The sequence below is a fragment of the Streptomyces sp. NPDC111606 genome (assembly GCF_055656945.1).
This window is the reverse complement of the sequence record NZ_JBVKBY010000001.1, coordinates 1-54,754: the sequence shown is the minus strand read 5'-3', so window position 1 is coordinate 54,754 and position 54,754 is coordinate 1. Positions and strand designations below refer to the sequence as shown.

Annotated in this window: 57 protein-coding genes (1 of these 57 cut by a window edge); 30 read left to right on the top strand and 27 right to left on the bottom strand. The window is 70.4% G+C overall.

Annotated elements, in window-relative coordinates; genetic code table 11:
- The 4 genes from ACZ7M7_RS00285 to ACZ7M7_RS00270 form a co-directional block, all read left to right on the top strand.
- Positions 1-237 carry the end of a hypothetical protein gene (locus ACZ7M7_RS00285; protein ID WP_472111427.1) on the top strand. Its footprint begins 588 nt before the window's first position, so 237 of the gene's 825 nt are visible here — the last part of the coding sequence; its start codon lies beyond the left edge, outside the window; the stop codon is at positions 235-237.
- Between the two features lie 91 nt (positions 238-328).
- Positions 329-1,927, top strand: coding sequence for an ABC-F family ATP-binding cassette domain-containing protein (locus tag ACZ7M7_RS00280; RefSeq protein ID WP_427841702.1), 1,599 nt, complete (start codon positions 329-331; stop codon positions 1,925-1,927).
- Positions 1,928-2,262: 335 nt separating this feature from the next.
- The gene (locus tag ACZ7M7_RS00275) at positions 2,263-2,481 is read left to right on the top strand and encodes a helix-turn-helix domain-containing protein (protein WP_019758351.1); all 219 of its coding nucleotides are present in this window, start codon (positions 2,263-2,265) and stop codon (positions 2,479-2,481) included.
- A gap of 131 nt (positions 2,482-2,612) precedes the next feature.
- Positions 2,613-3,416 (top strand): enoyl-CoA hydratase/isomerase family protein, encoded by an 804-nt coding sequence (locus tag ACZ7M7_RS00270; RefSeq protein WP_472111425.1) that lies wholly within the window; start codon positions 2,613-2,615, stop codon positions 3,414-3,416.
- A gap of 12 nt (positions 3,417-3,428) precedes the next feature.
- Here the strand turns inward: ACZ7M7_RS00270 and ACZ7M7_RS00265 are convergent, their stop codons facing one another.
- Entirely contained in the window at positions 3,429-4,151 is a 723-nt protein-coding gene (locus ACZ7M7_RS00265; RefSeq protein ID WP_472111423.1) for a nucleopolyhedrovirus P10 family protein, read from the bottom strand.
- 87 nt (positions 4,152-4,238) lie between these two features.
- Here ACZ7M7_RS00265 and ACZ7M7_RS00260 point away from each other — a divergent pair, with 87 nt between their 5' ends.
- The 5 genes from ACZ7M7_RS00260 to amaP are packed head-to-tail and all read left to right on the top strand — an operon-like array spanning position 4,239 to position 6,605.
- Positions 4,239-4,718: an Asp23/Gls24 family envelope stress response protein gene (locus ACZ7M7_RS00260; RefSeq protein ID WP_472111421.1), complete on the top strand. Its 480-nt coding sequence runs from the start codon at positions 4,239-4,241 to the stop codon at positions 4,716-4,718.
- 60 nt (positions 4,719-4,778) lie between these two features.
- Positions 4,779-4,964, top strand: coding sequence for a hypothetical protein (locus tag ACZ7M7_RS00255; protein WP_383633226.1), 186 nt, complete (start codon positions 4,779-4,781; stop codon positions 4,962-4,964).
- Positions 4,961-5,344: an Asp23/Gls24 family envelope stress response protein gene (locus ACZ7M7_RS00250; RefSeq protein WP_472111419.1), complete on the top strand. Its 384-nt coding sequence runs from the start codon at positions 4,961-4,963 to the stop codon at positions 5,342-5,344. Before ACZ7M7_RS00255 ends, ACZ7M7_RS00250 begins: the two co-directional genes overlap by 4 nt.
- The gene (locus ACZ7M7_RS00245) at positions 5,341-6,021 is read left to right on the top strand and encodes a DUF6286 domain-containing protein (RefSeq protein ID WP_472111417.1); all 681 of its coding nucleotides are present in this window, start codon (positions 5,341-5,343) and stop codon (positions 6,019-6,021) included. The genes ACZ7M7_RS00250 and ACZ7M7_RS00245 overlap by 4 nt, the downstream gene beginning before the upstream one ends.
- Complete coding sequence (gene amaP, locus ACZ7M7_RS00240; RefSeq protein ID WP_383633234.1) at positions 6,018-6,605, top strand: alkaline shock response membrane anchor protein AmaP; 588 nt, start codon at positions 6,018-6,020, stop codon at positions 6,603-6,605. Before ACZ7M7_RS00245 ends, amaP begins: the two co-directional genes overlap by 4 nt.
- Here the strand turns inward: amaP and ACZ7M7_RS00235 are convergent.
- The 5 genes from ACZ7M7_RS00235 to ACZ7M7_RS00215 are packed head-to-tail and all read right to left on the bottom strand — an operon-like array spanning position 6,602 to position 11,621.
- On the bottom strand, positions 6,602-7,357 hold the full coding sequence (locus tag ACZ7M7_RS00235; protein ID WP_383597450.1) for an SDR family oxidoreductase: 756 nt from the start codon (positions 7,355-7,357) through the stop codon (positions 6,602-6,604). The genes amaP and ACZ7M7_RS00235 overlap by 4 nt on opposite strands.
- 5 nt (positions 7,358-7,362) lie before the next feature.
- Positions 7,363-9,150, bottom strand: coding sequence for a glycoside hydrolase family 15 protein (locus ACZ7M7_RS00230; protein WP_472111414.1), 1,788 nt, complete (start codon positions 9,148-9,150; stop codon positions 7,363-7,365).
- A gap of 34 nt (positions 9,151-9,184) precedes the next feature.
- Positions 9,185-9,496, bottom strand: a complete 312-nt coding sequence (locus tag ACZ7M7_RS00225) for a hypothetical protein (protein WP_383597456.1) — start codon at positions 9,494-9,496, stop codon at positions 9,185-9,187.
- Positions 9,493-10,086: a sigma-70 family RNA polymerase sigma factor gene (locus ACZ7M7_RS00220; RefSeq protein WP_383597458.1), complete on the bottom strand. Its 594-nt coding sequence runs from the start codon at positions 10,084-10,086 to the stop codon at positions 9,493-9,495. Before ACZ7M7_RS00220 ends, ACZ7M7_RS00225 begins: the two co-directional genes overlap by 4 nt.
- Positions 10,083-11,621, bottom strand: coding sequence for a sodium:solute symporter family protein (locus tag ACZ7M7_RS00215; protein ID WP_472111411.1), 1,539 nt, complete (start codon positions 11,619-11,621; stop codon positions 10,083-10,085). Before ACZ7M7_RS00215 ends, ACZ7M7_RS00220 begins: the two co-directional genes overlap by 4 nt.
- Positions 11,622-11,792: 171 nt before the next feature.
- On the opposite strand from ACZ7M7_RS00215, the gene ACZ7M7_RS00210 reads away from it, so the two are divergent.
- The gene (locus ACZ7M7_RS00210) at positions 11,793-13,946 is read left to right on the top strand and encodes a carbon starvation CstA family protein (protein WP_472111409.1); all 2,154 of its coding nucleotides are present in this window, start codon (positions 11,793-11,795) and stop codon (positions 13,944-13,946) included.
- Between the two features lie 208 nt (positions 13,947-14,154).
- Here the strand turns inward: ACZ7M7_RS00210 and ACZ7M7_RS00205 are convergent, their stop codons facing one another.
- The 3 genes from ACZ7M7_RS00205 to ACZ7M7_RS00195 all read right to left on the bottom strand — a co-directional run bounded on the left by ACZ7M7_RS00205 (position 14,155) and on the right by ACZ7M7_RS00195 (position 16,346).
- A complete protein-coding gene (locus ACZ7M7_RS00205; protein WP_472111407.1) occupies positions 14,155-14,949 on the bottom strand; it encodes an SURF1 family cytochrome oxidase biogenesis protein in 795 nt (264 codons plus the stop codon).
- A gap of 49 nt (positions 14,950-14,998) precedes the next feature.
- A complete protein-coding gene (locus ACZ7M7_RS00200; RefSeq protein ID WP_328428652.1) occupies positions 14,999-15,232 on the bottom strand; it encodes a hypothetical protein in 234 nt (77 codons plus the stop codon).
- A gap of 79 nt (positions 15,233-15,311) precedes the next feature.
- Entirely contained in the window at positions 15,312-16,346 is a 1,035-nt protein-coding gene (locus ACZ7M7_RS00195) for a DEDDh family exonuclease (protein WP_472111405.1), read from the bottom strand.
- Positions 16,347-16,564: 218 nt separating this feature from the next.
- On the opposite strand from ACZ7M7_RS00195, the gene ACZ7M7_RS00190 reads away from it, so the two are divergent.
- The gene (locus tag ACZ7M7_RS00190) at positions 16,565-17,275 is read left to right on the top strand and encodes a VIT1/CCC1 transporter family protein (RefSeq protein ID WP_472111403.1); all 711 of its coding nucleotides are present in this window, start codon (positions 16,565-16,567) and stop codon (positions 17,273-17,275) included.
- Positions 17,276-17,413: 138 nt separating this feature from the next.
- On the opposite strand, the gene ACZ7M7_RS00185 is transcribed toward ACZ7M7_RS00190, so the two are convergent.
- From ACZ7M7_RS00185 to ACZ7M7_RS00175, 3 genes are all read right to left on the bottom strand, one after another.
- Positions 17,414-18,421: a CopD family protein gene (locus ACZ7M7_RS00185; protein ID WP_472111401.1), complete on the bottom strand. Its 1,008-nt coding sequence runs from the start codon at positions 18,419-18,421 to the stop codon at positions 17,414-17,416.
- 100 nt (positions 18,422-18,521) lie between these two features.
- Positions 18,522-19,949, bottom strand: coding sequence for a CoA transferase (locus ACZ7M7_RS00180; RefSeq protein WP_472111399.1), 1,428 nt, complete (start codon positions 19,947-19,949; stop codon positions 18,522-18,524).
- 47 nt (positions 19,950-19,996) lie between these two features.
- Complete coding sequence (locus ACZ7M7_RS00175) at positions 19,997-21,526, bottom strand: S8 family peptidase (protein ID WP_472111397.1); 1,530 nt, start codon at positions 21,524-21,526, stop codon at positions 19,997-19,999.
- A 386-nt stretch (positions 21,527-21,912) separates the two neighbouring features.
- On the opposite strand from ACZ7M7_RS00175, the gene ACZ7M7_RS00170 reads away from it, so the two are divergent.
- From ACZ7M7_RS00170 to moaA, 3 genes are all read left to right on the top strand, one after another.
- On the top strand, positions 21,913-22,269 hold the full coding sequence (locus ACZ7M7_RS00170) for a DUF485 domain-containing protein (protein WP_383597487.1): 357 nt from the start codon (positions 21,913-21,915) through the stop codon (positions 22,267-22,269).
- Positions 22,266-23,885, top strand: a complete 1,620-nt coding sequence (locus ACZ7M7_RS00165; protein WP_383597490.1) for a solute symporter family protein — start codon at positions 22,266-22,268, stop codon at positions 23,883-23,885. Before ACZ7M7_RS00170 ends, ACZ7M7_RS00165 begins: the two co-directional genes overlap by 4 nt.
- Before the next feature lie 160 nt (positions 23,886-24,045).
- Positions 24,046-25,035 (top strand): GTP 3',8-cyclase MoaA, encoded by a 990-nt coding sequence (gene moaA, locus ACZ7M7_RS00160; RefSeq protein WP_328428659.1) that lies wholly within the window; start codon positions 24,046-24,048, stop codon positions 25,033-25,035.
- Here the strand turns inward: moaA and ACZ7M7_RS00155 are convergent.
- A complete protein-coding gene (locus ACZ7M7_RS00155; RefSeq protein WP_328428660.1) occupies positions 25,018-25,245 on the bottom strand; it encodes a hypothetical protein in 228 nt (75 codons plus the stop codon). The genes moaA and ACZ7M7_RS00155 overlap by 18 nt on opposite strands.
- 213 nt (positions 25,246-25,458) lie before the next feature.
- Positions 25,459-25,857, bottom strand: a complete 399-nt coding sequence (locus tag ACZ7M7_RS00150) for a DUF3099 domain-containing protein (RefSeq protein WP_383597497.1) — start codon at positions 25,855-25,857, stop codon at positions 25,459-25,461.
- A gap of 245 nt (positions 25,858-26,102) precedes the next feature.
- On the opposite strand from ACZ7M7_RS00150, the gene ACZ7M7_RS00145 reads away from it, so the two are divergent.
- The gene (locus ACZ7M7_RS00145; protein ID WP_383597500.1) at positions 26,103-26,381 is read left to right on the top strand and encodes a GlsB/YeaQ/YmgE family stress response membrane protein; all 279 of its coding nucleotides are present in this window, start codon (positions 26,103-26,105) and stop codon (positions 26,379-26,381) included.
- Positions 26,382-26,447: 66 nt separating this feature from the next.
- Here the strand turns inward: ACZ7M7_RS00145 and tyrS are convergent, their stop codons facing one another.
- Genes tyrS through ACZ7M7_RS00130 form a run of 3 tightly spaced genes read right to left on the bottom strand, consistent with a single transcriptional unit; the run spans position 26,448 to position 30,686 of the window.
- Positions 26,448-27,716 (bottom strand): tyrosine--tRNA ligase, encoded by a 1,269-nt coding sequence (gene tyrS / locus ACZ7M7_RS00140; RefSeq protein WP_472111394.1) that lies wholly within the window; start codon positions 27,714-27,716, stop codon positions 26,448-26,450.
- Between the two features lie 55 nt (positions 27,717-27,771).
- Entirely contained in the window at positions 27,772-29,166 is a 1,395-nt protein-coding gene (locus ACZ7M7_RS00135) for a metallopeptidase TldD-related protein (RefSeq protein WP_472111392.1), read from the bottom strand.
- Positions 29,163-30,686: a TldD/PmbA family protein gene (locus ACZ7M7_RS00130; RefSeq protein WP_383597508.1), complete on the bottom strand. Its 1,524-nt coding sequence runs from the start codon at positions 30,684-30,686 to the stop codon at positions 29,163-29,165. Before ACZ7M7_RS00130 ends, ACZ7M7_RS00135 begins: the two co-directional genes overlap by 4 nt.
- A 240-nt stretch (positions 30,687-30,926) precedes the next feature.
- Here ACZ7M7_RS00130 and fabG point away from each other — a divergent pair, with 240 nt between their 5' ends.
- From fabG to ACZ7M7_RS00115, 3 genes are all read left to right on the top strand, one after another.
- Positions 30,927-31,631 carry a 3-oxoacyl-[acyl-carrier-protein] reductase gene (fabG, locus tag ACZ7M7_RS00125; protein ID WP_328428666.1) on the top strand — a complete coding sequence of 235 codons (705 nt, stop codon included), beginning with the start codon at positions 30,927-30,929 and terminating at the stop codon, positions 31,629-31,631.
- A gap of 5 nt (positions 31,632-31,636) precedes the next feature.
- Positions 31,637-32,413, top strand: a complete 777-nt coding sequence (fabI, locus tag ACZ7M7_RS00120; protein WP_362378648.1) for an enoyl-ACP reductase FabI — start codon at positions 31,637-31,639, stop codon at positions 32,411-32,413.
- A gap of 163 nt (positions 32,414-32,576) precedes the next feature.
- Positions 32,577-32,939, top strand: coding sequence for a hypothetical protein (locus tag ACZ7M7_RS00115; RefSeq protein WP_383597511.1), 363 nt, complete (start codon positions 32,577-32,579; stop codon positions 32,937-32,939).
- On the opposite strand, the gene ACZ7M7_RS00110 is transcribed toward ACZ7M7_RS00115, so the two are convergent.
- A complete protein-coding gene (locus ACZ7M7_RS00110) occupies positions 32,917-33,609 on the bottom strand; it encodes a FadR/GntR family transcriptional regulator (protein ID WP_472111389.1) in 693 nt (230 codons plus the stop codon). The two genes, ACZ7M7_RS00115 and ACZ7M7_RS00110, sit on opposite strands and share 23 nt — an antisense overlap.
- A 70-nt stretch (positions 33,610-33,679) precedes the next feature.
- Here ACZ7M7_RS00110 and ACZ7M7_RS00105 point away from each other — a divergent pair, with 70 nt between their 5' ends.
- From ACZ7M7_RS00105 to ACZ7M7_RS00090, 4 genes are all read left to right on the top strand, one after another.
- Positions 33,680-34,978 carry a CynX/NimT family MFS transporter gene (locus ACZ7M7_RS00105; RefSeq protein ID WP_472111387.1) on the top strand — a complete coding sequence of 433 codons (1,299 nt, stop codon included), beginning with the start codon at positions 33,680-33,682 and terminating at the stop codon, positions 34,976-34,978.
- A 49-nt stretch (positions 34,979-35,027) separates the two neighbouring features.
- Complete coding sequence (locus tag ACZ7M7_RS00100) at positions 35,028-35,144, top strand: SGM_5486 family transporter-associated protein (protein WP_363051485.1); 117 nt, start codon at positions 35,028-35,030, stop codon at positions 35,142-35,144.
- Positions 35,145-35,339: 195 nt separating this feature from the next.
- Positions 35,340-35,546 carry a hypothetical protein gene (locus tag ACZ7M7_RS00095; RefSeq protein WP_383597521.1) on the top strand — a complete coding sequence of 69 codons (207 nt, stop codon included), beginning with the start codon at positions 35,340-35,342 and terminating at the stop codon, positions 35,544-35,546.
- A 65-nt stretch (positions 35,547-35,611) separates the two neighbouring features.
- Positions 35,612-36,130, top strand: a complete 519-nt coding sequence (locus tag ACZ7M7_RS00090) for a SixA phosphatase family protein (protein ID WP_383597524.1) — start codon at positions 35,612-35,614, stop codon at positions 36,128-36,130.
- A 75-nt stretch (positions 36,131-36,205) separates the two neighbouring features.
- Here ACZ7M7_RS00090 and serB read toward each other — a convergent pair whose 3' ends face one another.
- Together serB and ACZ7M7_RS00080 are read right to left on the bottom strand one after the other, a co-directional pair.
- The gene (gene serB / locus ACZ7M7_RS00085; RefSeq protein ID WP_383597527.1) at positions 36,206-37,417 is read right to left on the bottom strand and encodes a phosphoserine phosphatase SerB; all 1,212 of its coding nucleotides are present in this window, start codon (positions 37,415-37,417) and stop codon (positions 36,206-36,208) included.
- A gap of 274 nt (positions 37,418-37,691) precedes the next feature.
- Positions 37,692-39,653, bottom strand: a complete 1,962-nt coding sequence (locus tag ACZ7M7_RS00080; RefSeq protein WP_472111384.1) for a streptophobe family protein — start codon at positions 39,651-39,653, stop codon at positions 37,692-37,694.
- Between the two features lie 241 nt (positions 39,654-39,894).
- Between ACZ7M7_RS00080 and ACZ7M7_RS00075 the strand changes: the two genes are divergently transcribed.
- Complete coding sequence (locus tag ACZ7M7_RS00075; RefSeq protein WP_472111382.1) at positions 39,895-42,411, top strand: ABC transporter ATP-binding protein/permease; 2,517 nt, start codon at positions 39,895-39,897, stop codon at positions 42,409-42,411.
- An 86-nt stretch (positions 42,412-42,497) separates the two neighbouring features.
- On the opposite strand, the gene ACZ7M7_RS00070 is transcribed toward ACZ7M7_RS00075, so the two are convergent.
- From ACZ7M7_RS00070 to ACZ7M7_RS00060, 3 genes are all read right to left on the bottom strand, one after another.
- Positions 42,498-43,241, bottom strand: coding sequence for a transglycosylase SLT domain-containing protein (locus tag ACZ7M7_RS00070; protein ID WP_383597535.1), 744 nt, complete (start codon positions 43,239-43,241; stop codon positions 42,498-42,500).
- A 299-nt stretch (positions 43,242-43,540) separates the two neighbouring features.
- Positions 43,541-44,734, bottom strand: coding sequence for an S-adenosylmethionine:tRNA ribosyltransferase-isomerase (locus ACZ7M7_RS00065; protein WP_472111380.1), 1,194 nt, complete (start codon positions 44,732-44,734; stop codon positions 43,541-43,543).
- Positions 44,731-45,429 (bottom strand): SDR family NAD(P)-dependent oxidoreductase, encoded by a 699-nt coding sequence (locus ACZ7M7_RS00060; RefSeq protein ID WP_383597541.1) that lies wholly within the window; start codon positions 45,427-45,429, stop codon positions 44,731-44,733. Before ACZ7M7_RS00060 ends, ACZ7M7_RS00065 begins: the two co-directional genes overlap by 4 nt.
- A gap of 240 nt (positions 45,430-45,669) precedes the next feature.
- Between ACZ7M7_RS00060 and ACZ7M7_RS00055 the strand changes: the two genes are divergently transcribed.
- The 3 genes from ACZ7M7_RS00055 (at position 45,670) to chpE (ending at position 47,863) form a co-directional block, all read left to right on the top strand.
- Positions 45,670-46,815: a GAF domain-containing sensor histidine kinase gene (locus tag ACZ7M7_RS00055; RefSeq protein ID WP_383597544.1), complete on the top strand. Its 1,146-nt coding sequence runs from the start codon at positions 45,670-45,672 to the stop codon at positions 46,813-46,815.
- Positions 46,808-47,449 (top strand): response regulator transcription factor, encoded by a 642-nt coding sequence (locus ACZ7M7_RS00050; protein WP_328428680.1) that lies wholly within the window; start codon positions 46,808-46,810, stop codon positions 47,447-47,449. Before ACZ7M7_RS00055 ends, ACZ7M7_RS00050 begins: the two co-directional genes overlap by 8 nt.
- Before the next feature lie 168 nt (positions 47,450-47,617).
- Complete coding sequence (gene chpE / locus ACZ7M7_RS00045) at positions 47,618-47,863, top strand: chaplin ChpE (protein WP_328428681.1); 246 nt, start codon at positions 47,618-47,620, stop codon at positions 47,861-47,863.
- Between the two features lie 215 nt (positions 47,864-48,078).
- On the opposite strand, the gene ACZ7M7_RS00040 is transcribed toward chpE, so the two are convergent.
- A complete protein-coding gene (locus tag ACZ7M7_RS00040; protein WP_383597547.1) occupies positions 48,079-48,867 on the bottom strand; it encodes a hypothetical protein in 789 nt (262 codons plus the stop codon).
- Between the two features lie 146 nt (positions 48,868-49,013).
- On the opposite strand from ACZ7M7_RS00040, the gene ACZ7M7_RS00035 reads away from it, so the two are divergent.
- From ACZ7M7_RS00035 to ACZ7M7_RS00025, 3 genes are all read left to right on the top strand, one after another.
- The gene (locus ACZ7M7_RS00035) at positions 49,014-49,811 is read left to right on the top strand and encodes an ABC transporter ATP-binding protein (RefSeq protein ID WP_383597550.1); all 798 of its coding nucleotides are present in this window, start codon (positions 49,014-49,016) and stop codon (positions 49,809-49,811) included.
- 94 nt (positions 49,812-49,905) lie between these two features.
- Complete coding sequence (locus ACZ7M7_RS00030) at positions 49,906-50,337, top strand: NfeD family protein (RefSeq protein ID WP_383597553.1); 432 nt, start codon at positions 49,906-49,908, stop codon at positions 50,335-50,337.
- A 131-nt stretch (positions 50,338-50,468) separates the two neighbouring features.
- Positions 50,469-51,422 carry an SPFH domain-containing protein gene (locus ACZ7M7_RS00025; RefSeq protein WP_383597555.1) on the top strand — a complete coding sequence of 318 codons (954 nt, stop codon included), beginning with the start codon at positions 50,469-50,471 and terminating at the stop codon, positions 51,420-51,422.
- 138 nt (positions 51,423-51,560) lie between these two features.
- Here the strand turns inward: ACZ7M7_RS00025 and ACZ7M7_RS00020 are convergent, their stop codons facing one another.
- From ACZ7M7_RS00020 to ACZ7M7_RS00010, 3 genes are all read right to left on the bottom strand, one after another.
- Complete coding sequence (locus ACZ7M7_RS00020; RefSeq protein ID WP_383597558.1) at positions 51,561-52,067, bottom strand: HNH endonuclease; 507 nt, start codon at positions 52,065-52,067, stop codon at positions 51,561-51,563.
- 146 nt (positions 52,068-52,213) lie between these two features.
- Positions 52,214-52,753 carry a YbhB/YbcL family Raf kinase inhibitor-like protein gene (locus ACZ7M7_RS00015; protein ID WP_383597563.1) on the bottom strand — a complete coding sequence of 180 codons (540 nt, stop codon included), beginning with the start codon at positions 52,751-52,753 and terminating at the stop codon, positions 52,214-52,216.
- Between the two features lie 43 nt (positions 52,754-52,796).
- Positions 52,797-53,579, bottom strand: a complete 783-nt coding sequence (locus ACZ7M7_RS00010) for a sporulation protein (RefSeq protein ID WP_472111374.1) — start codon at positions 53,577-53,579, stop codon at positions 52,797-52,799.
- 141 nt (positions 53,580-53,720) lie between these two features.
- Here ACZ7M7_RS00010 and ACZ7M7_RS00005 point away from each other — a divergent pair, with 141 nt between their 5' ends.
- Positions 53,721-54,371 carry a DNA-3-methyladenine glycosylase gene (locus ACZ7M7_RS00005; protein ID WP_472111372.1) on the top strand — a complete coding sequence of 217 codons (651 nt, stop codon included), beginning with the start codon at positions 53,721-53,723 and terminating at the stop codon, positions 54,369-54,371.
- The last annotated feature ends 383 nt before the right edge of the window (positions 54,372-54,754 follow it).

The following is a 54,754-nucleotide window of genomic DNA, read 5'->3' as shown; positions in this document are numbered from 1 at the left end:
CTGCCCGCCCGCGAGGGCTGTGCCTTCGAGCCCGCACGTGCCGTACGTCACGGCAAGACGCTTCTCCTCACCCAGCCCTGTACCCGCCCGGTCCTGACCGCGCAGGTCATCGCAGTGGACGACCTGGGGCAGATCACCCCGCACCGCCGACCGCTCGGCAACGAAGTCCGCGAGAAGGGCGCCGAGCCCCGGCCCGAACACGTGAACCCAGAAAAAGTGGTTGCACCGCCCCGTTAGACTGGCCTCATGGCCATTCTCCTCGCGCATTAGACGGCGGGAACGTCCTCAGCCGCCCATCCCGCCACCCACCTTGCCCTGGAGTCTGTCCGTGATCTCCGCCTCCGGTATCGAGCTGCGCGCCGGTGCGCGCATCCTCATCGAGTCCGCGACCTTCCGCGTCGCCAAGGGCGACCGCATCGGCCTCGTCGGCCGCAACGGCGCCGGCAAGACCACCCTCACCAAGTGCCTCGCCGGCCAGGGCATCCCCGCCGGCGGCACCATCACCCGCTCCGGCGAGGTCGGCTACCTCCCGCAGGACCCCCGCACCGGCGACCTCGACGTCCTCGCCCGCGACCGCATCCTCTCCGCGCGCGGCCTGGACGTCCTGATCCGCAAGATGCGCGACAACGAACAGCGCATCGCCAACGGCCAGGGCGCCACCCGCGAGAAGGCCCTCCGGCAGTACGAGCGCCAGGAGACGGAGTTCCTCACCAAGGGCGGGTACTCCGCCGAGGCCGAGGCCGCCACCATCGCCGCCGCGCTGAACCTGCCCGACCGGGTGCTCGGCCAGCCGCTGCACACCCTCTCCGGCGGTCAGCGCCGCCGTATCGAGCTCGCCCGCATCCTGTTCTCGGACGCGGACACCCTGCTGCTCGACGAGCCGACGAACCACCTCGACGCCGACTCGATCGTCTGGCTGCGCGACTACCTGAAGACGTACCGCGGCGGCTTCATCGTGATCTCCCACGACGTGGAGCTGGTCGACACGGTCGTCAACAAGGTGTTCTACCTGGACGCCAACCGCGCCCAGATCGACATCTACAACATGGGCTGGAAGCTCTACCAGCAGCAGCGCGAAGCCGACGAGAAGCGCCGCAAGCGCGAGCGGCAGAACGCCGAGAAGAAGGCCGCCGCGCTGCACTCGCAGGCCGACAAGATGCGCGCCAAGGCGACCAAGACGGTCGCCGCGCAGAACATGGCCAAGCGGGCCGACAAGCTCCTCGCCGGCCTCGAAGCGGTGCGCATGCAGGACAAGGTCGCCAAGCTCCGCTTCCCCGAGCCCGCGCCCTGCGGCAAGACCCCGCTGACCGCGGAGGGCCTGTCGAAGTCGTACGGCTCGCTGGAGATCTTCACCGACGTCGACCTTGCCATCGACAAGGGATCGAGGGTCGTCATCCTCGGTCTCAACGGCGCGGGAAAGACAACCCTGTTGAGGCTCCTCGCCGGTGTCGAGCAGCCGGACACCGGCGCCGTCATCCCCGGCCACGGCCTCAAGGTCGGCTACTACGCCCAGGAGCACGAGACCCTGGACGCCGACCGCACCGTCCTGGAGAACATGCGCTCCGCCGCCCCCGACATGGACCTCGTCGAGGTCCGCAAGGTGCTCGGCTCGTTCCTGTTCTCCGGCGACGACGTCGACAAGCCCGCCAGTGTCCTCTCCGGTGGTGAGAAGACCCGCCTCGCCCTCGCCACCCTCGTGGTGTCGTCGGCGAACGTCCTGCTCCTCGACGAGCCGACCAACAACCTCGACCCGGCCAGCCGCGAGGAGATCCTCGGGGCGCTGCGCACCTACAAGGGCGCGGTCGTGCTCGTCACCCATGACGAGGGCGCCGTCGAGGCGCTGCAGCCGGAGCGGATCATTCTGCTGCCGGACGGTGTCGAGGACCTGTGGGGCGCCGACTACGCGGATCTCGTCGCCCTGGCTTGATCGAATGCGTGATCAACGGCGTATGGATCATTCGGCCTATCGGTGATCCATCATCTGTGTGAGATCTCCTCGTACCGAGGTGTGTACTACATCGATTTCCCGGCCGAGTCCTTTATCGACAAGGGCTCGGCCGTCTCACGACGCTGACCTGGGAGTTCGTAAAAGAACCCGTTCGGCCGTACGGACAACATTCTCCGGAATCGCGGATTCCGCATGTGGGGATGTGCTCCTGTCGTCACAACCATGTCTCACGGACCTTGCCGAATGGGTGGCCATGAAGCCCCGGAGGGGTGATCATGAGGAGACCAGAGCGCACTTCCCATGAGGAGGCACGGGTGGCCGAGACTCTGAAGAAGGGCAGCCGGGTAACCGGCGCCGCGCGCGACAAGCTCGCGGCAGACCTGAAGAAGAAGTACGACTCCGGTGCGAGCATTCGGGCGCTGGCCGAGGAAACCGGCCGCTCGTATGGCTTCGTACACCGGATGCTCAGCGAGTCGGGCGTCACGCTTCGTGGGCGTGGTGGCGCGACGCGAGGCAAAAAGGCGGCCGGCTGACACCGGGCGGCCCATCGCTTCGATGGTGGCCACCCGGTCGGTCGTCTGATCGGCCGGGTGGTTACTGTGCAGTCACTTAGGGGGTGCCCTTCCGGGCATCCCATGATGACCGCACTCATCGGAGGCACCCCATGGCTTCGCCCGACCAGGACCTCGCTCCCCTGCTCGACAAGAACGGCGTACGGCTCACCGTCGACGGCGCGATCGCCACGGTGACGCTGTCGAACCCGACCAAGCGCAATGCGCAGAGCCCCGCCATGTGGCGGACTCTCGCCGAGGCCGGGCGGGCCGTGCCGGGCAGCGTGCGGGTCGTCGTGCTGCGCGGTGAGGGCAAGTCCTTCTCCGCAGGGCTCGACCGGCAGATGTTCACGCCCGACGGGATCGAGGACGAGCCCTCGTTCATCGAGCTCGCGCGCAGCAGCGACGGTGAACTCGACGCTGCCATCGCCGAGTTCCAGGAGGGCTTCACCTGGTGGCGGCGTAACGACGTCGTGTCCATCGCCGCCGTGCAGGGGCATGCCATCGGGGCGGGCTTCCAGCTCGCGCTCGCCTGTGACGTGCGCGTCGTCGCGGACGACGTGCAGTTCGCCATGCGTGAGACCAGCCTCGGGCTGGTGCCGGACCTGACGGGTACGCACCCGCTGGTCGGGCTGGTCGGATACGGCCGTGCGCTGGAGATCTGCGTGACGGGCCGCTTCGTGCTGGCCGAGGAGGCCGTCAGCAGCGGGCTGGCCAACCTCGCCGTGCCCGCGGACCAACTCGACGACGCCGTACGGGATCTGGCGGCGGCGATCGTCGCCGCGCCGCGGGATGCCGTGGTCGAGACCAAGGCGCTGCTTCGTGGTGCCGTGGACCGGACCTACGACGAGCAGCGCGGTGCCGAGCGGGCCGCGCAGGCGCGCCGGCTGCGGGATCTGGCCGGCCTCGGCGACTGAGTCATGCGCTGATCAACCGACCGCTGTGACCAGCACCGCCACCGTCGGACGATCCGTCAGCGCCTCTCCCACCCACTCGCGGACCTCCCGGGCCACCTCCACCGCCCGGCGGTCCGCGCGCACGGCAATCTCCACCCGCACGTGGCGACACGGCAGGGCGGCCTCGTCCTGTCGTTCCTCGAAGTGGACCGGACGGTTCAACCCGCCCAGGGTGCCCGTCAGTCGGATCACCCCCGGGACCGCCAGGGCCGCGGCGGCGACGCGCTCCTCGTCGGGGCTTGCGGGCTCCGCGGCCCGCGTCGGCTCGGCCTGACGTGAGGGAGCGGGTTCGGCGTCCTCGTCGAGCAGGGCCGTCACCCGCAGATCCACCTCGGTCACCATCAGGCCGAGACGCTCCGTGGCTGCCGTCGCCAGCAGTCCACGCAGCCGTTCCGCCGTCGTGGGCAGTGCCTCGGCCGCCGTCGCCGCGAAGTCCGCCGTCACCCGCAGGGGGCCCGGTGGCAGCGCGCTCGGCGGCGGCGGTACGGCTGCCTCCTGCGTGTCCTGGGGGTCGGTGAGCCCGATCCGGAGCTCGTCCAGCCGTACCCCGCGCATGTCCTCGGCCGCGCTTCGCAGCACCGCCTCGGCCGCCCTCTCGGAGATCCACGCGCCATCGCGCGCGCCGCCCAGGGGCAGCAGCCTGCCGAGCCCCAGCTGCTGCCGGACCGCCTGCGTCCACCTGTCCGTCGTCGTCATTCCTCCAGCCTGCCGCATCCCTGGGGCGCAATCGCGTAACCGTGCTTACGGTGGTTGAGGGACGACGACCGAAAAGGACGAACGGCCATGAGTGAGACGACGGAGCAGAGCCGGCGGACGGAGGGCGAGGCCCTCAGCACCCGCAAGAGTCAGGTGACCAGGCGCGGTGGGGGAGAACCCGGTGCCCGTGGCCGGACCACCATCGCGGACGGCGTCGTGGAGAAGATCGCCGGGATGGCCGCACGCGATGTGGACGGTGTGCACGCCATGGGCAGCGGTATCTCGCGGACCTTCGGGGCTGTGCGCGACCGGGTGCCGGGCGGCACGACGAAGTCCGTGTCCCGTGGGGTGAAGGTCGAGGTCGGCGAGGTACAGGCCGCGCTCGACCTGGAGATCGTCGTCGAGTACGGCGTGTCGATCTCCGACGTGGCCCGGGACGTGCGCGAGAACGTGATCAACGCCGTCGAGCGGATGACCGGACTCGAAGTCGTCGAGGTCAACATCGCGGTGAGCGATGTGAAGCTTCCGGAGGAAGAGGAAGAGGAAGAGGAGCGTCGGATCCAGTGAGGCGCCGGTGACCCGACAACGCAGTGGCCGGGGAGCGGCTGAGGAGCTGAGGAGCGCAGCATGAGCATGGCCGTGGTCGGCATGATCGCCGGCATGGCACTGGGCTTCGCCGGATACTTCGGCGGATTCGGCGCCTTCCTGCTGGTGGCGGGGCTGGGCGCCGTCGGCTTCGTCGTCGGGCGGTTCCTGGAGGGGGAGTACGAGCTCGGTGACTTCTTCCGGCGTCGTGACGAACGGCGGCGGTGACGCCGGTGAGCACGGGGGCCGGTGAAGTCGGCAGACCCCTTGCCATCGTCCCTCCGGGCGAACGCGGAGCGACCCGGATCGCCGACCGGGTCGTGGCGAAGGTCGCCTCCCAGGCTGCCCGCGAGGCAGTGGGAAGCCTTGCCAAGGACGCCGCCCGGCCGCATGCCAACGTCGTCGTGCACCACGGGACCGCGCGGGTCCTCGTCCACCTCGAACTCGACTACCCCACCGACATCGGCTCCCGGTGCGCGACGGTGCGTCGGCACGTCATCGAGCGGGTAGGCGCGTTGGTGGGCATGGAAGTGCCGGAGGTCGCCGTGCACGTGGAGCGGCTGCACCCGGCGTCCCGACCGGGCGCGGCGCAGGGGAGGACGCGATGAGCGAGTCCCAGGATTCCGAGGGCACCACACAGAGACTGCCGGTCCTGGAGAAAGAGGCCGGACCCGCCCCCCTCGACCAGTCGGCGTCGGCGGCGGACTACGACCCCCCGCCCCCGGTCGACGAGAAGGGCGGCGGCGAGCGCCGCTTCTGGTCGGCGCGTCGGATCCCGGCGGCGATCACGGCGCTCGTGCTCCTGTTCGTCGCCGGCATGTTCCTCTACGACATCGCCTCCGTGCGCGCCGACCGGCCCGCGATGCGCTGGCGCCGGGAACTGGCCCAGCAACTCGCCGAGCGTCCCCTCGACGACATCTGGGTGCTCGTCGGCGCGGGCGTCGCCGCCGTGCTCGGCCTCTGGCTGCTCGTCCTGGCCATCACGCCGGGCCTGCGGTCCGTACTGCCGATGCGGCGCACCCACCCCGACGTCCGCGCCGGACTCCACCGCGACCTCGCCGCCCTGGTCCTGCGCGACCGGGCCATGGAGGTCTCCGGGGTCCAGTCGGTACGGGTACGGATGCGCAGGTCCCGGGCCGACGTCCGCGCCGTGTCGCACTTCCGTGACCTGGACGACGTACGCGGCGACCTGGACGCCACGCTCGCCGACGCGATCAGGGGCCTGGGACTGACCCGCCCGCCGTCGCTGTCGGTGCATGTGCGGCGGCCGGGACGGAAGGGGTGAGGGCCGTGCTCAGGGTGGTCAACCGGGTGCTGATCGGGCTCGTCGGGCTGGTGCTGCTCGTGATCGGCGGGTCCGTACTGGCGGTCGGGCTCGGGCTGGATCCCCCGTCCTGGTGGATCCATGACAGCCGGCACGACGTCCTGCTCAGCGACGCCGAACGCACGCGCTGGCGGGACGACGGCTGGTGGTGGCCGACCGTGATCGCCGTGCTGGCCGTCCTGGTGCTGCTCGCCCTGTGGTGGCTGACCTCGGTCCTGCGCCGGCACCGCCTCGCCGAGGTCCTGGTCGACACCGGCGACGGCGAGGGCGCACTGCTGCGGGGCCGGGCCCTGGAGAGCGTCCTCGCCGGTGAGGCGACGGGTCTGGAGGGCGTCCAGCGGGCCCGCGTCCAGCTGACGGGCAGGCGCAGCACTCCCGAGGCCCGGGTGCGCCTCCGGCTGGAACCGCACGTGGATCCCGGGACCGCCTTGAACGACCTCACCACCCAGGCGCTGGGCCACGCCCGCAATTCGGCGGGCCTAGCGTCGCTGCCGGCGGAGGTCCGCCTGCGGGGCGTCAAACACGGTGCGGAAAGGGTGAGTTAGAACCCGTGCCGCATTCCGCCGTCCACCGGCAGCATGATCCCCGTCAGATAGGACGCGGCCGGAGACAGCAAGAAGGCCGCCGCACGCCCGAACTCGTCCGGGGTGCCGTACCGACGCAACGGAATCCGCGACTCGTTGGCGGCCCGAGTGGCCTCCGGGTCGGCCGACAGACCGTCCAGTTCACGCACGCGGTCCGTGTCGATCCGTGACGGCAGCAGTCCCACGACCCGAATTCCCCGCGGCCCCAATTCGTCCGCTAGCGACTTGGCGAACCCGGCGAGCCCCGGCCGCAGCCCGTTCGAAATGGTCAGCCCCGGCAGCGGCTCGTGCACCGAGGCCGACAGCACGAACCCGATGACACCGCCCTCTTCGAGTTCCGCCGTCGCCGTCCTGGCCAGCCGCACCGCCCCGAGGAACACCGACTCGAACGCGGCCTGCCACTGCTCGTCCGTGTTGTCCGCGACGAACCCGGCCGGCGGCCCGCCCACGCTGATGAGGACGCCGTCGAACCCGCCGAAGGCATCCCGCGCGGCAGCGATCAGACGCGCCGCGGCATCCGCTTCGGCGTTGTCCACCGCGACCCCCACGGCGTTCGGCCCCAGCTCGGCCGCCGCGGCGGCGACCCGCTCCTCGTCCCTGCCGGTCACGACGACCTTCGCCCCGTCGGCCACCAGCTCACGCGCCGCCGCGTTGCCCAGTCCGCGCGTGGCTCCCGTGACGACGTACACCCGGTCCTTCAGTCCAAGATCCATGGCCCCTATCCTGCCCCGTCGTCCCCGAACAGGGCGAGGGCGGTGTTGACCAGGCCGATGTGGCTGAAGGCCTGCGGGAAGTTGCCCAGCTGGCGGCCGGCCACGGGGTCGTACTCCTCGGCCAGCAGACCCACGTCGTTGGCGAGCCCGACGAGCCGGTCGAACAGCTCGCGTGCCTCCTGCGTACGACCGATCATGTGCAGCGCCTCCGCCAGCCAGAAGGAGCAGGCCAGGAAGGTGCCCTCGCCGCCGGGCAGCCCGTCGACCGTGGTCCCGTCGGTGCTGTAGCGGCGCAGGAGGCCCTGATGGCTGAGCTCGGCGCGGATCGCGTCGATGGTGCCGACGACGCGTGGGTCGTCGGGCGGCAGGAAGCCCACGCGCGGGATCAGCAGCAGCGCGGCGTCGAGTTCCGAGGAGCCGTAGGACTGCGTGAAGGTGTTCCGCTCGGCGTCGTAGCCCTTCTCGCACACCTCGCGGTGCACCTCGTCGCGCAACTCGCGCCAGCCGTCGAGGTCGCCGTCCAGCTTCGGGTTCTTCTCCAGGCTGCGCACCGCCCGGTCCGCGGCCACCCACACCATCACCTTCGAGTGCACGAAGTGCCGGCGGCCGCCGCGCACCTCCCACAGCCCCTCGTCGGGCTGCCGCCACGCCGTGCGCAGCCAGTCGACGAGGGCGGCCTGGATCGCCCAGATGTGCGGCTTGGTGGGCAGTCCCGCCTCCCGTGCCAGCGCCAGCGTGTCCATCACCTCGCCGTACACGTCCAACTGGAGCTGGTTCACGGCCAGATTGCCGACGCGTACGGGACCGGAGCCGGCGAAGCCGGACAGCCACGGCACCTCGAACTCGGGCAGCCGCCGCTCGCCCGCCAGGCCGTACATGATCTGCAGGTCGGCCGGGTCGCCGGCGACCGCACGCAGCAGCCAGTCGCGCCAGGCCTCCGCCTCCTCCCGGTAGCCCGCCGACAGGCCCACGTTCAGGGTGAGGGTGGAGTCGCGCAGCCAGCAGTGGCGGTAGTCCCAGTTGCGGACACCGCCGATCTCCTCGGGGAGCGAGGTGGTGGGGGCGGCGACGATGCCGCCGGTCGGCCGGTAGGTGAGGGCCTTGAGAGTGATCAGGGAGCGCACGACGGCGTCGCGGTACGGCCCGTCATAACGGCAGTGCCCCACCCACTTCCGCCAGTCCCGCACGCTGCTGTGCAACGCCTTGTAGGGATCGACGAGCGGCGGGCGCGGCTCGTGCGAGGGGTGCCAGGTGAGGACGAACGCGACCTTCTCGCCCTTCTCGACCGTGAACTCCGAGTGCGTACCGAAGTTCCTGCCCCAGGTGCGCACCTCGGGTTCGCTGCGCAGCCACGCCGAGTCCGGGCCGGCGACGGCCACCCGGTGCCCGTCGGACTCGCGTACCCAGGGAACGACCGAGCCGTAGTCGAACCGCAGCCGCAGGGTGCTGCGTACGGTGACGCGGCCGCTGAGGCCCTCCACGATGCGTACGACGTCGGGCGCGCGGTCGCGTTGGGGCATCAGGTCCGTGACGCGGATCGCGCCCTCGTCGGTCTCCCACTCGGTGTCCAGCACCAGGGTGTCCCGGCGGTAGGCGCGGCGGGTGCAGGGGCCCTTCGCGTGCTTGGGGGCGATGCGCCAGTGGCCGTTGTCCTTGTCGCCGAGAAGCTTGGCGAAGCAGGAACCCGAGTCGAAGCGGGGCAGGCACAGCCAGTCGACGGAACCGTCCCTGCCGACCAGGGCGGCCGTCTGCTCGTCGCCGATGAGGGCGTAGTCCTCGATTCGCTGGGGCACGCAAGTGCGGGTTCCCCAAGGGCCGATGGGCCAATCAGGGGTGGGGCCGCGGGAGTGATCCGGCCGCCGGGGAGCCGGTGCCGGAGAAGATCACGCCCGGATCGGCCGGGGCCCGGTTGAGCACCCACAGCCCGATCAGGGTGGCCAGGGCGAACACGACCGCGATCAGGACGGCGAGGACGAGCCGCCGCCTGCGTTCCCGCCGCAGCCACTCGCCGCGTGCGGTGCGGTAGGCGTCGGGCGCCGCCTGCACCCCGTCGGCGAGCGCGGACAGGGCCTCGCGCAGCTCCCGCTCCGTGCGGTCCGGATCGGTGCCGCGCGCCGGAGTCGCGTCTCGATGCGTCATCGCCGGGCCTCCATCGCCTGGGTCAGGGCGGCGAGGCCGCGCGCCGTATGGGTCTTGACGGAGCCGCAGGAGATCCCCATCGCCGAGGCGATCTCGCTCTCCTTCAGGCCGAGCCAGTGTCGCAGCACCAGCGCCTCGCGCTGGCGGGCCGGCAACTGCTGGAGCGCATCGATCAGCACCCGCTGGTCGTCATGCAGAAGTGCGGTGCTCTCGGCGGAGGCGATGACCTCCTCGACGGGCTTCTCGACATGTCTGCGGGCCACTTGGAGGTGCCGTATCCGCATCCGCGTCAGATTGCACACGGTGGAGCGCAGATACGCCTCCGCCGCCTCGGTGTCCCGCAGGCGCCGCCACTTCCGGTAGATCTGGTAGTAGGCCTCCGCGACGACGTTCTCCGGATCGTCGGCTCCCAGCAGCACGGCCAGGCGCAGCATCGACGAGTAGTGCAGTTCGAACAGGCGGGCCAGACCGGCCTCGCGCTCCAGGTCCGCGGGGTCGCTCACCGCGGGGGTGAGGGGCACGGCCGGTACGGCGGCGGCGCCACCCGGCGCGGGCGCCTTTCTGTGCAGCGCGTCTCGATGCTGTCTCACGGGTTGGTCGCTCCCGTCTCGGGGCGCCGCCTGAGGCTCAGGCGCGACGGCAGGTCGGTCAGATCGGTGCCGCGTGGGACGCCGAGGCGGCTCAGCACCGGGGTTGCGGCCAGGGCGACGGTCAGGTTGAGGAACAGGGCGGCGAGCCCGGCGTAGATCTCCGGCCCGGTACCGAGGGGCACGACCGACGAGAACCCTTCCCGTACGACCATGAAGGTCCCCGCCACCATGCCGACACCCCACCCGGCGAGCAGTGCCCGCGGATGCAGCCGCCGGGTGAACAGGCCGACCGCGACGGCCGGGAAGATCTGCAGGATCCAGACCCCGCCGAGGAGCTGGAGGTTGATGGCGTCCTGGTCGCGCAGCCCGAACACGAACGCCACCGCGCCCAGCTTCGCGGTGAGCGACACCGCCTTGGCGATGCGCACCTGCCGCTTGGGCGTGGCCGTCGGATGGACGTACTCGACGTACACATTGCGTACGAAGCTCGTGGCGGCCGCGATCGACATCACCGCCGCCGGCACCAGCGCCCCCACCGTGATCGCCCCGAACACCAGCCCGGCCAGCGGAGCCGGCATCAGCCGGTCGACCAGCATCGGTACGGCCGCCTCGGCACCGCCCGCCGGGGCGCGCACCCCCGTCGCGAGGGCCGCGATGCCGAGGAAGCCGAACAGGGCGAGCAGTCCGGTCCAGGCGGGCAGCGCCACGGACACCTTGCGCAGCGTCCGCGGGCCGTCGGCGGCGAACCCTGCGGTGAGCACGTGCGGGTACATCAGCAGGGCGAGCGCGGAGCCGAGGGCGAGGGTGGCGTAGGCGGGCTGCTGCTCGGGGGTGAGGAGCAGCGCCGGGCCGCCGAGCCGCTCGGCCGCACCGTCGAAGACGGCACCCGGGCCGCCGAGCCGGTCGAGGACCAGCCAGGTCACCGCGGTCAGCGAGACGAAGACGGCCACGGCCTTCAGCGCGGAGATGACGGTCGGAGCACGCAGCCCGTGCCGATAGGTGGCGACGGCCAGCCCCGCGAACAGCGCCACCATCACCAGATCACCGGCGGCACCCCGCGGATACACGCCCCCGGCCGTCAGTACCGCCCTGATGCCGAGCAGTTGCAGCGCCAGATACGGCATCGTCGCGAGGATCCCGGTCAGCGCGACCACCAGGGCCAGCGCCGGCGACCCGTACCGGCCGCGCACGAAGTCGGCCGCGGTGACATAGCCGTGCCGGCGGGCCACGGACCACAGGCGGCTCAGCAGCACGAAGGCCAGCGGGCAGACGATCACCGTGTACGGCACCGCGAAGAAGGCGGGCGCGCCGTTGCCGTAGGCCAGGCCCGGGATGGCGGCGAAGGTGTACGCGGTGAAGATCGTGCCGCCCAGCAGCAGCCAGGTCCACACCGGGCCGAGGCTGCGGTCGGCCAGCGCCCAGCCCTCCAGGGACGGCAACCGGTCGCTCGGGTGCAGGCGCCGCGCGGTGACGGCGAGCAGCGACGCCCCGCCGATCACGGCGAGAAACGTCGCGGTCATGGCGCCATCAGCCATGGGTCACCGTCCTTGGTGTGCCTGTGCCCTCGCGAGGGAGTTGCGCGAGTGGCCGGAACGGATGACAGGGAACCGCCGGGAAATCTCCTGGGAATTCGCTGTCAACCATCTCCGGCGGGTGGGCAACTCTTGCACAGACTTTCGATCCCGTCACTCGTCCCAGGAGCCGCCATGCCGAGCTCAGCCCTGCCCGAAAACGGCCGTCAGGCGCCGGAAAAGTCCCGAATAGCACCGAGATCGATCCTGCTGTGGGTCACCATCTCCCTCGTCGGCGCCGTCGCCTGGGGCGTCCTCGCGCTGGCCCGGGGCGAGGAGATCTCCGCGGTCTGGCTGGTGGTCGCCGCGCTCGGCTCGTACGCCATCGCCTACCGCTTCTACTCCCGCTGGGTCGCCCGCCGCGTACTGCGGCCGGACGACCGCCGGGCGACCCCCGCCGAACGCCTGGAGGACGGCGTCGACTTCCAGCCGACCGACCGCAGGGTGCTCCTCGGCCACCACTTCGCTGCGATCGCGGGCGCCGGCCCGCTGGTCGGCCCGGTGCTCGCGGCCCAGATGGGCTATCTGCCCGGCACCCTCTGGATCGTCGCCGGGGTGATCTTCGCCGGGGCGGTGCAGGACATGGTCGTGCTGTTCCTGTCGATGCGGCGGGACGGCAAGTCGCTGGGGCAGATGGCCCGCGAGGAGATCGGCCGGGTGGGCGGCGCGGCGGCCCTGGTCGCGGTGTTCGCCATCATGATCATCCTGCTGGGTGTGCTGGCCCTGGTCGTGGTCAACGCCCTCGCCCACTCGCCGTGGGGCACCTTCTCCGTGGCCATGACCATCCCGATCGCCCTGTTCATGGGCTTCTGGCTGCACCGCATCCGCCCGGGCCGGGTCGTCGAGACCAGTCTCATCGGCGTGGCACTGCTGCTGCTCGCGATCGTCGGGGGCGGCTGGATCCAGGAGTCCTCGCTGGCCGGCGCCTTCACCCTCAGCCCGACGACCCTCGTGCTGTGCCTGGTCGGCTACGGCTTCGTCGCCTCCGTACTCCCCGTCTGGATGCTGCTCGCGCCGCGCGACTACCTCTCCACCTTCATGAAGATCGGCACCATCGCGCTGCTCGCGGTCGGGGTCGTGGTCGCCGCGCCCGTGATGCGCGCGGAGGCCGTGAGCGACTTCGCCTCCACCGGCGCGGGCCCGGTCTTCGCCGGATCCCTCTTCCCGTTCCTGTTCATCACCATCGCCTGTGGCGCGCTCTCCGGATTCCACGCGCTGGTCGCCTCGGGGACGACGCCGAAGCTGATCCGCAAGGAGTCCCAGGTCCGGCTGATCGGCTACGGCGCGATGCTGATGGAGTCGTTCGTCGCGATCATGGCGCTGATCGCGGCGGCCACCTTGGAGCCCGGCCTGTACTACGCCATGAACGCCCCCGCCGGCCTCCTCGGTACGACGGCCGAGTCGGCGTCCCAGGCCGTGGCGGGCCTCGGTTTCACCATCACCCCCGACCAGCTGACCCAGGCGGCCCGGGCCGTCGAGGAACAGACCCTGATCGCCCGCTCGGGCGGCGCCCCGACCCTCGCGGTCGGCATGTCGGAGATCTTCTCCGGCGTCTTCGGCGGTGCCGCGATGAAGGCCTTCTGGTACCACTTCGCGATCATGTTCGAGGCGCTGTTCATCCTGACCACGGTCGACGCCGGCACCCGCGTCGGGCGCTTCATGCTCCAGGACATGCTCGGCAACGTCTGGAAGCCGATCGGCCGGGTCAACTGGAAGCCCGGCATCTGGCTGTGCAGCGGCCTCGTCGTGGCGGCCTGGGGCTACTTCCTCTACACCGGCGCCACCGACCCGCTCGGCGGGATCAACCAGCTCTTCCCGCTCTTCGGCATCGCCAACCAGCTCCTCGCCGCCGTGGCACTGACGGTCTGTACCACGGTCCTGATCAAGTCCGGTCGGCTGCGCTGGGCCTGGGTGACGGGCGTCCCCCTCGCCTGGGTCGTCGCGATCACCTTCACCGCGGGCTGGCAGAAGATCTTCTCCGACGACCCCAAGATCGGCTTCTTCGCCCAGCGCACCAAGTACGCCGACGGCATCGCCTCCGGCCAGGTCCTGCCCCCCGCCAAGACCCTCGACGACATGCACACCGTGGTCACCAACTCCACGGTCGACGGCGTACTGATCGCCCTCTTCCTGCTCCTCGTCGCGATCGTGATCGTCAACGCGACAGTGGTCTGCGTCCGAGCGATCCGCACGCCGGGCACCCTGCCGACCACGGAGGCCCCGTACGTCGAGTCCCGCCTCGACGTGCCCGAGCGGACGGGCGAGCCTCTCGTGGGGGCCCGGTCGTGAGGGCGGCACGCTGGGCGAGGGCGGTGCGCTGGTACGTCCACGAACTGACGGAGCTACTGGGCCGCCAGCACCGGGAGGACCACAGACAGGGACGCTGCTGCTAGACGCAGGTCAGGTGGACGCCGGTGAGGGGCGCGGAGCCGCAGCCGCCCGGCAGTCCGATCCGGGAATGGCGGGCGGGCGCAAAGCCCCCCGTCAACGCCCGGTACTAGACACCCACCGGCTCCGTGTCCGCCGACGACTTCTCCGTCTCCGCAGCCCGCCGCTCACGAGCCTCCCGACGAGCCAGCACCAGCCACCCGACAGGAACCCCGGCAGCAAACAGCCACCACTGCAGGGCATAGGCGTAGTTCAGCGGAGCGTTCTCGTTGCCCGGCTTGCCGATCAGCTCCGGAGCGTCCCCCGTCGGCTCGGGAGCCGTCTGCACGACGTACCCCCCGAGCACGGAGGCGTCGAGACGCCGAGCCTCCTGACCACTGCTGATCAGCATGACCTGGCGGTCGGGAAGCCCCTTGAGGTTCTTGATCCCGCTGGCCTCGGTCGTCTCGTCGGGCATCAGCCGCCCGGTCACGGTGACACGGCCGCTCGGCGGCGCAGGGACCTTGGGGAACGCCGTCTGGCTGGGCCCGTCCGCGGGGATCCAGCCGCGGTTGACCAGCAGCACCTTGCCGTCCGTCAGGACGAAGGGGGTGAGGACGTGGAAGCCGACCTCTTCGTCGGAGTTGACGCGCCGCCTGACCACGACCTCCCGGTCGGTGTCGAAGTGGCCCTGCGCGGTCACCGTGCGGTACCGCTCCTTGGAGGTCACCGTGTGCCCCGGAGAGGTCAGCTTCTCCACGGGCAGCGGCTCGGCGCCCAGGGCGTCGGCGACCAGCTGATTCCGGGCGCTGCGCTCCTCGTAGCGGTGCATCTGCCAGATGCCCAGCCTGATCATCGTGGGGATGAGCAGCAGGGCGACCAGCGTGAGGATCACCCACTGCCGGGACAACAGGAAGCGGTACACCCCACGACCGTACAACTCGGTCGTGGGGTGGGTTCAGGCGGGTACCGGGTCACACCTTGTCGACGATCCCCGCCTTTCCTTCCGCGCGGGCGCAGTGGGCGCCGCAGTACCAGTGACCGTCGACCTCGACGCCCTGCCCGATGACCTGCACACGGCAGTGCTCACAGATGGGTGCCATGCGGTGGATCGCACAGGAGAAGCAGTCGAAGACGTGCACCGCGCCCTGCGCGTGCACCTCGAAGGTCATGCCGTAGTCGTTTCCGCACACTTCACATGTCGCCATGCGCCACAGGGTGAGCCGTCCCCGCGGCCCGGGCGAGGGGGCTCCGGGCGAGTCGCGCGGCAATCACCCGTCCGTACGGTCACCGCTCCGACGCCGGTTCCACATCCCGCAGGAGTTGTCCGAACGCCGCCTCGTCGATCACCGGCGTCCCGTACTGGCGGGCCTTGACGACCTTGGACGTGCCCGCGTCCGGGTCGTTCGTGACGAGCAGGCTGGTCAGCCGGGACAGACTCGTCGACACATGCAGCCCGGCCTCGATCGCACGGTCCTCCAGCAGGTCGCGCTCGACGGACGTGTCTCCGGAGAAGGCGACCCGCATGCCCTGCTTGAGCCGATGGCCGTCCTCGTAGCGACCTGGGTTGGGATAGGGGCAGGCGGGCCTCTTGCGGGACGGTCGCCAACCGGTCGGCTGATAACTGCTGTAGCCGGTGTACCCGCTGCCGCCGCCGTAGCCGCTGTTCGAGCCCGCCTGCTGACCGATCCTCGGAGCCGCCGTCGCGGTGTCCCGCCACTCGGTCAGCGGCAGGCACTCCTGCAGCGGCAGCCGCACACTGCGCGCTGCGGCGGCCCGCAGGCTCGGCCGGAACGCCTCCGCCAGCACCCGTGCGTCGTCCAGCGCATGGTGCGCCCGCTGCTGTACGACGCCGAAGTGCGCGGCCAGCGACTCCAGCTTGTGGTTGGGCAGCGGCAGGGCCAGCTCCTTCGACAGCGCGATGGTGCACAGCCGCTGCTGCACCGGGGCCCGGCGCTCCGCGCGCGCGTACTCCCGCGCGATCATCTGCCAGTCGAAGACGGCGTTGTGGGCGACGAGGACCCGGCCGTCCAGCCGGGCCGAGAACTCCTCGGCGATGTCCGTGAAGAGGGGAGCGCCCTCCAGCGCCTCGCTCGTCAGACCGTGGATCCAGACCGGGCCCGGGTCGCGCTCCGGGTTGACCAGCGTGTACCAGTGGTCCTCGACCTCGCCGCGCGCGTCCAGCCGGTACACCGCCGCGGAGATTATCCGGTCGTGCCGGGCCAGGCCGGTGGTCTCCACGTCAACGACCGCGTATCCCTGGGGGTACGCGGTCGGCCATGCTGTGGGGGAGGGCGCTGCGGTCGCACGGTCTTCGAGCATGGTCACTGAGGATACGGGCCGGGACTGACACTCCTGCCCGTCAGGTGCCTTGCCCCGCCTGCCCGTTCGAGCGCCACGAACGTCAGCGCGTCAACCGGTCGGCGTCCGCGCGGTGTTGCGGACCACGGGCAGCGGCGGCGGTCGCACGGGCTGGGCCCGGCACCGGCCCGGGAGCGTCGGTACGTTCCCGATGTCCCGTGCGGTGCGATCCTCCGCATATGACCGAACCCACGCATGACGAGGCCCACGGCGGCGCGCTGAGCGAGCGGCTGAACTGGTTGCGGGCGGCGGTTCTCGGGGCGAACGACGGCGTCGTCTCGACCGCGGGGCTCGTCGTCGGCGTGGCCGGTGCGACCGACGAGCGTGCGGCGCTGCTCACGGCCGGGCTGGCCGGGCTGCTCGCCGGGTCGATGTCGATGGCGGCGGGGGAGTACGTCTCGGTCTCCACCCAGCGTGACTCCGAGAAGGCCGCGTTGGCCCAGGAGAAGAGAGAACTGCGGGAGCGGCCGGAGGCGGAGCTGGAGGAACTGGCGGAACTGCTGGAACGACGCGGGCTGTCCCGGGAGGTGGCCATGGAGGCGGCGGTCCAGCTGACGGAACGGGACGCGCTGAAGGCGCACGCGCGCGTGGAGCTCGGCATCGACCCGGACCGGCTGACCAACCCCTGGCACGCGGCGTGGGCGAGCTTTGTGGCGTTCACGGCCGGGGCGCTGCTGCCGCTGCTGGCCATGGTCCTGCCGCCGGCGGACTGGCGGCTGGCGGTCACGGTCGCCTCCGTCCTGGCCGCCCTCGCCCTGACCGGCTGGAGCAGCGCCCGCCTGGGCGCCGCCGCGCCACCCCGCGCGGTGCTGCGCAACATGGCGGGCGGGGCGCTGGCCATGGGGGTCACGTACGCGGCCGGGACTCTGCTGGACGTGGCGGGGGTGTAGCGCGTAAGGATCCCCGCGTCGGCGTACGGCTCGGACGTGCCCTCGACTGCTGCGCCGTGAAGCCCTCATCGCGGAGCCCTCTGCGTCAAGCTCTCCCTCATCGCGGAGCCCTGACAAGCCTGCCCTCACTGCGGAACCTCACCAGCGGATCGGCACCGGAAGTGCCGTCAGCAGTCCCGACACGGCGACCACCACGCCCAGGGCGACGACCTCCGCCCGCGCGGGCGAGCAGGCGGCCAGCGGGTCGGTCGCGCGGCGCAGCCGGATCCGTGCCCACAGGGCGAGCGCGACCACGGCCACCATCAGGATCACCTTGGCCAGCAGGACACGCCCGTACGCCGTCTCGGTCAGCTGGTGCACAACCGTGTCCGGCGGCATCCGGCGCAGCGAACTCCACACCCCTGTCGCCGTGATGGCGGCGAGCAGCACGGCCGCCACGCGCGCGTAAAGGCCCAGCAGGGCCGCGCCCGCCTCCCTGACACCCCATCCGCGCAGGGTTCGCAGGGCATACAGCAGGCCGCCGACCCAGAGCGTCGCGCAGGTCAGGTGCACCAGCGTCAGACCCGCGCCCAGCAGGGGGCTGTGCTCGGTCGGTGGGTGCGCGCGCAGCGCCTCGGCGACCACGACCGCGGCCAGTGGCCAGAGCTGGGTGACGGGCCGGCGTGAGAGGGCGCACAGCCCGGCCACGGCGAAGGCGTTGACCTCCAGCAGCGCGAGCTTGCCGTCGCGCGTCGCGTAAAGGCCGCCCACGTCGAGGTCGGCCGGGCTGTTCGGCACGAGGTTCCCGGTGGACACGACCGACGCGAGGGCGAGCGCGGCGACGAAACCGGCCGCCGCCGCGTAGGGCGCCCAACTGCGGGGCATGGCCGGGGGAGCGCCGGGCACGGACCGGGCCAGCCGGTTCACGAACAGCTCGCCCACCGGGACGCACAGCGCCGCGAACAGCACCGTGCGCAGCAGTCCGATCCCACCGGTGCCGGGCGCGGCGGCCTCCCCGGTGCCGTGCAGCGCGGCCGACGGCCCGAGCAGGGGGATCAGCGCCGCCAGCGCGACCAGGACGAGAACGGCCACGGCCCGGCCGAGGCCGGGGCGGGGTCTTGGCGCGCTCCCGTCGACCACGCCGAGGGAAGGTCTTGTCAACGTCACCTCAAGATCTTCACAAAAATCACATAGTCGGGCAAGCACCAGAAAACAAGTGGTGGTGCGGCATTCCGTACGGAAGTACGGCGCCGGTGGCCCCCGGCGCTCAGACCCACCGCGCCAAATCCGCGCCCCAAGCCCCCGGCGGCCCGGCCCAGTCGACGGGACCGCCCGCGAACGACACCGGAGACCGGGCGTACCGCAGCTTCCCGAGCGCGCTGTCCCGTTCGGTGAGCCAGGCATCGGGCGCGCCGTAGGCCTCCGACGCTTCCGACGCTTCCGCCTCCGACGCCAAGGCCCCGTCCGGGCCCGGCTGGATCCCGGTCGTCAGCCACTTCGCCGTACGCGCCAACGACAGCCGTACGCACCGGCCGTACCCCTGCTCCGACTGCTCGGTCAGAGCCCGCAGCACGGCAGCCGCCAGCAGATATCCCGTCCCGTGGTCGAGGGCCTGCGCGGGCAGCGCTCCGGGCTGCCCGGCCGATCCGTCGGCCATGCCTCCCTCGGTCGCGGCGATCCCGGTGGCGACCTGCACGAGGCTGTCGAACCCGCGCCGCCCGCCCCACGGCCCGTACGCCCCCCAGGCCGACACCTCCGCCACGACCAGCCCCGGCCGCCGCTCGGCCAGTGCCGGCGCCGACAGCCCGAACCGGTCCAGGGCGCCCGGCCGGTATCCGGTGACGACGACGTCAGCCGTCGCGAGCAGTTCCTCGAATGCGCGCCGGTCCGTCGTCAGGTCCAGCGTCGCCGAGCGCTTTCCGAAGCCCGTGTCGGCGTGCTGGTCCGGGAGTTCGGGCAGCTGCGGCGCGTCCACGCGCAGGACGTCGGCGCCGAGCAGCGCGAGGGTGCGGGTGGCGACCGGTCCGGCGATGACCCGTGTGAGGTCCAGTACGCGTACCCCGGCGGCGGGCAGCAGGGGAGAGCCGTCGAGGGACGGGAGCGCACGCGCGCGTGCCGTGTCCGACCGCTCGTGCTCGACCAGTGGCCGCCGCGCCACCGCGACCGCCTGCTCGTGCGCCGCCCACTCCTCGGGCGTGCGCAGCGCCACGGCCAGCCCGCCGGCCGCGTACACGGCTTCCTCGACCTCGCGCGCGGAACGCTCGGCGAGCGCCGCCCCCACGGCGTCCGGATCCTCCTGCGTCACCCCCAGCGCGGCCAGCAGCCGGGCCCGGTGGTGCGGATAGTTGGCGTGGGTGCGGACCCAGCCGTCCGACGTGCGCCAGAACCGTGACAGCGGGGCGAAGTTGACCGGTGCGCGCCCGTCGACCAGCAGATGCCGTTCGCTCACGAACGCGGTGGCGATCGCCCCGTCGTCCAGCCGCACCCCGGGCACCTCGGAAAGCCCGGCCCGCCGTGCCCCCAGCTCGGCGGCGGCCAGCGCACACGCGCCCACGCACGCGCGCGCCAACTCCCGTACAGGAAGGCGCGCACGCAACGCGCCTTCCCGCACCACGGTCGACAGTCGCGGAAGAAGGGCGGGATCGCCGCCCACCGCGGACCAGGCAGAACTGATCGGAGTGCTGATCGGAGTCATGACTGCACTATGCAGTATTTGACTCAGTCAACGGAGTCGTTTTCGACTCAGTCAACGGCGTCCAGCGCGTTGACGATGCCGAACCCGTAGAAGCCGTTGACCCGCTTGCCGCCCTCGCACACCGCGTCCTGCTTGCCGTCGCCGTCCTGGTCGTACGACTCGGGGCAACCCGGGTTGTCCGCCTGGGCCTTCAGCAGCGCGTGCAACTGGGTGCCGGTCGCGTGCGGGTACCGGGACTTCAGCAGCGCGGCCACGCCCGCGGCGTGCGGGGAGGCCATCGACGTGCCCTGCAGGAAGCCGTACTTGCCGTCCGGGAGGGTGGCCAGGATGCGCCCGTTCTTCGACGGGGTGTCCGGGATCTGGTAGAGCCGGTCGCCGCCCGGCGCCGCGACGTCGATGACGCCGTAACCGTACGTGGAGTAGTACGACTTGACGTTCTGCACACCCGTCGCGCTGACCGTGACCATGCCCGGCAGCTGCGTCGGTACGTCGAAGCACTCGTGCGGGTCGACGGTGCGCTCGACCGGCGTCGAGTCGTCGGGGCTGCTGTTGTCGACGATCGCGTCGGAGGCGAGGTCGTGGTTGGAGTTGCCCGCCGACGCCAGGTTCAACGTGCCCTTCTTCTGGGCGTACTGCTGGGCCCTGTTGACCGCGTCGACGATGGCCCGCTGGTCGGGATCGTCCATGCAGTTGTAGAGCCACGGGTCGACGTAGTAGCTGTTGTTGGTGATCTCGACGCCGTGATCGGCGGCGAACACGAAGGCGCAGACGACGCTTTCGGGGTAGTAGAGGCCGTTGACCGGGTCGCTCACCTGGATGGCGGAGACCTTGACGCCGGGGGCGACGCCGGCGATGCCGATGCCGTTGCGGGGCGCGGCGATCTCGCCCGCCACATGGGTGCCGTGGGCGTCGGTGGTGGTGTACGGCCGCCACGCGCCGGGGCTGGTGTCCGCCTTGCCGCCCGCGCAGTTCGCGGACTGGTCGGCGGAGAAGTTCGGCGCGAGATCGGGGTGGGTGTCGTCGACGCCGTTGTCGATCACGGCGACGGTCACCCTGCGGCTGCCGGGGTTGATCTTCGCCGCCCGGTCGGCGCCGATGGCGCGCAGGCTCCACTGATCGGCCTCGAGAGGCTCGTCGGCGCCCGCCGCGGCGCTCTGCGTCCGCGCCGCCTGCTGCTCCGTCATGAGCTGGGCGGGGCCCTCGTCCGTGGTCCCGGCGGCCGTCAGGGGGGCCGTACGCGAGGCACCCGCCGACTGGACGCCCCGCACCTTGCGCATCGCCTTCGCGAAGTCGGGGTTCGCCGAGTGGACGACGATCACGCCGATCTTCTCGTACGCGATCACGACCGTTCCGCCGGCCGTGGCGATTGCCTTCTTCACCGACTCGATCGTGCGGCGGTCCTGGCGGGTGTTGACGACGTAGGCCAGCGCGGGCGCGTCCGTGACCTGCGCGACGGGCTGCGCGGGAGGCGCGGCTGCGGCCGATGCCGCCGTCGGCAGGAAGCCGAGCGAGGCCGTCAGGGACAGGGCGAGCGGGGCGGCGAGGCCGAGTCGGCGTCTGGACCGCAGATGAGCCATGGGATCTCCACATCATCCGGAACGAGACCACCCGAGACACCGGTTGGCGCTCAGGCAGGTACATGACGAGTGGTGCAGAGGCGAAGCTATCCCCGAACCTGCTGGCCAGCAATCCGACCGATCGACTTCGGAAAGAAGTGCGGGGAGTTGAACCGGTCCTCGCGTGGCGCCGTGACCTTGGACAGGAGGCGCGAGCACGATCGAGCCCCCTGTTGGATCACGCGCCGGGGCCCTAGCATCGCCAGCCGGTTCAAGTGATCCGCGTCACTGCGAGGAACAGAGCCGTCATGCCCGTACCCGACCCGTCCCCCACTCCTGATCCGTCCCCGATCCCCGAACCGTCCCCGTCCAACGTCGCAACAGCGCCCGCAACGCGAGGAGACTCCGTGGCCACCGACGCACCGCCCCCCTCGAAAGAGCAACACAAACTCCCTTCCACCGAGGAGTTCGTCGAGGTGCACGAGAGCGCGGAGTTCGGTGAACTGCGCCGCTCCTACCGCTCCTTCGCCTTTCCGCTGACCGTCGCCTTCATCGCCTGGTACCTGCTGTACGTCCTGCTGTCCAACTACGCGGGCGACTTCATGGGCACCAAGCTGTTCGGCAACATCAACATCGCGTTCGTCTTCGGTATCGCCCAGTTCGTCACCACGTTCCTCATCGCCTGGTGGTACGCGCGGCACGCAAGCGCCAAGCTCGACCCCAAGGCCGAGGCCATCAAGACCCGTATGGAGGGCGGCGCATGAGCCCCGCGATGACCCTTGCGGCCAACGAGGCCAGCGAGCACCGGCCGCTGATCATCACCCTGTTCGCGCTCTTCGTGGTCGCGACCCTTTTCATCACCGTGTGGGCGGGCCGCCAGACCAAGGACGCCGCCGACTTCTATGCGGGCGGACGGTCCTTCAGCGCCTTCCAGAACGGCCTCGCCGTCTCCGGCGACTACATGTCCGCCGCGTCCTTCCTCGGCATCGCGGGCGCCATCGCCCTCTTCGGCTACGACGGTTTCCTCTACTCCATCGGCTTCCTGGTCGCCTGGCTGGTCGCGCTGCTCCTGGTGGCCGAACCGCTCAGGAACTCCGGCCGCTACACGATGGGTGACGTCCTCGCCTACCGCATGCGCCAGCGCCCGGTGCGCACGGCGGCCGGCACCTCCACGATCGTTGTGTCGATCTTCTACCTGCTGGCCCAGATGGCCGGTGCCGGTGTCCTGGTCTCGCTGCTGCTCGGCATCACCTCCGACGCGGGCAAGATCCTCATCGTCGGTCTCGTCGGCGTCCTGATGATCGTGTACGTCTCCATCGGCGGCATGAAGGGCACCACCTGGGTCCAGATGGTCAAGGCCGTGCTTCTGATCGGTGGCACGATCCTGATTACGTTCCTGGTGCTGCTGAAGTTCAACTTCAACATCTCGGACCTGCTGGGCAAGGCCGCCGAGAACAGCGGCAAGGGCGCCGCCTTCCTGGAGCCCGGCCTGCAGTACGGCGCCACCGGCACCTCCAAGCTGGACTTCGTCTCCCTCGGCATCGCCCTGGTCCTCGGCACCGCCGGCCTGCCGCACATCCTGATCCGCTTCTACACGGTGCCCAACGCCAAGGCCGCCCGTAAGTCCGTGAACTGGGCCATCGGCATCATCGGCGGCTTCTACCTGATGACCATCGCCCTCGGCTTCGGCGCTGCCGCACTGATCTCCCAAGAAGAGATCATCGCGTCCAACCCGTCCGGCAACACGGCCGCACCACTGCTCGCCCTCCATCTGGGCGGCGTGGACTCGGCGTGGGGTGCGATCCTGCTCGCCACCATCTCGGCGGTGGCCTTCGCGACGATCCTCGCGGTCGTCGCCGGTCTGACGCTGGCCTCGTCCTCGTCGTTCGCCCACGACATCTACGCGAACGTCATCAGGAAGGGCCAGGCCACCGAGAAGGAGGAGGTCCGGGCGGCCCGTCTCGCCACCATCGGCATCGGCGCCGTCTCCATCCTCCTCGGCGCCCTCGCCCGCGACCTCAACGTCGCCGGCCTGGTCGCCCTGGCCTTCGCGGTCGCGGCCTCCGCCAACCTGCCGACGATCCTCTACAGCCTGTTCTGGAAGCGGTTCACCACCCAGGGCGCGCTGTGGTCGATCTACGGCGGTCTGATCGTCGCCGTCGGCCTGGTGCTGTTCTCGCCCGTCGTCTCCGGCGACCCCAAGGCGATGTTCCCCGACGTCGACTTCGCCTGGTTCCCGCTGAAGAACCCGGGCATCATCTCGATCCCGTTCGGCTTCTTCATGGGCTGGCTCGGCACGGTCCTGTCCAAGGAGGAGCCCGACGCCGGCAAGTACGCGGAGCTGGAGGTCCGGTCCCTGACCGGCACCGGCGCCCACTAGCAAGCCCTCCGGGAGCGCCCTTCGAGCGGCCGCGTCGTAGATCCCTACGACGCGGCCGCGTCGTACGTCGTGGGATCGGGCCGGTGTCGCTGTCAGTGCGGTCACGTAGGCTCGCAGGTGAACGAAGTTGAATCTGGTCGTGACGAGGGAGGGGGCCCACGTGCTCATCGACACCTACGGCCGAGTGGCCACCGACCTGAGGGTCTCGCTGACCGACCGCTGCAACCTGCGGTGCACCTACTGCATGCCCGAGGAGGGCTTGCAGTGGCTGGCCAAGCCCGACCTGCTCACGGACGACGAGATCGTCCGCCTGATCGACATCGCCGTCACCTCCCTCGGCATCGAGGAAGTCCGCTTCACCGGCGGCGAGCCCCTGCTGCGCCCCGGACTGGTCGGCATAGTCGAGCGGGTCGCGGCCCTGGAGCCCCGCCCCCAGATGTCGCTGACCACCAACGGCATCGGCCTCAAGCGCACCGCCGCCGCCCTGAAGACCGCAGGCCTGGACCGGGTCAACGTCTCCCTGGACACCCTCCGCCCGGACGTCTTCAAGACCCTGACCCGCCGCGACCGCCACAAGGACGTCATCGAGGGCCTGCACGCCGCCCGCGAGGAGGGCCTGACCCCCGTCAAGGTCAACTCGGTGCTGATGCCGGGCCTGAACGGCGACGAGGCCCCCGACCTGCTGGCCTGGGCCGTGGAGCACGACTACGAACTGCGCTTCATCGAGCAGATGCCCCTGGACGCCCAGCACGGCTGGAAGCGCGACGGCATGATCACCGCCGGGGACATCCTGACGTCCCTGCGCACCCGCTTCGAGCTGACCCCCGAGGGCGAGGCGAAGCGCGGCTCGGCCCCGGCGGAGCGCTGGCTCGTCGACGGCGGCCCGCACGTGGTGGGCGTCATCGCCTCCGTCACCCGCCCGTTCTGCTCGGCCTGTGACCGCACCCGCCTGACGGCAGACGGTCAGGTCCGTACGTGCCTGTTCGCCACGGAGGAGACGGACCTGCGCGCGGCGCTGCGCTCCGACGCCCCCGACGAGGAGATCGCCCGGATCTGGCGGCTGGCGATGTGGGGCAAGAAGGCGGGAGCGGGTCTGGACGACCCGTCGTTCGTGCAGCCGGACCGGCCGATGTCAGCCATCGGTGGCTGAAGGGACCTCTTCCCACTCCGCGAGCAGGACCACGTCCTTCAGGAACCCCCGCACCCCGAGGAACTGCGACAGATGCTCGCGGTGCTCCTCACAGGCGAGCCACGTCTTGCGCCGCTCCGGCGTGTGAATCTTCGGGTTGTTCCACGCCAGCACCCACACGGCGTCGGCACGGCACCCCTTGGCGGAGCAGATCGGGGTCTCGTCACTCACAGATTCGTCTCACAGATTCGCGCACAAAAGGCGACGCCGAGCAGCCACGGGGGGAGCTGCCCGGCGTCGGTCTGTCGCTCCGACGGGGGATGCGGAGCGCCTACGAAGTATGTCACGGGTAACCCGTCGCCCGGCACCGGAACAACACTATTGATCTGAGCTTTTCCTGAGCTTGGCTTGGACTCGGCTTCCGGAGGGAAGGGGTCCGCGGGATCACGCCCCGTCGTGGGGTTTGCTCTGTGTCCCCGGCGCGGAGTCGCCCACGACATCTTCCGGGACCGATTCCGCGAAACCGTCATTCGTCCGCGGCGGCGTGATCATCGGCCGCATCGGCGCGGTCACGAACGTGGACGGCAGACCTGGCGCATTCTCCCGCCCCGCGTTGGCGATCACCACGGCGATGTACGGCAGGACCGCGCCGAGCACCAACGCCACGATCGCGACGTGCCGTTCGACGTTCCACAGTGAGGCCGCGAGGATCACCGACACCGTGCGGACCGACATCGAGATGATGTACCGGCGCTGCCGGGCGCGCACATCGTCCTGGAGACCCGCCCGGGCCCCGGTGATCCGGAACACCTCGGTGTTGCCGCTCGCATGCAGCTTCCGCATCACATTCCACCATCCGCCCGCATCGGACTCTCGCCCTGCCCGTACCCGTCCACCCCCGGTCGGGGACCCGGGCCGGGACACCTCCCACGGTACGCCTCGCCTCCGCCGCCTACGAGACCGGGGCACCTGTCACCTGGAGGAACACCCACAGCCGTAACGCGTACGGCGGTACCCGGCATGCGGCGTACCAGGGCCGGACCAACACTGGGCGTACTGCTCACCCCGAGCCGTGCGAGGAGGCAGCAATGGGCTGGTTGTGGGCCATCATCGTGGGATTCGTGCTGGGTCTGATCGCCAAGCTGCTGATCCCGGGCAAGCAGCACAGCCCCCTCTGGCTGACCACCATCTTCGGCATCATCGGCGCCATCGTCGGCAACGCCGTCGCCCGCGGGTTCGGCGTCGAGTCGACCAGCGGGATCGACTGGTGGAGGCACCTGTTCCAGGTTGTCGCCGCGGTGATCATCGTGTACCTGGGCGACATGCTGTACATGGCGACGCTGGGCAAGCGCAAGCAGCAGACCTGAGTGTGATCATGCCGATGGGGCGACCTCCCTTCCAGGAGGTCGCCCCATCGCTGTGTGTACGTCCGCTCAGACCCCGGTGACCTCGACCGCAGCCAGGTTCTTCTTCCCGCGCCGCAGCACCAGCCACCGCCCGTGCAGCAGTTCCTCCTTCGAAGGCACCGCGTCCTCGCCGGCGACCTTGACGTTGTTCACGTAGGCCCCGCCCTCCTTCACGGTGCGCCGCGCGGCGGACTTGCTGGCCACGAGGCCGACCTCGGCGAAGAGGTCGACGACCGGGCCGAGCTGCTCGACCTGGATGTGCGGCACCTCGGAGAGCGCCGCGGCCAGCGTCCGGTCGTCCAGCTCCGCCAGCTCGCCCTGGCCGAAGAGGGCCTTGGACGCGGCGATCACGGCGGCCGTCTGATCGGCGCCGTGCACCAGCGTCGTCAGTTCCTCGGCCAGCGCACGCTGTGCGGCACGGGCCTGCGGACGCTCCTCGGTCTGCTTCTCCAGCTCCTCCAGCTCCGCACGGGACTTGAAGGACAGGATGCGCATGTAGGTGGAGATGTCCCGGTCGTCCGCGTTCAGCCAGAACTGGTAGAACGCGTACGGCGTCGTCATCTCCGGGTCGAGCCAGATGGCGCCGCCCTCGGTCTTGCCGAACTTGGTGCCGTCCGCCTTGGTCATCAGCGGCGTCGCCAGAGCATGCACCTGGGCGTGCGGCTCCAGCCTGTGGATCAGGTCCAGACCGGCCGTGAGGTTGCCCCACTGGTCGCTGCCGCCCTGCTGGAGCGTGCAGTCGTGCCGCCGGTACAGCTCCAGGAAGTCCATGCCCTGGAGCAACTGGTAGCTGAACTCCGTGTAGCTGATGCCCTCCTCGGACTGGAGCCGGCGGGCGACGGAGTCCTTGGTCAGCATCTTGTTGACGCGGAAGTGCTTGCCGATGTCCCGCAGGAACTCGATGGCCGACAGGCCGGCCGTCCAGTCCAGGTTGTTCACCATCGTCGCGGCGTTGTCGCCCTCGAAGGAGAGGAAGGGCTCGATCTGGGCGCGCAGGCGGTTCACCCAGTTCGCGACCGTCTCCGGGTCGTTCAGCGTGCGCTCGGCCGTCGGGCGTGGGTCGCCGATCTGGCCCGTCGCGCCGCCGACCAGCGCCAGCGGGCGCAGGCCCGCCTGCTGGAGGCGGCGCATGGTGAGCACCTGGACCAGGTGGCCGACGTGCAGGCTGGCCGCGGTCGGGTCGAAACCGCAATAGAACGTGACGGGACCGTCCGCGAGCGCCTTGCGCAATGCGTCCTCGTCAGTGGACAGGGCGATCACGCCGCGCCACTTCAGCTCGTCGACGATGTCCGTCACGGTTCTCGTGTCTCCTTGATGATCTCGGGCAGTCGGGTGACAGCCGAGTACGAGGTTATACGCCCTGACTGACAGAGCTCATGTTGAAATCGGGGACGCGCAGCGCCGGCATCGCCGCCCTGGTGAACCAGTCGCCCCACTCCCTGGGCAGGGTCTTCTCCGTGCGCCCCGCCTCCGTCGCCCGCCCCAGCAGACCCACCGGCGACTCGTTGAACCGGAAGTTGTTCACCTCGCCGGTCACCTCGCCGTTCTCGACGAGGTACACCCCGTCCCGGGTCAGGCCGGTGAGCAGCAGCGTCGCCGGGTCGACCTCGCGGATGTACCACAGGCAGGTCAGCAGCAGCCCGCGCTCGGTGTTCGCGACCATCTCCTCGAGCGAGCGGTCCTCGCCGCCGTCCAGGATCAGGTTGTCCACGGCCGGCGCCACCGGCAGATCGGTCAGCCCCGCGCTGTGCCGGCTGGTCGTGAGGTGCTTCAGCTCGCCCGCGCGCACCCATTCGGTGGCGCCGAGCGGCAGCCCGTTGTCGAACACCGACTGATCGCCCCCGGAGGAGTGGGCGATCACGAAGGGCGCGGACTCCAGACCCGGCTCGTTCGGGTCGCTGCGCAGGGTCAGCGGCAACTCGCTCAGCCTCTCGCCGACGCGCGTCTTACCGCCCGGCTTGGAGAACACCGTCCGGCCCTCGACCGCGTCCCGCCCCGAAGCCGACCAGAACTGGTAGATCAGCAGGTCGGCCACGGCGGTCGGCGGCAGCAGCGTCTCGTACCGGCCCGCCGGCAGCTCCAGGCGCCGCTCGGCCCATCCGAGGCGTACGGCCAGCTCGGCGTCCAGCGCCGTGGGGTCCACGTCCTTGAAGTCCCGCGTGGAGCGCCCCGCCCACGCCGAGCGGGTGCGGTCCGGGGACTTGGCGTTCAGCTCCAGCGTGCCGTTCGGCTGGTCGTGCCGCAGCCGCAGCCCGGTGGACGTGCCCACGTACGTCGACACCATCTCGTGGTTGGCGAAGCCGTACAGCTCCCGGCCGCCCGCACGCGCGCGTGCGAACGCCTCACCGAGCGCCGGGGCGAAGTCGGCGAACACCGTGGACGACGTCTCGGCCGGGGCGTCCGTGAAGTCGGGCGACGCCGGTACCTCGGTCACCAGCGGCTGTGCGTCCTCGGCGGGCCCGGCGGCGCGCGCGGCGGCCTCGGCGGCCCGCACCAGCGACTCCAGCTCGTCCACCGTCACGGCCGACCGCGACACGACCCCGGAGGCCGTGCCCTCCTTGCCGTCCACGGTCGCGACGACGGTGAGCGTCCGCCCGCGCGTGACGCCGTTCGTGGTCAGCGCGTTGCCGGCCCAGCGCAGATTGGCGGTCGACTGCTCGTCGGCGATGACGACGCATCCGTCGGCCTGCGACAGCTCCAGTGCCCGCTCGACGATCTCGTGCGGCTTCTTGGTACGGGCGCTCATCGACCGGCCTCCTGCGTGGTGTTGAGAATGTTGACTCCCTTGAAGAGGGCCGACGGACAGCCGTGCGAGACCGCCGCGACCTGCCCCGGCTGCGCCTTGCCGCAGTTGAAGGCGCCGCCCAGGACATACGTCTGCGGACCGCCCACCGCGGCCATGGAGCCCCAGAAGTCCGTGGTCGTCGCCTGGTAGGCCACGTCCCGCAGCTGGCCTGTGATCCGCCCGTTCTCGATCCTGAAGAACCGCTGCCCGGTGAACTGGAAGTTGTAGCGCTGCATGTCGATCGACCAGGACCGGTCGCCGACCACGTAGATGCCCCGGTCGACGCCGCCGATCAGATCCTCCGTCGACATCCCGGCCGGATCCGGCTGCAGCGACACGTTGGCCATGCGCTGCACCGGCACATGGCCGGGGGAGTCGGCGAACGCGCACCCGTTGGACCGCTCGAACCCGGTCAGCTTCGCGATCCGCCGGTCCAGCTGGTAGCCGACGAGCGTGCCGTTCTTCACCAGTTCCCAGGACTGGCCCTCGACGCCCTCGTCGTCGTATCCGATGGTCGCGAGGCCGTGTTCGGCGGTGCGGTCACCGGTGACGTTCATCAGGTCGGAGCCGTACCGGAGCTTGCCGAGTTGGTCGAAGGTGGCGAAGGAGGTGCCGGCGTAGGCGGCCTCGTAGCCGAGGGCGCGGTCCAGTTCGGTGGCGTGGCCGATGGACTCGTGGATGGTCAGCCACAGGTTGGAGGGGTCGACGACGAGGTCGTACGGCCCCGGCTCGACGCTCGGCGCCCGCATCTTCTCGGCGAGCAGCTCGGGGATGCGCGCGAGCTCGTCGGCCCAGTCCCAGCCGGTACCCGTCAGGTACTCCCAGCCGCGCCCCACGGGCGGCGCGATGGTGCGCATGGAGTCGAACTCGCCGGTCGACTCGTCCACCGACACGGCCGTCAGCTGGGGGTGCAGCCGGACCCGCTGCTGAGTGGTCACGGTCCCGGCGGTGTCCGCGTAGAACTTGTTCTCGTGGACCGTGAGCAGCGAGGCGTCGACGTGATTGACCCCGTCCGCCGCCAGCAGCCGCGCGCTCCAGTCCGCGAGCAGCCCCGACTTCTCCTCGTCGGGCACGGTGAATGGATCGATCTCGTACGACGAGATCCACGTCCGGTCGGTGTGCACGGGCTCGTCGGCGAGCTCCACCCGCTCGTCCGACCCGGCGGCCTTGATCACCTGGGCGGACAGCTTCGCCATCGCCACCGCCTGCGAGGCGACCTTGGCGGCGGCGTCCAGGGTCAGGTCCACCCCGGACGCGAACCCCCAGGTGCCGCCGTGCACGACCCGCACCGCGTACCCGAGGTCGGTGGTGTCCGACGACCCGGCGAGCTTGGCGTCCCGTAGCCGCCAGGACGCGCTGCGCACCCGCTCGAACCGGAAGTCCGCGTGCTCGGCACCCAGCGCACGCGCGCGTGCCAGCGCCGCGTCGGCCAGTGCGCGTAGCGGAAGCGCCGTGAAGGCTTCATCGATCGTATGGGGCACGGAGGTCTCCCTGCTGTCGTGGCCTGTCGGTACCGATCATGTCGCGCGGCCGGGCCCACGGACCACACGTTTCCGGCTGGACCGCGCACCTTTCTGTAGGGACCCGACAGTGACACCCGTAAGCCACTGTCGGTGCCCGAATGTCCCCCGGCGCGACCGGCCCGATAGGTTTTCGGAGAAGCCGCCTGCCATCCAGTGTTCGGGCGGGTGTGTTCAGACCCCAATCGAAAGGGTGATCCGTTGAGCCGCTCGGTTCTCGTCACCGGAGGCAACCGGGGCATCGGCCTCGCCATCGCCCGCGCTTTCGCCGATGCCGGCGACAAGGTCGCGATCACGTACCGCTCGGGAGAGCCGCCGGCCGGCTTCCTGGCCGTCAAGTGCGACATCACCGACACCGAGCAGGTGGAGCAGGCCTACAAGGAGATCGAGGCCGAGCACGGCCCGGTCGAGGTTCTGATCGCCAACGCAGGCATCACCAAGGACCAGCTCCTGATGCGCATGTCCGAGGAGGACTTCACCTCGGTCGTCGACACCAACCTCACCGGCACGTTCCGCGTGGTCAAGCGTGCCAACCGCGGCATGCTGCGCGCCAAGAAGGGCCGCGTGGTGCTCATCTCGTCGGTCGTCGGGCTGTACGGCGGTCCCGGGCAGGCCAACTACGCCGCCTCCAAGGCCGGCCTGGTCGGCTTCGCGCGCTCCCTCGCCCGTGAGCTGGGCTCGCGCAACATCACCTTCAACGTCGTCGCGCCCGGTTTCGTCGACACCGACATGACCAAGGTGCTCACCGACGAGCAGCGCGCGAACATCGTGACGCAGGTGCCGCTCGGCCGGTACGCGCAGCCGGACGAGATCGCCGCTGCGGTGCGGTTCCTCGCGTCGGACGACGCCTCGTACATCACTGGAGCCGTCATTCCCGTTGACGGCGGACTGGGAATGGGTCACTGATCACCATGGCTGGAATCCTCGAGGGCAAGAAGATCCTCATCACCGGTGTGCTGATGGAGTCCTCCATCGCCTTCCACACCGCGAAGCTGGCCCAGGAGCAGGGCGCGGAGATCATCCTGACCGCCTGGCCGCGTCCGACGCTCACGGAGCGCATCGCGAAGAAGCTCCCCCAGCCGGAGAAGGTCAAGGTCCTGGAGCTCGACGTCTCCAACGACGAGCACCTCGCCCGCCTGGAGGGCCAGGTGCGTGAGCACCTGGGCGACAAGCTCGACGGCGTCGTGCACTCCATCGGCTTCGCGCCCCAGGACGCGCTCGGCGGCAACTTCCTGAACACGCCGTTCGAGTCCGTGGCCACCGCCATGCATGTCTCCGCCTTCTCCCTGAAGTCGCTGACCATGGCGCTGCTGCCGCTGATGACCGAGGGCGGATCCGTCGTCGGTCTCACCTTCGACGCGCAGTTCGCCTGGCCGCAGTACGACTGGATGGGCCCGGCCAAGGCCGCCCTGGAGGCCACGAACCGCTACATGGCGCGTGACCTCGGCAAGCACGACATCCGCTGCAACCTGATCTCGGCCGGTCCGATCGGCTCCATGGCCGCCAAGTCCATCCCCGGCTTCGCCGAGCTGGCGTCCGTGTGGGACAGCCGCTCTCCGCTGGAGTGGAAGCTGGAGGACCCGGAGCCGGCCGGCAAGGGCGTCGTCGCCCTGCTGAGCGACTGGTTCCCGAAGACCACCGGCGAGATCGTCCACGTGGACGGCGGCCTGCACGCCATCGGCGCCTGATCTCCCGTACGCCGTCGACGCCCCGTTCTCCCGCCGTGCGCGAGGGAGCGGGGCGTCACCCGTTCGGCTCATCCGGCGAGGCGGGGGAGGACTGCGGCAGCGCAGTCTGGAGTACGCGTTCATCACGCGAGCCCCTCCCCCGTACGGCCGAGGAGGTCCCGTTGTGCGCTTCTCCCGCCGCCTGGCCTCGACGACCGTTGCCGTCGCTCTCGTAGTGCCCCTTTCGTACGAGGCGATGGCCCACGCGCACGCACGCGTGCACGCCGCGAAAGCGGAAGCGGAGCCCTGGGAGCCGTTCGGCGCCGCGTGCCGGGTGAGCGTCACCGGCTCCCAAGTGACCGCGTACTGCCACAACCCCTATCCGGAGACCGACCGTGTGAGCCTGCACGTGGAGTGCGCCCGCTGGTGGGACATCGACAGCGACGGCTCCCCGGTGGACGCCGAGCCCGCGCAGACCGTGCGGCTGACCGGGCGCTGCTGGAAAGAGGTCGGCTCGGCGTGGGTCAGCCACCGCCAGGAGCGCTGAAGCGCCCCGGATTGCAGTGGAACGGATAGCCCGCCGCCTCCGACCCGGCCGCCGACGCGTCGCCCGCGTGGATCGCGTCGACCAGCCGCGCGTGGTCCAGGTACGACTCCGGCGTCAGCTCCGCGCCGACGTCGTCGCGCAGCCAGTCCCGCAGGACCTCGCCCAGGTCCGCGTACATCGCGATCATCGCGTCGTTGTGGGAGGCCGCGACGACCGCCAGGTGGAAGGTCGCGTCGGCCGTCACGAACGCCTCCGTGTCGCCCGACTCCCAGGCCTCCTCACGCCGCGCCAGCAGCGCGTCCAGCTGCTTGAGGTCCTTCTCGGTGCGCCGCTCGGCGGCCAGCTGCGCGGCGCCCGACTCCAGCGTTGAGCGCAGCTCGGCGATGTGCCGGGGGTCGGCGTCGGCGAAGCGGCGGTGCATCACGCCGGCCAGCTCGCTGGTGGCCACCACGTAGGTGCCGGAGCCCTGGCGGATGTCCAGCAGGCCGTTGTGCGCGAGGGCGCGGACCGCCTCACGGACCGTGTTGCGGGCCACACCGAGCTGCTCGACCAGCTCGGGCTCGGTCGGGATGCGGGTGCCGACCGGCCATTCGCCCGAGGTGATCTGGTTCCGCAGCGCGGCGATGACCTGCTCGGACAGTGCCGAACGACGGGGGTTGCTCAGGGGCATGGCACACCTTCGCACGGTAGGGCCGGGGCCGGACGGCCCAGGGGTGGACAACCAATCATCCCATGATTCTATGATGGGCCGCATGGCACGTGAGGAAAACCGGACGGCGACGTCCACGCGAATACGCACCCCGCAGGCACCCACCACGACGGAGCCCGCCACGCGCGCGTGGAGCGGCACGTGGACGGTACGGCTGGTCGTGCTCGGCATCGTGCTGACCGCGCTGAACCTGCGCCCCGCCATCACCAGCCTCGGCGCCCTCCTCGAAGAGGTCCGCGACGGGCTCGGCATGAGCGGCAGCGTGGCCGGACTGCTCACCTCCGTGCCCCCGCTCTGCTTCGCCGTCTTCGGCGTCATGGCGCCCCGGCTCGCCCGCCGCTTCGGCCCCGGCGCGGTGGTGTGCGCCGGCATGGTCGCCATCACCGCCGGCCTGCTGCTGCGCCCGTACGTGGGCAGCACGGGCGGCTTCCTGGCCGCCAGCGCCCTCGCCCTCATGGGCATCGCCGTCAGCAACGTCCTGATGCCGGTCATCGTCAAGCGCTGGTTCCCCGACCGGGTCGGCTCCATGACCGGCCTGTACTCGATGGCCCTCGCCCTCGGCACCGCGTCCGCCGCGGCGGTGACGGTGCCCATGACCGAGGCGCTGGGCGGAAATTGGCAGACCGGGCTCACGGTGTGGGCGGGGCTCGCGGCGGTGGCCGTACTGCCGTGGATTCCCTTCGTACGGGACCGGGGGGCGGCGTCCGCCGCGACGGAGAACCACGCGCGCGTGGCCGCACCCCAGCTGCGGATCACCCGGAGCCGCACCGCCTGGGCCCTCGCCGTCTACTTCGGGCTCCAGGCCACCGGCGCCTACATCACGATGGGCTGGATGGCGCAGATCTTCCGGGACGCCGGTGTGCACGCCGGCACGGCGGGGCTGCTGCTCGCCCTCACGATGGTGATGGGCGTGCCGCTCGCCTTCGTCATCCCGCGCCTCGCCACCAGGCTGCCCCACCAGGGGCCGATCGTGCTCGCGCTGGGCGCCTGCGGCCTCGTCGGGTACGCCGGTCTGTACCTCGCGCCGGTCGCCGGCGCCTGGGTCTGGGCGCTGCTGCTCGGCGTCTCCAACTGCTCGTTCCCGCTGGCCCTCACCATGGTCGGCATGCGGGCCAGGACCAGTGCGGGAGTGGCCCAGCTGTCGGGCTTCGCGCAGAGCACCGGCTATCTGATCTCGATCCCCGGCCCTCTCCTGGTCGGTGTGCTCTACCAGCACAGCGGTGGCTGGGGGCTCCCGATCGCGCTCATGGCCGGCCTGATGATCCCGCAGATGGCGGTGGGGGTCCTGGCGGGACGCAACCGCACGGTCGAGGAAGAAGCGGCCCGCTGAGCGTCACCCCGGCGGACCCGCCCCGGCCCGCGGGTGCGAGACTTGCCGTATGCCAGTGCTCGACCCGAACCCCCGCAACGGCCAGAAGAAGCTGCTGCTCGTCTTCGGCACGTTCTTCGCCATCTTCGTGATCATCGCCGTCGTCGCGACGATCGCCTCGCCCTGACGCACGCCTCGTCGCGGACGTCCCTCGACACACCGCGGCCCGGCGATGGTGGGGCTAGCACCACCATCCCCTAGGGGGTGAGTGTCAGGGTCAACTGGGTGGATCACCGGATGGGTTGAGAGTCACGGAGTCCGTAACTTCGAAGTGTGACCGCGAGAGACGGTCACGGACCACTCGAAGACTCACGGAGGCGACATGTCGGCCCGCACGCACACCCCGCCCCACCCGGCGTCCACGGGCCGTGCCGACATCCGGCTGCCCTGGTGGGCCCTCGCCCTGCCGACGCTCGCCTTCATCACGCTGCTGATGCTGATTCTCGACCCGTCCGACGCGCAAGCCGCGACCGCCGAGCCCGCGATCACCCAGCTCTTCGAGCGCATCATGCAGCTGATCACGCGCTGAGCACCGCCGAAGCCGCCCGTCAACTCCCTGCGCCCCGTGGCCTGTTTCATGCGAAGCTGGATCTCATGAGCGTCGCAGAATCCCGCAGGATTGTCCTCTTCCGGCATGCGAAAGCCGACTGGCCACAGGTGAACGACCACGAGCGGCCGCTCGCCGACCGGGGCCGAATGGACGCGGCAGAGGCCGGCCGCAGGCTGGCCGACACCGACATCCCCTTCGACCTGGCCCTGTGCTCCACCGCGACCCGGACCCGGGAGACCTGGAAGCTCGCCGTCCATGAGTTCCCGCACCGGCCGAAAACCGTCTACGAAGAGCGGGTGTACGAGGCTTCGCCCGGCGAACTGATTGCTGTGCTCAACGAAACGCCCGACGACGCGCAGAACGTCCTGCTGATCGGCCACAACCCGGGCGTGCAGGGCCTCACCGAGATCCTCTCCGGTTCGGCCGAGACCGATCCGCGCGACCGGATGAGCCGCCGGGGCTTCCCGACCGCCGCCTTCGCCGTCCTGTCCTTCAGCGGCAGCTGGAAGACCCTGGAGCCCGGCGTGGCCACGCTGCTCGACTACTGGGCACCCTCCGAGTGATAGACCCACGCGCAGGGGCCCGGCACCGTCGCGGCGCCGGGCCCCTGCGCATGTGAGGCGTCGCGCGCGGGTCGGTCAGACCTCGTCGTCGTGCATGTCCGCGGCCTCGACCTCTTCGCGGGTGACGCCCAGCAGATACAGGACCGTGTCGAGGAACGGCACGTTCACCGCCGTGTGCGCGGCCTCCCGGACCACCGGCTTGGCATTGAAGGCGACGCCCAGGCCGGCCGCGTTCAGCATGTCCAGGTCGTTGGCACCGTCACCGATCGCGACCGTCTGGGACAGCGGTACCCCCGCCTCGGCGGCGAACCTGCGCAGCAGCCGCGCCTTGCCCGCCCGGTCCACGATCTCGCCGGTGACCCGGCCGGTCAGCTGCCCGTCGACGATCTCCAGGGTGTTCGCCTGGGCGAAGTCGAGCCCGAGCCGCTCCTTCAGATCATCGGTGACCTGCGTGAACCCACCCGAGACGACCCCCACTTGATAGCCGAGCCGCTTCAGCGTCCGGATCAGGGTGCGCGCGCCCGGCGTCAGCCGCACCTCGGTGCGCACCTTCTCCACCACCGAGGCGTCCAGCCCCTTCAGCAGCGCCACGCGTGCGTGCAGCGACTGCTCGAAGTCCAGCTCCCCGCGCATCGCGGCCGCCGTCACCTCGGCCACCTTGTCCTCACAGCCGGCGTGCGCCGCGAAGAGCTCGATCACCTCGTCCTGGATGAGGGTCGAGTCCACGTCCATGACGACCAGACGCTGCGCGCGCCGGTGCAGACCCGCCGCGACGACCGCGATGTCGACACCCAGTGCCGCCGCGTGGGTCACCAGGGCGGTGCGCAGCGGCTCGGTCTCCACACCGGACACCGCGAACTCCACCGCCGTCACGGGGTACTTGGCCAGCCGGAAGATACGGTCGATGTTGCCGCCCGACTTGGTGATCCGGGAGGCGATCGAGGCCGCCGCCTCCGCGGTCAGAGGGTGGCCGAGCACGGTCACCAGGGAGCGCCCGAGGCCACGCGGCCGGTTGTCGCCCAGGCCGGAGATGATCTCCGCCTGCATCTTCAGCGAATCGGCCCAGCTGTGGACGGTCGCCCTCAGGTCCCCTTCCATCCCGGCCGGAGGCTGCGTCACGAGCGCGCACAGCGTGATCCGGCCACGGGTGACGACCTGCTCGATGTCGACCACGTCGACGGAGTAGGCGGCCAGCGTGTCGAAGAGTCCGGCCGTGATTCCCGGCCTGTCCTTCCCGAAGATCTTGACGAGAAGGGTGGGGATGTCAGAGGTCTGAGAAGCGCTCATGGTGCTTCCACCGTATCCGGCACCGAGTGCCTGCCGCCCCTGAGGTCCGTCTAGCGGACACGGAACACTGGGTGTCGACGGGGTGGCGCGAGCCTTACGTTACGGCCACGGGCGCACCCTTGCCTGTGCATCACCCCAGTGGCACCTGTGGGTGGGGTCGCTCCCCGAAGGGGGCGCGGGGAACTGCGCGACCAGTCACAGCGGGCCCGCGGTCACGAACCGGCAGCCGCCCCCGAGCACTCGGATCACCCCGAGACACGCCCCGGTGCCCGGCTCACGAGCGCCCCTTCGGCTTCCCCGGCGGCGGCGGGGGAGGAGGCGGTGGCGGCGGGGGCGGTCCATCGGCCCCTCCGGACGACGGCCCGTCTCCACGCCGCCGCGGCGGCCGGGGCGACCGTGGCGGCGGCGCAATCGGCCGTACGACCGTGGGCGCCCCGTACACGTCGTCGTCACCGGCGGACGGCGGCTCACCAGCCGGCGGCTCGCCGACCGGCGGGTCACCAGGGCGCCGCACACCACCGCGCCCCCACCGCGCATCAGGTCCCGGCGCGTTTCCGGCCGCCCGCGCACCCCCGGAAGGCGGCGCCGCGCCCGGCGGCCGCGCGTCCTCCGGTTCGCGCAGCTGGTCCGGCACCCGCAGATACGGGTTCGTCCCCGGGTTGGGCGGCCGGTACGGCGTGCCGGGGGTGTAGGGCCCGGACGGGCTCGCGTCCGACGAAACCCCGGAACCCTCGGCCGCCGAACTCGCCGTGCTCCACGGCGCGGCCACTCCGGTCCCACCCGGCACCGCGCTCCCCACCGCCCCGCGGGCAAGCGGCGCAGCGCGTTGCCCCGCCGCCCCCGTCGCCCGCGCCATGAGCGCTCCCACACCGCCCGCCCCCGCGCCCCAAGCCGCCCCAAGCAGCAGCGCCACACCGAGGTTCCCCTGCAACCGCACCCCGGCGCCGAACGCGTCGAAGCCCAGCACCGACAGGGAGGCGTCCACGGACAGCTCCGTCAGCCATGCGAGCAACGGCAGCGTCAAGGCCGTGGCGACACCGAGCCGCAGCGCGCACCGCCCCGCGAAGCGGAGGGCACCCGGATCCCGTACGTCCCGTGAACCGGGACTCGCCAAGGCGCCTGCCGCGACCGGTGTGCGCACGGCCGTCAGCACGCCCGCGAGCAGCATCATCACCGCCGCCGCGACTCCCAGCAGCCACACCCGGCCGTCCAGTTCCGCGAGCCTGCTCAGCGTCACGGACTGGTCGGCACCGCTGTTCAGAAGATCGTCCAGGGGGTCCGGGAGCAGGCCCACCAGCGCCCCCGTCGCCCGGCCGTCGAACGGCACGAGCAGGCCGATCGGGATGCCGAGCCACACGCCGTTGGGGGCGCCGAGCAGGGCCGCGCCCGCGATCCGCTTGGGGTGGTCGTCACCGATCGCGGCGTACGCCGCCGCCGCGAGCCCGGCTGCCACCGCCACCAGCAGCACAGTGACGAGGGCGGACGCGGCGGGCCGTACGACGCGGTGCAGAGCCTCCCAGCCGCGGGGCAGCGGGGTGCGGCGCGAGGCCAGCAGGGCGATCAGCAGGATGCCCGCGGACCAGGCTGTCCCACCGAGCAGCGTCGGCGCCGTGTCCACCGTGAAGCCGACCGCCGCCTTCGCGTCGATGAGGTCGCCGATCTGGTCGGGCAGCAGCCCGCCGATGTCCCCGATGTCACCCACTCCGGGGATCTCGAGACCGCCCCCGCCCCCGCCAACGCCCGGCAGGTCGTCGAGCCCCAGCGAGCTCCCGTCGATCGTGATGACGTCGTGCCCGGCCCAGGCCAGCCCGCCCAGCATCGCCACGAACAGCGCGACCACCGTGCCCGCGCGCGCGAGGAGTTCGGACGGTGCGATCACAACTCCCGCGCCGCGCAAGGACCGTAGGAAGAACCACGACAGGAGCACCGCGCCGACCAGGCTCACCCCGAGTGGCGTGATCTCGATGGCCGTCGACGCCTCCGCGCCCGTCAGCCCGAAAGCGGACACATCGCCGGACGGTGTGACAGAACCACCCGCCCCAAGGGCCACCACCGCCGCTGTCATGGGCCCGAGGGAGCCCGCGGCGTCGGCCTCCAGCAGATGCAGTCCGAGTGCCGCCGTGCCCGCCATCCCGATCAATGCCCAGCTCACTGCGGCGATCGCGGACAACACAATGTCTCCCCACGGCAGCCGTGTACCGTGCCTCGCGCTCTCGACGTTCGTGGACGCGTTCATGGCAGACCCCCCGATCCGCGGCGCGGCGGGTGTTCGCCGCGCATGTCCCCCTCGCGTGGATTACCACTCTCCGGACTGATTTCAACCCCGTCAACGGAACCATTCGAAGCGCGTGGGCGTGGTCCTCACAAGGCCCGACTTTCGGTCAGGGGGCGGAGCCTGAAATAGTTCCCGACGATGTTCGACATCCCTAGACTCCCTGTGTTGGGGGTAACTCGGGGGACTACTCAGTGGGGCTGGAGTGCCGGAACTCGTACTGGAATTGAATGGAAGGACCTGGACGCTCGACCCGTCCAGGCCCTACACCCTCGGACGTGATCCGCAGGGTGACATCGTGCTCGACGACGCCAGAGTGTCCTGGCGACACGCCACGATCAGCTGGAGCGGCCGCAGTTGGGTCATCGAGGACCACGGCAGCACCAACGGCACGTTCGTGCAGGGCCAGCGGATCCATCACCTGGAGATCGGCGGCGGCTCGGCCGTGTTCCTGGGCAACGCGACCGACGGACCGTGTCTGAACCTCTCCGGCACCGCGGCCTCGGTCGCCTCGCCGCAGGCTCAGCCGCAGCAGCAGCCGTACGCCGCGCAGGGCGCGAACCCCGGCTGGGCCCAGCAGGCCCCGCCGCAGCAGAACGCCCAGCAGGCCGGCTGGCAGCAGCCGCAGCAGGCCGCCGCTCACATCCCGCAGCAGCAGGGTCCCGGTGGTGGCGCGGGGGCGCCGCCGGTCTACGGCGACCGCAGCCCCACCACGTTCCACCAGTTCTCCGTCGGCCGCGTCATGCGTATCGGCCGTGCCCTGGAGAATGAGCTGGTCGTCTCCGACCTCCAGGTCTCACGGCACCACGCCGAGTTCCACTCGACGCCCGACGGCCGTATGGAGATCCGCGACCTCGGCTCCCACAACGGCACCTACGTCAACGGCCAGCCGATCGCCAAGGGCGGCTCGCAGCTGCTGGGCCCGGCGGACATCGTCGGTGTCGGTCACTCGACGTTCAGGATCGTCGGCGACCGCCTCGAGGAGTTCGTCGACACCGGTGAGGTCTCCTTCTCCGCCCGCCACCTGACCGTCACGGTCGACGGCGGCAAGCAGATCCTCAAGGACGTCTCCTTCGGAGTCCCGGAGAAGTCCCTCGTCGCGGTCATCGGCCCGTCCGGCTCCGGCAAGTCGACCCTGCTCAAGGCGCTCACCGGCTACCGGCCCGCCAACCAGGGCGATGTCCTCTACGACAACCGGAACCTCTACAAGCAGTTCGCCGAGCTGCGTCAGCGCATCGGTCTGGTCCCGCAGGACGACATCCTGCACAAGGAGCTGACCGTCAAGAAGGCCCTCAAGTACGCGGCCAAGCTCCGCTTCCCGGCCGACACCACGGCCGCCGAGCGCGAGGCCCGTATCGACGAGGTGCTGCGCGAGCTGAAGCTGGACATCCACAAGGAGAAGAAGGTCACCTCCCTCTCCGGCGGCCAGCGCAAGCGCGTCTCGGTGGCCCTGGAGCTGCTCACCAAGCCGTCGCTGATCTTCCTGGACGAGCCCACGTCGGGCCTCGACCCGGGCATGGACCGCGACGTCATGCAGCTGCTGCGCGGCCTCGCCGACGACGGCCGTACGGTGCTCGTCGTCACGCACTCGGTGGCCGAGCTGGCGCTGTGCGACAAGCTCCTGGTGATGGCGCCCGGCGGTGCGGTCGCCTACTTCGGCCCGCCCGAGGAGGCGCTGAACTTCTTCGGCTACGACACCTGGGCCGATGTCTTCTCCGCCTTCGAGAACTACCGCGACTACGACTGGGCGGGCCGCTGGAAGGGCTCGCAGCACTACCAGATGTACGCCGCGGACATCGACGCGATTGCTCCGCAGTCCGTACAGATGCCCCCCATGCAGGCGATGAGGCCGCCGAAGCCGCAGGGCTGGCTGTCGCAGTTCCTGACCCTGGTGCGCCGCTATGTCTCGGTGATCGCCTCCGACAAGGGCTTCCTGGCCCTGACGGTGATCCTGCCGCTCGTCCTCGGCTCGGTGAGCCTGCTCATCGACTCCGGCAAGGACCTCCTGGTCAACACGGAGATCAACCCGAACACCGGCAAGCCCGTCGCCAACGGCACGGCCCTCACCGTCCTGCTGATCCTCGCGGTGGGCGCCTGCTTCGCCGGCGCCGCCAACTCCGTCCGTGAGCTGATCAAGGAACGGGTCATCTACGAGCGGGAGCGCGCGACCGGCCTGTCCCGGTCCGCGTACCTGATGTCCAAGGTGTTCGTGCTCGGCCTGATCACGGTGCTGCAGGGCTTGATGGTCGGTGTCATCGGCTTCTCAACCCGCACCATCCCGGACGAGGGCCTGATTCTCGGCAGTCAGATTCTGCTGGAGCTGTGTATTCCGATCATGGCACTGGGCTTCACCGCGATGATGTTCGGCCTGATCATCTCGGCCCTGGTGAAGACCGCCGAGAAGACCATGCCGCTCCTGGTCATGTTCGCGATCGTCCAGGTCGTCTTCACCGGCTGCCTGTTCCCGCTGGCCAACTCCATCGGTGTCAACGAGCTCTCGTACCTGATGCCGTCGCGCTGGGCGGTCGCCGCCGCCGGTGCCACGCTCGACTTCAACCAGATCAGCCCGCCCGCCAAGGGCGACAGCAACGACCCCCTGTGGGAGCACACGGTCGGCGCCTGGACCATGGACATGCTCGCCCTGATCGTCCTCGGCGTGATCTGCGGCATCTTCGTGGCCCGCTTCCTGCGCCGCCACGAGCCCGAGGTCATGCGTAAGTAGCCTCCCCGTACCACGCCCGAAGGGCGGCACCCGTCAGGAGGGTGCCGCCCTTCGGCGTACGGATCAGAGGCCCGCGCCTACCTCGCTCAGTACGCGCTGTTGACGTTGTCGATCGAGCCGTACCGGTCGGCCGCGTAGTTGGCAGCGGCGGTGAGGTTGGCGACCGGGTCGTACTGGCTCTTGGGCGTGCCCGGGACGTGGTACGCGTCGAAGGTCGGCTTGATGACCTGGAGCAGACCGATCGACGGGACGCCGTTCTGGGCGTTGATGTCCCAGTCGTTGATCGCGTTCGGGTTACCCGAGGACTCCCGCATGATGTTCTTGTGCAGGCCGTTGTAGGTGCCCGGGATGTCGTGCTTCTTCATGATGTCCAGGGCCTCGCGGATCCAACCGTCGAGGTTGTTCGCGTAGGTCTTGGCGGCGACCGGCTTGACCTGGATGCGCTTGGCGTCCCGGCTCGCGGCAGCCTTCGCCTTGCGCGCGGCTTCGGCCTTCTTCGCGGCGGCGGCCTTGGCGGCCACGTGCTTGTCGTGGGCCACGGCGGCGCGGTGCTTGGCGGCAGCCACGGCGGCCTTGTGCTTGGCCGACATCTCCTCGGCCTTCACACCGGCGGCGGCGAGCTGGGTGGTGACGCTCGGCTTGACGTCCTTGATCTGCTCGCTGCTGTACGCCACCTTGCCCGTGGGGGCGTCGGCCGTGGTCGTCTGGGCGTTGCCCGGGACGGCGGACAGGGCGAGAGCGGCGGCGCCGAGCGTACCGACGCCGGCTATCGCGATCTTGTGGCGCTTGGTGAGGGTGCGACTAAGACGGTTCTTGGTGTTCTTGAGCATGGCAGTGGGACCTCTTCGAATAGCGCGGAGGTCGCTCGCTGTCCGTCAGGGGACACGGGTGCTTCCTGCACAAACGCCGCGGGCTGAACCCACGGCGCTGAGCGACGAGAGCAATTCTTAGCGGCCGCAAAATGGCGTGGCAAAGGTGTGACGTACGATCCCCGGTAGTGGACCCAGGAAGGGCAAAACGGGACAGACAGGACCGTCTGTCCCGCTCAAAAGGGACGTCACTACCTACTACGGACTTTCGTACGTGACCTGGGCCCTATGCGCGGGCTCACATCGCCCGCGCAACAGTCTCACCGGCAGTTGCTGGCGCAACGCTCTGTGTGAGGGCCCTCCTCCGGCAGGATGAGATGCAGGTCGCCGAACTCGTGCCACAGGTAGAGCCCTTGCAGTGCTGCCTCGTAGCTGCGGCCGATCGCGGCCCGCCCGGCGACCGCCTCCAGCATCAGCAGATGCGAGGCCTCCGGCTCGTGCAGCCCGGTCAGCAGCCCGTCCACCACCCGCACCCCGCGCTCCGGCGTGACGACGAGGTCCGTCCACCCCTCACGCGCGCGTACGGCCCCGTCGGCGCCCGCCGCCGACTCCACCGCCCGCACGGCCGTCGTCCCTACGGCGACGACCCTGCCGTCCCCTGCCTTCGCTGCGTTGATCAGCCGAGCCGAGGCCTCCGGCACCGCGAATCGCTCCGGATACGGCGGCTCGTGCGCCTCCGCCGAGGCCACCCCGGTGTGCAGGGTGATCGGCGCGAACTGCACACCCCGGCTGACCAGCTCCGTCACCATCCGCAGCGTGAAGGGCCGCGCCGCACTCGGCATCTCCGCGCTGCCCGTCCCGTCGGCGGCCGGCAGCGCGAACACTGTCTGGTACGCGGAGAGCGGCTGGTCGCGCTCCGTATAGGAGTAACGAATCGGCCGCCCGTGCTCACGCATGAGCCCGAGAACGCCCGCCGCGGGGGAGCTCTCCCGGGCCCCTGAGACCCGCGCCCACCAAAGCCGCTCACTCTCCGAGCTGAGCGGCTCCTCCAGCACCAGCCGCACCCCGCCCGGCAGCCGCACCTCACTTCCCGCGGGCCCTCCCTCCCGCCGCCCGCGACCACCCTTCCCACGAGCGCTTCGCGCGCTGCCCCATATATGCGCGCGCGTGGCGCCCCGCCCGTCGGGATCCCGCAGCTCGACCGCCCACCGCCCGTCGTCCCCGCGCGTGGAGAAGTGCACCACCACCCGTGTCCGCCCGATCCGCCCGTCCACGGCGGCGGCCAGCGTCTCCGAGGTGTTCACGACCAGCAGATCCCCGGCCCGCAACAGCCGCGGCAGCTCGCCGAACGCGTGATGCGTCACGTCGGTGCCCCGCGACACCAGCAGCCGTACGGCATCCCGGTCCAGCCCCGGCCCCCGCTGCTCGGCCGGTATCCGGGCCGACAGCTCCTCGGGCACCCTCCCCCACGCTCGAACAGGCTCGCGCGGGGGGACCCCCATCGCCAGAGTCATCGCCGTCCCTCCAGCAGCGAGGGCGCCCCATAGCGGCCGCTCGCCGGCCGCTCGTCCAGCAGCCGCAGGAAGGCCGGCACCACACCGGCCGGCGTCGGCCGTGGCTCGTCGTCGTCCGGTACGGCCGCCGCATACAGGTCCGTGGCCATGTCCCCGGGGTCGACAGCCCAGATCCGCAGCCCCGACTCCTCCTGGCCGAGCACCGCCGCGAGATGGTCCAAGGCAGCCTTCGACGCGCCGTACCCGCCCCAGGTCTCGTACGCCTCGGCGGCAGCGTCCGAGCTGAGCGTGATCACCGCGCCCGTCCCCGACGCCCGCAGCAGCGGCAGCGCCTCCTGGACCAGGCCCAGCGCGGCGACGACGTTCACCTCCAGCGCCCGCCGCAGCCCCTCCAGGGGCAGCTCGTCCAGCCGTACGAGCGGCTCGGCGCCCAGCGCGCTGGCGTTGCTCACCAGCAGATCGACGCCGCCCAGCCGCCAGGCGGCGGCCACCAGGTCGGCCCGGTGCCCGGCATCCGTGACGTCCCCGGGTACGGCCTGCACGCGCGTGCCGTACGACCGGAGCCCGGCCGCCGTCTCCTGGAGGACCTCCGCCGACCTGGCGTCGAGCACCAGGTCCCAGCCGCGCGCGGCCAGCGCCTCGGCGAGCGCCCGCCCCAGCCCCTTCGAGGCGCCCGTGATGATTGCTACCGACATGACAACCGTCCCCTCGTACCTGGCCGCCTCCGATCGGCGGTGCCCCCAACGTAGGAACGGGACCGCCCGCACCGCCTCGGACGCGGGCCGCAAAGCCGCGGGGCCCTTCGTCCTAAGCCGCACCGGGGGCCGTTCGCCCTACGCCGCTGATCGGGGGACCAGAGGACTAGGACCGGCGCCCTAGCTGGCCGCCGCCACAGGTCCGATCCGACTGTCACACCCCGCCGGTACCGTGAGGGCATGAGTCAAGGCCCCAGGTCCGGCCTCGCCGCGGTGAGCTCCGCGCTGCTGGCCATGAGTAGGCATCTCGAGGTGCGTGACGTCCTCAAGACGATCGTCGCCTCGGCCCGCGAGCTGCTCGACGCGCAGTATGCGGCGCTCGGCGTCCCGGACGACCACGGCGGCTTCGCCCAGTTCGTGGTCGACGGAGTCAGCGACGAACAGTGGAAGGCCATCGGTCCGCTCCCGCGCCAGCACGGCATCCTCGCCGCGATGCTCCGGGAGGCCGAGATCGAGCGCCTCGCCGATGTCCGCAAGGACCCCCGCTTCGAGGGCTGGCCATCGGCGCACCCCGACATGTCCGACTTCCTGGGCCTGCCGATCCGCGACGGCGACGAGGTCATCGGCGCGCTGTTCCTGGCGAACAAGAACTGCCCGAAGCCGGAAGGCAGTTGCGGGTTCACCGAGGAGGACGAGGACCTCCTCGGCATCCTCGCCCAGCACGCCGCGATCGCCCTGACCAACGCCCGCCTGTACGAGCGCAGCCGCGAGCTGACGATCGCGGAGGAACGCTCGCGCCTCGCGCACGAACTGCACGACGCGGTCAGCCAGAAGCTCTTCTCCCTGCGCCTGACGGCCCAGGCGGCGGCCGCCCTGATCGACCGTGACCCGTCCCGCGCCAAGGGCGAGTTGCACCAGGTGGCCGCGCTCGCCGCCGAGGCCGCCGACGAACTGCGCGCCGCGGTCGTCGAGTTGCGCCCCGCCGCCCTTGACGAGGACGGCCTCGTCGCCACCCTGCGCACCCAGATCCAGGTCCTCGACCGCGCCCACTCCGCGCGCGTGACCTTCGCCGGCCGCGGCGTGAAGGCCCTGCCCTCCGCCCAGGAGGAGGCCGTCTTGCGCGTCGCCCAGGAGGCCCTGCACAACGCCCTGCGGCACTCCGGCGGCGAGCACGTCGGCGTGACGCTGGACCGGCGCGGCAGCGGAGCCGTACTGCGCATCACGGACGACGGCGGCGGCTTCGACCCGAAGGCGATACGCCGCGCCGGGCGCCACCTGGGCCTGGTCTCCATGCGGGACCGGGCCAGCGGCGTCGGCGGCACGCTGACCGTGGAATCGGCGCCCGGCAAGGGCACCGTGATCGAGATGGAGGTCCCCGGTGGCTGACGCAATCAAGGTGCTGCTCGTCGACGACCACCAGGTCGTCCGCCGGGGCCTGCGCACCTTCCTCGAAGTACAGGACGACATCGAGGTCGTGGGTGAGGCCGCCGACGGTGCCGAGGGAGTGGCCCGCGCCGAGGAACTCAAGCCCGACGTCGTGCTGATGGACGTCAAGATGCCGGGCATGGACGGCGTCGACGCCCTGCGCAAGCTCCGCGAACTCGACAACCCCGCGCGCGTGTTGATCGTCACCAGCTTCACCGAACAGCGCACCGTGATCCCCGCCCTGCGCGCGGGCGCCGCCGGTTACGTCTACAAGGACGTGGACCCGGACGCCCTCGCCGGCGCCATCCGCTCCGTGCACGCCGGGCACATCCTGCTCCAACCCGAGGTCGCGGGCGCCCTGCTGTCCCAGGAGGAGGCCAACTCGGGGCAGGGAAGAGCCGGGTCGCTGACCGACCGCGAGCGCGAGGTCCTCGGCCTCATAGCGGACGGCCGCTCCAACCGCGAGATCGCACGGGCCCTGGTCCTCTCCGAGAAGACCGTCAAGACACACGTCTCAAACATCTTGATGAAGCTCGATCTGGCGGACCGCACCCAGGCCGCCCTGTGGGCCGTACGCCATGGCGTGACCGGCTGAAACGCTCTCCGCAGGACGTGACGGACGGCAATACGGAGGGTTCCGCTCCGGACTGAGATTCATACCGTCGTGGGAATGTCCCCCGGATGGCGCATCCTTCGTGGATCTCCACCGTTCTCCAGTGCGTGCTGCGGCGACTGCCGCGGCAATCGCAAGGAGGGCTTGAAAGTGAAGAACCTGAAGAAGGCAGCGGCCGTGACGATGGTGGCGGGTGGCCTGCTGGCAGCGGGTGCCGGAATGGCCTCCGCCACCGACGGCGCGCACGCCGACGGCAAGGCCGTGGGCTCCCCGGGCGTCGCCTCGGGCAACCTCGTCCAGGCCCCGGTTCACATCCCGGTCAACGTCGCGGGCAACAGCGTGAACGTCGTCGGCATCCTGAACCCGGCCTTCGGCAACCTGGCCGTCAACAAGTGACGCCCACCCGAAGCAAGCAGTGACCTCCGGCCTCCCGGCCCCACCCCGGGAGGCCGGTCTGTTTGTCGGTGCGGGCTCGGGGACTCTGCAGCGCCGGCCGGCGCAATCCAGCCCGTCCGGCGTTTGAGGACGAGGCCGTCCAGGCCGAAACGGGGGTCTGGGGGCGGAGCCCCCAGTGGACGGTCACACCAACGCCGGCCACACCCAGCGGACGCTCACCGCACGCCCCGCTCCCGCTCCTCCACATACGCGTTGTACGAAGCGACCTGCGCCCGCCGAGCCACCCGCTCCACCGGCCGCAGGGCCTCAGCCCGAGCCCCCATCTCAGCGGAGCTCACCGCACCCCCGTGCCCGTTCGTATGGGCCAGCGAGATCAACAACCCCACCCGCTGCGCCAGCTCCAGCACCCGCACGGCCCGCGGCGGATACCCCGGCGCCAAAACCTCCCGCCCCCGCTCGGCCCGAGCCCGGTACGCATCGATCGCCGCCTCGGCAACCGGCCCCGACCCGGCCACATCCAGCCGCGACAACACCTCGGTCGCCTCCCGCAGGGCCTCCGCCAGCTCCCGCTCGGCCTCGCCCAGAGACGGCACATCGGCAGGAGGCGCCTCCCGCACCGGCAGCACATGCCAGACGACCTCGACATGTACATCACCATCGGGCCCGGCCTCGTACATCTCCGGCACCATCCCGAACGCGGCGCCGTGACAGATCACCGCCTCCTCGGCATCCATGGCCCGCGCATTGAACTCCGGCGGCCCGCTCAGCCCCAGCGGATGCCCCGGCGCGGGCAGCGCCACCCGCAGCCCGCTGACCCCGAGCGTCCGCAGCCGGCCCAGCGCCAGCGTGAGCCCGACGGGCGCCGACTCACCCGGCAGCCCCTCCACCCTGTGCACGGCATCGTCCCCGACGATCTCCAGCACAGCGTCGTCCGGTGAGATAAGTCCGGCCAAAAGGGCATTTCCCCAAGCCGCAAGGCGTCCTGAACGCGGTTCCGAGAGCATGCCCCCACCCTAAGGACCGGACCGATGGAATGAAGCGCCCGACCGGTGGCGTAGATTTCGTTGAGGGCTGCGCCCGCAGGCGCACGCGACCACCGAGACGCCGAGACGCCGAGACCGGTCACACTGCAAGGGGAGACAACGCGCTCATGAGCGATGTTCTGGAGCTTCAGGACGTATCCGTGGTCCGCGAGGGCCGGGCTCTGGTGGACCAGGTCTCCTGGTCGGTCAAGGAGGGCGAGCGCTGGGTCATCCTCGGCCCGAACGGCGCCGGCAAGACCACCCTCCTGAACCTCGCCTCCAGCTACCTCTTCCCCAGCCAGGGCACCGTCTCCATTCTCGACGAGACCCTCGGCAAGCCCGGCACCGACGTCTTCGAACTGCGTCCGCGCATCGGCACGGCCGGCGTCGCCATGATCGACAAGCTGCCCAAGAAGCAGACGGTCCTGCAGACCGTGCTGACCGCCGCGTACGGCATGACCGCCGGCTGGCACGAGGACTACGACGACATCGACGAACAGCGCGCCCGCGCCTTCCTCGACCGTCTCGGCATGAGCGACTACGTGGACCGCAAGTTCGGCACCCTCTCCGAGGGCGAGCGCAAGCGCACCCTCATCGCCCGCGCCCTGATGACCGACCCCGAGCTGCTCCTCCTCGACGAGCCCGCCGCCGGCCTCGACCTCGGTGGCCGCGAGGACCTCGTTCGCCGCCTCGGCCGCCTCGCCCGCGACCCGATCGCGCCCTCCATGATCATGGTCACGCACCACGTCGAGGAGATCGCCCCCGGCTTCACCCACGTCCTGATGATCCGTCAGGGCAAGGTCCTCGCCGCGGGCCCGCTGGAGCTCGAACTCACCTCCCGCAATCTCTCCCTCTGCTTCGGCCTCCCGCTCGTCGTCGAACAGGTTGGCGACCGCTGGACGGCACAGGGCCTCCCGCTGTCCTGACCCGGTCCTTCACCCCGCAAAACCCCGGTAAGAACGGCTTTTCAAACGATCGGCGCCCTGTCCGCGACCGGGCCCGCGGTCCTACCATGACCATGTGGAAATCGACGCGTGGGTTTGGTGGTTGATCGGCGCCGCAGCGCTCGGCATCGGGCTCGTGATCACCGCGATGCCCGAACTCGGCATGCTGGCGGTGGGCGCCGTCGCGGCCGCCCTGGTGGCCGGCATCTTCGGCGGTGACGCCGTCGTCCAGGTCGTGTCCTTCGTCGTCGTGTCGACCGCACTCATCGCCGTCGTACGGCCCATCGCGAACAGACATCGCGCACAGCGGCCCCAACTCGCCACCGGCATCGAGGCCTTGAAGGGCAAACAGGCCGTCGTTCTGGAGCGCGTCGACGCCTCCGGCGGCCGGATCAAGCTCGCCGGAGAGGTCTGGTCGGCACGCGCCCTCGACACCGACCGCGCCTACGAAGTAGGCCAGGAAGTGGACGTCGTGGACATCGAGGGGGCCACGGCGATCGTCATGTGACCTCGCACGACGTAACTGGCGTGAACCCGCCGCGAGTTCCGCGACGGTCTGTCAGACTCGACCAGCAAGATCTTCAACAACCATAAGATCTGCGGAAAAGCCGCGGCGGAGAAGGGGTACGGGGAAAGACCATGGAACCGGTCATCATCGTCCTGATCATTCTGGTGGTGTTGGTCTTCATCGCCCTGATCAAGACGATCCAGGTCATCCCGCAGGCCAGCGCGGCCATCGTCGAGCGCTTCGGCCGCTACACGCGGACACTCAACGCGGGCCTCAACATCGTGGTCCCGTTCATCGACACCATCCGCAACCGCATCGACCTGCGCGAACAGGTCGTACCGTTCCCGCCCCAGCCGGTGATCACCCAGGACAACCTGGTCGTGAACATCGACACGGTCATCTACTACCAGGTGACCGACGCCCGCGCCGCCACCTACGAAGTCGCCAGCTACATCCAGGCGATCGAGCAGCTCACCGTCACCACGCTCCGCAACATCATCGGCGGCATGGACCTGGAGCGCACCCTGACCTCCCGCGAGGAGATCAACGCGGCCCTGCGCGGCGTCCTCGACGAGGCGACGGGCAAGTGGGGCATCCGCGTGAACCGCGTCGAACTCAAGGCAATTGAGCCCCCCACCTCCATCCAGGACTCGATGGAGAAGCAGATGCGCGCCGACCGTGACAAGCGCGCCGCGATCCTCACCGCCGAAGGTACGCGCCAGGCCGCGATCCTCACCGCCGAAGGCGAGAAGCAGTCCCAGATCCTGCGCGCCGAAGGTGAGGCCAAGGCCGCCGCCCTGCGCGCCGAGGGCGAGGCCCAGGCGGTCCGCACGGTCTTCGAAGCCATCCACGCCGGCGACCCCGACCAGAAGCTCCTCAGCTACCAGTACCTCCAAATGCTTCCCAAGATCGCCGAAGGCGACGCCAACAAGCTCTGGATCGTCCCCAGCGAAATCGGCGACGCCCTCAAGGGCCTGTCGGGCGCGATGGGCAACCTGGGCGGCCTGGGCGGCCTGGGCGGGGGTTCGGGCAACGGAGGCTCCGGCACAGGCACGGAACGCCGAGAGAAGCCGTCGATCGACTGAGACGCATACGGCCATACGACGATGGGGCTCGCCTTCCAAGTAAGGCGAGCCCCAAGGGCTTTCAGGGGCGCGGGGAACTGCGCGACCAGCCACCCACAACCCGCAGCCGACGAACAACTGGCAGTCTCCGGCGACGGGTCAGGCCGCGTCCATCGCCAGCCAATCAGGCAGCGCAGCAAACTCGTCGGCCCCCAGCGTCAGCAACATCGCATCGGCAGGCGTCGGCTCGAACGGCTCCCGAAGCAACGGCATACCCGCCTGCTCAGGCGTCCGGTCGGCCTTCCGATGATTGTCGTCGGCGCACGAAGCGACCGTATTCAGCCACGTGTCCTGCCCACCGTGCGACCGCGGCACCACGTGGTCCACCGTCGTGGCCCTGCGCCCGCAGTACGCGCACCGGTGCCGGTCCCGCACCAGCACACCCCGCCTCGACCATGGCGCTTGTCTTCGGAACGGCACCCGTACGTACCTGCAGAGCCTGATCACCCGGGGCGCGGGTATGTCGACCGCGGCTCCGCGCATGCGCAGTTCGGGGTGGGCCTGCTCAACGACGGCCTTGTCCTGAAGCACCAGAACGACGGCTCGGTTCAACGTCACCGTCGACAGCGGCTCGAAGCTCGCGTTCAGTACCAGCGTGTCCCGCATGACCAGCCCACCTCCCGTGTGCAGCAGCCCACCCCGTGGCGGGCTGGGATCAACTCTGGCCGGGCACGCCGAGATGGACAACGAAATAAAAAATGCCCGCCCCCGATCACTTCCATGACCGGGGGCGGGCAAACGTTCCATGAACGTCAGGCTTCGGCGGGCACCTCGTACTCGGCGATCACATGCGCACGCGCGAGCGTGTGGAACCGCAGGTTGAAGCCGACGACGGCCGGACTGGCGTCCGAGTCAGGACCCAGCTTCTCCTGGTCCACGGCGTACACCGTGAACACGTAGCGATGCGGCCCGTCCCCGGGCGGCGGCGCGGCACCGCCGAACTCCTTCGACCCATAGTCGTTCCGCGCCTGTACGGCACCCTCCGGCAGCCCCTCGAACTTGCCGCTGCCCGCACCGGCCGGCAGCTCGGTCACCGAGGCCGGGATGTCGAAGAGGACCCAGTGCCAGAACCCGCTGCCCGTAGGGGCGTCGGGGTCGTAGCAGGTCACGGCGAAGCTCTTGGCCCCGGCCGGGAAGCCTTCCCAGCGCAGCTGCGGCGAGGTGTTGCCCGCCGCGTGGACCTGAGCGTCCTTGAGGGTCCCGCCCTGCTCGACGTCCTCGCTCGTGACCGTGAAGGACGGCACAGGCGGATGGAAGTCGTGGGGCAGCGGCCGCCGCTTGAGCTCGGTCACTTCGATACCTCCTGATGGACCGGTGGAATCAGCAGTTCCGAGCCTAGAACCAGTTGCGCTTGCTGCCGACCTCGGACAGCCACTGGTTGAGGTACGCCGCCCAGTCGGTCCCCTGGAAGTCGTTCAGACCGACCTGGAAGGACCGGAAGGTGTCACTGCCCTCGCTGAACAGCCCCGGCTTCTTGTCCATTTCGAGGACGACGTCCATCGTGTGCTCGTCCGCGACGAAGCTCAGCTCGACCTGGTTGATCCCGCGGTACTGCTGCGGCGGGTAGAACTCGATCTCCTGGTAGAACGGCAGCTTCTGCCGCGTACCGCGGATGTGGCCGCGCTCCATGTCCGCGTTCTTGAAGCGGAAGCCCAGCTGGATGAAGGCGTCGAGGATCGCCTTCTGCGCGGGCAGCGGGTGCACGTTGATCGGGTCCAGGTCGGTGGAGTCCACGGCCCGCGCGATCGACAGCTCCGTCGTCACACCGATGTTCATGCCGCGCAGCGTCTGACCGTCGATCGTCGTGACCGGCGTCTCCCACGGGATCTCCAGCCCGAAGGGCACCGCGTGCACACCCCCGGCCTGCAGCTCGAAAGCACCACCGAGCTGCATCTTCGTGAACTCGATGTCCTGCTTGTACTCCGAGTCCTGGCCCTCGACCTCGACCCGTGCCTGCAGGCCCACGGACAGGCCCTCGATGTTCTGGTTCACGGACCCGCCCTGAATCCGCACCTCACCCTGGACGACACCGCCCGGGACGACGTTGACCTCAGTCAGCACCGTCTCGACCGAAGCCCCGCCGGCCCCCAGGCTCGCGAGCAGCTTCTTGAACGCCATGACTCTCCTCTTTTCAGAGTGGATCCCTTGATCCCTACAAACGCGATCCGGCCGTGGCCGGTTCCGCGCTCCCACCCTGGCAAGCCGCACGCCCCCTGACCACCCCGTCGCCACCACCCGTCTGCACTACCCTCGGACGGCATGATCGCGACCCCCGACCGTACGCCCTTGCCCCGGGACTTCTTCGACCGGCCTGTCCTTGAAGTCGCCCCCGACCTCCTGGGCCGCATCCTCGTTCGCAGCACCCCGGACGGTCCGATCACCCTCCGCCTCACAGAGGTCGAGGCCTACGACGGCCTGAATGACCCCGGCTCCCACGCCTATCGCGGTCGCACGCCCCGCAATGAAGTGATGTTCGGTCCCCCCGGACACGTCTACGTCTACTTCACTTACGGCATGTGGCACTGCATGAACCTGGTGTGCGGCCCCGACGGCCGGGCGAGCGCGGTCCTGCTGCGCGCCGGCGAGATCGTCGAGGGCGCCGAGCTCGCCCGCACACGTCGACTCTCGGCCCGCAACGACAAGGAACTGGCCAAAGGCCCGGCCCGCCTGGCGACCGCTCTTGGCGTGGACCGCGCCCTGGACGGCACGGACGCTTGCGCCTCCGGCGAGACCCCCCTGAGGATCCTGGCCGGCACCCCGACCCCCTCCGACCAGGTACGCAACGGCCCCCGCACCGGCGTGGGCGGCGACGGCGGAAACGGAGACGTCCACCCCTGGCGCTACTGGATCGCCAACGACCCCACGGTGAGCCCCTATCGGGCCCACGCCCCGAAGCGTCGCCGAAGTTGACGCGCTCATACGAGGCGCGTAACGTGGCCCGAGCCGCTGAACCGGGTACTGCGAAGTCAGCAGCCGGAGCGGCCAACCCACTACCTAGGAGAACCCCTAAGCGGGGTCGATTCCGGCGTGCCCGCATGCCCGAATTCGATTGCGCAGAGCCCGATTATGAATCGGGCGGGGGAATCGGCTAACGTAGTGAATGTCGAAAGGCCGACAGGCGAAAGCCCAAAGCTTCTAGGCATCCCACCGACAGGGAATCGGATCGAGAAAAGGATCTGATAGAGTCGGAAACGCAAGACCGAAGGGAAGCGCCCGGAGGAAAGCCCGAGAGGGTGAGTACAAAGGAAGCGTCCGTTCCTTGAGAACTCAACAGCGTGCCAAAAATCAACGCC

Excerpts from the sequence above, each read along its gene's own strand:
- serB (WP_383597527.1), bottom strand. The coding sequence starts at position 37,417 with ATGAGCGCTTCTCAGACCTCTGACATCCCCACCCTTCTCGTCAAGATC.
- ACZ7M7_RS00025 (WP_383597555.1), top strand. The coding sequence starts at position 50,469 with ATGGAACCGGTCATCATCGTCCTGATCATTCTGGTGGTGTTGGTCTTC.
- ACZ7M7_RS00245 (WP_472111417.1), top strand. The coding sequence starts at position 5,341 with ATGAGCGAGTCCCAGGATTCCGAGGGCACCACACAGAGACTGCCGGTC.
- ACZ7M7_RS00065 (WP_472111380.1), bottom strand. The coding sequence starts at position 44,734 with ATGACTCTGGCGATGGGGGTCCCCCCGCGCGAGCCTGTTCGAGCGTGG.
- ACZ7M7_RS00055 (WP_383597544.1), top strand. The coding sequence starts at position 45,670 with ATGAGTCAAGGCCCCAGGTCCGGCCTCGCCGCGGTGAGCTCCGCGCTG.
- ACZ7M7_RS00135 (WP_472111392.1), bottom strand. The coding sequence starts at position 29,166 with ATGAGCGCCCGTACCAAGAAGCCGCACGAGATCGTCGAGCGGGCACTG.
- ACZ7M7_RS00255 (WP_383633226.1), top strand. The coding sequence starts at position 4,779 with ATGAGCATGGCCGTGGTCGGCATGATCGCCGGCATGGCACTGGGCTTC.
- ACZ7M7_RS00265 (WP_472111423.1), bottom strand. The coding sequence starts at position 4,151 with ATGACGACGACGGACAGGTGGACGCAGGCGGTCCGGCAGCAGCTGGGG.
- ACZ7M7_RS00010 (WP_472111374.1), bottom strand. The coding sequence starts at position 53,579 with ATGGCGTTCAAGAAGCTGCTCGCGAGCCTGGGGGCCGGCGGGGCTTCG.
- ACZ7M7_RS00105 (WP_472111387.1), top strand. The coding sequence starts at position 33,680 with ATGATGGGCCGCATGGCACGTGAGGAAAACCGGACGGCGACGTCCACG.
- ACZ7M7_RS00040 (WP_383597547.1), bottom strand. The coding sequence starts at position 48,867 with ATGCTCTCGGAACCGCGTTCAGGACGCCTTGCGGCTTGGGGAAATGCC.
- ACZ7M7_RS00095 (WP_383597521.1), top strand. The coding sequence starts at position 35,340 with ATGTCGGCCCGCACGCACACCCCGCCCCACCCGGCGTCCACGGGCCGT.
- ACZ7M7_RS00070 (WP_383597535.1), bottom strand. The coding sequence starts at position 43,241 with ATGCTCAAGAACACCAAGAACCGTCTTAGTCGCACCCTCACCAAGCGC.
- ACZ7M7_RS00150 (WP_383597497.1), bottom strand. The coding sequence starts at position 25,857 with ATGCGGAAGCTGCATGCGAGCGGCAACACCGAGGTGTTCCGGATCACC.
- ACZ7M7_RS00190 (WP_472111403.1), top strand. The coding sequence starts at position 16,565 with ATGACCGAACCCACGCATGACGAGGCCCACGGCGGCGCGCTGAGCGAG.
- ACZ7M7_RS00090 (WP_383597524.1), top strand. The coding sequence starts at position 35,612 with ATGAGCGTCGCAGAATCCCGCAGGATTGTCCTCTTCCGGCATGCGAAA.
- ACZ7M7_RS00225 (WP_383597456.1), bottom strand. The coding sequence starts at position 9,496 with ATGACGCATCGAGACGCGACTCCGGCGCGCGGCACCGATCCGGACCGC.
- ACZ7M7_RS00145 (WP_383597500.1), top strand. The coding sequence starts at position 26,103 with ATGGGCTGGTTGTGGGCCATCATCGTGGGATTCGTGCTGGGTCTGATC.
- ACZ7M7_RS00110 (WP_472111389.1), bottom strand. The coding sequence starts at position 33,609 with ATGCCCCTGAGCAACCCCCGTCGTTCGGCACTGTCCGAGCAGGTCATC.
- ACZ7M7_RS00270 (WP_472111425.1), top strand. The coding sequence starts at position 2,613 with ATGGCTTCGCCCGACCAGGACCTCGCTCCCCTGCTCGACAAGAACGGC.
- ACZ7M7_RS00235 (WP_383597450.1), bottom strand. The coding sequence starts at position 7,357 with ATGGATCTTGGACTGAAGGACCGGGTGTACGTCGTCACGGGAGCCACG.
- ACZ7M7_RS00175 (WP_472111397.1), bottom strand. The coding sequence starts at position 21,526 with ATGGCTCATCTGCGGTCCAGACGCCGACTCGGCCTCGCCGCCCCGCTC.
- ACZ7M7_RS00200 (WP_328428652.1), bottom strand. The coding sequence starts at position 15,232 with ATGGCGACATGTGAAGTGTGCGGAAACGACTACGGCATGACCTTCGAG.
- ACZ7M7_RS00020 (WP_383597558.1), bottom strand. The coding sequence starts at position 52,067 with ATGCGGGACACGCTGGTACTGAACGCGAGCTTCGAGCCGCTGTCGACG.
- ACZ7M7_RS00080 (WP_472111384.1), bottom strand. The coding sequence starts at position 39,653 with ATGAACGCGTCCACGAACGTCGAGAGCGCGAGGCACGGTACACGGCTG.
- ACZ7M7_RS00035 (WP_383597550.1), top strand. The coding sequence starts at position 49,014 with ATGAGCGATGTTCTGGAGCTTCAGGACGTATCCGTGGTCCGCGAGGGC.
- ACZ7M7_RS00100 (WP_363051485.1), top strand. The coding sequence starts at position 35,028 with ATGCCAGTGCTCGACCCGAACCCCCGCAACGGCCAGAAGAAGCTGCTG.
- ACZ7M7_RS00215 (WP_472111411.1), bottom strand. The coding sequence starts at position 11,621 with ATGGCTGATGGCGCCATGACCGCGACGTTTCTCGCCGTGATCGGCGGG.
- ACZ7M7_RS00195 (WP_472111405.1), bottom strand. The coding sequence starts at position 16,346 with ATGCTCGAAGACCGTGCGACCGCAGCGCCCTCCCCCACAGCATGGCCG.
- ACZ7M7_RS00005 (WP_472111372.1), top strand. The coding sequence starts at position 53,721 with ATGATCGCGACCCCCGACCGTACGCCCTTGCCCCGGGACTTCTTCGAC.
- ACZ7M7_RS00060 (WP_383597541.1), bottom strand. The coding sequence starts at position 45,429 with ATGTCGGTAGCAATCATCACGGGCGCCTCGAAGGGGCTGGGGCGGGCG.
- ACZ7M7_RS00210 (WP_472111409.1), top strand. The coding sequence starts at position 11,793 with ATGCCGAGCTCAGCCCTGCCCGAAAACGGCCGTCAGGCGCCGGAAAAG.
- ACZ7M7_RS00260 (WP_472111421.1), top strand. The coding sequence starts at position 4,239 with ATGAGTGAGACGACGGAGCAGAGCCGGCGGACGGAGGGCGAGGCCCTC.
- ACZ7M7_RS00180 (WP_472111399.1), bottom strand. The coding sequence starts at position 19,949 with ATGACTCCGATCAGCACTCCGATCAGTTCTGCCTGGTCCGCGGTGGGC.
- ACZ7M7_RS00165 (WP_383597490.1), top strand. The coding sequence starts at position 22,266 with ATGAGCCCCGCGATGACCCTTGCGGCCAACGAGGCCAGCGAGCACCGG.
- fabI (WP_362378648.1), top strand. The coding sequence starts at position 31,637 with ATGGCTGGAATCCTCGAGGGCAAGAAGATCCTCATCACCGGTGTGCTG.